The sequence below is a fragment of the Paenibacillus sp. FSL M8-0142 genome, assembly GCF_038597315.1.
In the GTDB taxonomy this organism is placed as follows: Bacteria; Bacillota; Bacilli; order Paenibacillales; family Paenibacillaceae; genus Paenibacillus_AQ; species Paenibacillus_AQ lactis.
Genome location: NZ_CP152008.1, coordinates 6,510,329 through 6,567,999, shown reverse-complemented (window position 1 = coordinate 6,567,999; position 57,671 = coordinate 6,510,329). Strand labels below are relative to the sequence as shown.

The following is a 57,671-nucleotide window of genomic DNA, read 5'->3' as shown; positions in this document are numbered from 1 at the left end:
ATAAACGGTTGCTGCACAATAGGTCTCCTTTTTAATCTAGGTTACCGATTGAATAACGAAGCCAGCATGCATGGGCTGGTTGGTGTGTCTTTACAGGGCTTTAGAGGGTGCATAAAAGTTCACCCACTTTCGCAATTTATAGAGAAGGGGAGGTGTGATGATGAACTCAGAACTGAATGTAGATCAGGCTACGCTTGTTAACGCATGGCAGGAGAGGCTGCCGACGATCCTCAAGCCCGGTGACCGTGCGGAGGTGGCTCCCGACGAGGGAGATCCCAATGCCATCCGCATTCATATCGGTGCGGCTGGACGCCAGGAGTATTCGTTCGATTTCCAATGCACGTACGTGGACACAAGAGAAGTAAAGGTGGACCTGATCGATGTGGAGCGGGATGGCGCAACGACCGATGAACGCAATGAGAATGTCCAGGGCATGATCGGCGATTACACCCGGCATATCCATGAATGCGCGCAGGCGCTGCAGCAGATTACGCATCAATAGGGACATGAAGTAATGTCTTTGGTATGGTTTCGATTCCAAGAAACGGAGGACTGCACAATGAGCAAGCCGAAAGCGATTCCTGTACCGGAAGCCCAGGAGACACCGCAACGACGCGATGACCGTGACAGAGGCGGTCAAGAGCCCCTGTCGGGCTCGCACAAAGCCAAGATCCGCAAGCAGGATGGGCACTTTAACCCGGAGGGCTGACCTGCTGCCAGCCTTCTCTCTAGGCGTTATAAACATGAAGAGATTAGAACTTCCTGTATGATTTCGACAGGAAGTTCTTTTTTTGTTGAAACTATTTCCATCATCGTCTCGTATTAGAAGGCAAGTGTAATATTACGGGGCCCCGAACATTACAGGAAAGTTAAGAAGTTTAAATTAAAGATTCCTGGAAAAAGAAAGGAAATAAAATTTCAGCAAATATTCCATAAAGTGTTTCTCATTTCGTCGAAATGGTATATGATTAAAAGGTCTGTTATTTTTTATTTTTTTTTAAGCATTAGAGGGGAGAGAAAGTTTAATGAACAAGAAGTTGGTAGCCATTTTGCTGACACTGCTGCTCACAGTGACAGTGGTTATGTCTGGCTGCGCGAAGAAGGAAGAGCCTAAAGCCGCTATGACGGCAGCTGCCAAGAACGCTATGCAGATGACGTCGTACGAAATGAAAAGCAAAGTTGTCCTTGAAGATCTGCAAATCAACATACCGGAAGTTGCAGGGGATCCAAGCGTAACGCAAGCGATGACCATGTTGAAAAATGCCGAAATCACGATGGACGGCATGTATCAAGCGGATCCGCAGCAAATGGAAATGAAGATGGGCATCAACCTGAAGGGTGACATGGCGATGTCTTTCAACATCGACATGGTTATGACCCAAGACACCATCTACATCAAAGTACCAAGCATCCCGATGCTTCCACTGCCTGAAGATGTTGTCGGCAAATATCTGAAGATGGACCTGAAAGAACTTGCCGAGCAATCCGGCGAAACGTTCAGCCCAGAAACAATGGATACGGAGAAGACTCAGAAGTTCGCGAACGAAGTGCTTGAAGCATTGCTCAGCGAATACGATCAAGCGAAGTACTTCAAAGAAATCAACGCCAAGGACGCAGGTCTTCCTGAAGGCGTAGACGCGAAGCAAGTGGTGCAATTCTTCGTAACGAATGACAACGTAAATGAAGCACTGGAAATCTTGGTAAACAAGGTTGCTCCGAAAGTTGTCGACATCGCAGGTAAAGAAGAATACCGCGAAATGCTGGGACTTACTCAAGAAGATATCGACTCCGCTAAGACTGAGCTGTCCGCATTGAACCAGGAAGATTTCAAAGCAGGCCTGGAAGAAATGAAGAAATACCTGAAGATCAACACATTTAGCATCAACACCGCAATCGATAAGAATGACTTCCCTGCGTATCAGGACGTAGCATTGAATGTTGAATTCAATGAGCCTGAAACAAGCGAAAGCGTAAAAGTCGCTATCAAGGGCAGCACGCAATACCTCAACATCAATAAGAAGCAAGAATTCAAGATCGGTATTCCAAAAGACGCTGATGTCATCACGATGGAGCAATTTGAGGAATCCATGAGCGAATTGGGCGCTTATTAATCACATTATCCATGAACAGAAAAAACCCGGCCGTCATGGCCGGGTTTTTGTATTGTTCCTGACAAGAGGGATTACTTTCCCCGCAAGCGGCGAAAAAACTGGGTCAGAAGCGCGGCGCATTCTTCCTGCATAACGCCTTCCGTGACCTGGGTTCGGTGATTAAACCGCGGCTCTTGAAGCAGGTTCATCAAGGTGCCTGCGCAGCCGGCCTTCGGATCCCGAGTCCCATAAACGAGGTGCGGCACCCGCGATTGAACGATTGCTCCGGCGCACATCGGACACGGCTCAAGCGTTACATACAGGCGGCAGTCCAGCAATCGCCAAGCGCCGAGATGTCTGCTGGCCTCGCGGATCGCAACCATCTCCGCGTGGGCCGTCGCATCGTATGTCGTTTCGCGCAGATTGTAACCTCGGCCGATGATTTTGCCGTCGTGGACAACGACGGCGCCAATAGGCACTTCTCCGAGCTCCTCGGCTTTCCGAGCCTCGTGAATCGCTGCCTGCATCCAGTATTCATGCTGCTCATTATCCACAAGCGTGGTAGACGCTATATTTGATTCCATTTTATGATCTCCCTTCAATACAGCCCAAAACACGCGGGTTATACCCAGTGTTCAACGAACACTCATTCGTTTGTTAACATGATGTGGACATATTTGTGGATAACTTTATTTTTATACACAAAGTTATTCACATTATCCCCAATAAAGCTGTGTATTTGTTAGCAATCTGTGGACATCTATCTTGTCTGTAAGGATTAACTTCTATATTGTAAGGATTCCCTCATTCTTTGGCAATGAAAACGGAAATCCAGGTCCCCTTAAGGGGCCTGTCTTTTCAAACGTTTACGATCAAGGTATCATGAGGATATCAGAGGTTGCAAGCCGTCACTGTGATAGCAGAAAGGTGAAGATGCCATTTGTCGATTAAGACCAAATTATCGATGATCATGTCCATATCGGTATTATTTATACTTCTGCTTAACATCACGCTCAACTACTATACAACGCAGGAAAATTTGCAGCGGGATAGCGAAGTCAAAATGGTTATGGCCGCAACCCAGATCGCGATAACCGTTCAGCAGACGGAGTTCAGCTCCTCTTATGTGGATGATCTGTTCGGAGATATGCTTAAAGATATTTCGATTGAAGCGGCTCAGGTGTTGGATCCGGATATCAATAATATTACGAACGGCCAGTTAGTCGAGCTAAGCAAGAAGTTAGGCGTGGCTCATATTTCGCTGCTGGTCAAGACGAAGGATGACGTCGTCGTTGCCCGTTCCTCCGCGAATGAAGAGATCGGATTGTCCACTAAAAACTGGGGTTATTGGCATACGGCGTTTCTCGAGCTATTCGAACACGGCGAGGTGCGCTCGGTTACGAAGGGCCAACGATCGGACAATTTCTGGTCCGGTCCATTCGAGTTCTCCACTTCAAATCCCGACATGATTTATAAATGGGGGTATTATTATGACGGGAAGCGCAATTATATTATCGACCCCTATATCCAGAACTCTACGTTTAAGGATTATGTAAAGGTTACGAGCCCGAATACGGTCGTTCAAGAGACGCTAAAAGCCAACCCGCATATATTGGAAGTAACGGGCATTAACCCTGAAACGTTTGGCAATCAATATATGAGAGAGGACGGCTCGGACGACGTTCATTATAAGCTCTACAACCGCCCCATTACGTTCGGCAGCTATCATTACGGCACGCTTGACCAGGATGTGGAGGCGGTTCGGAAGGCCGTGTCAACCGGCGAGAACGTCGTGCTTGTGGATACGATCCAAGGGAAAAAGGTGCTTAAGAGCTTTATCCCGATTGATTACGAGGACAAGCCCACCAATGTGATCAGCGTGGTCATGGATTATGAAGCCATTTCATCGGTCATGAGGGAGCAGATGATCAGTCTCGTCGCGATTTCCTTGGTTCTGCTAGAGATCGTTATTTTCGGGAGCTACATTGTAGCCGGCTATTTTACCAAGCCGATTCAGTCCATCCTGAGGACGGTCAATGACGTAGCGGACGGACACTTTGACCGGCGCCTGGAGGTAACGAGCCGCGATGAGCTGGGCCAGCTGGCCGGAAGGATTAATGCGATGACCCGCAATCTCGGCCACTATACAAGCCAATTGAAGCAGATGGTCGAGGAAAATCAATCCGTCAAAGAATATCTCGAATCCATCATTAACCAAACGGCGGATGCTATTCATACAACCGATACGCATGAGCGGGTGATCAGCGTGAACAACGCCTTCGAACAGCTGTACGGCTGGAAGGCGCATGAGGTGATCGGGCAAAAGCTGGAGCTCGTTCCCCCGTCCAAGCTGGATGAAGAGCGCGACCGGATTAGGCGGCTGCGGCAAGGAGAGCGTCTGCCTCCAGTCGAAACGGTCCGCATGCGGAAGGACGGAAGCCTGATTGAGGTCAGCATCAGCACCTCGCTCGTTCGGGACGAGCAGGGGCAAGTAACCTCGATGATCAGCGTGTCCAGGGATGTAACCGAGCGCAACCGGATTGAGGAGCTGCTGCGGCGCTCCGAGAAGCTGAATACGGTCGGTCAGCTGGCTGCCGGCGTGGCTCATGAAATCCGCAATCCGCTAACGACGCTGCGGGGATTCCTGCAGCTGCAGCAGCAGACCCGTTCCGTAAATCCGGATCATATTGACCTGATGCTGTCGGAGCTGGACCGTATTAATTTGATTGTGAGCGAGTTTTTGATTTTGGCAAAGCCGCAGGCGATTCATTTCCAGGAGCGGGATGTCAGAGGCATTCTCCGGGACGTTATATCGTTCTTGGACAGCCAGGCTCATCTATACGGGGTCGAGGTCAAGCTCGACTTCTCCTCCGAACCTGCGCTTGTCCACTGCGAGGAGAACCAGCTGAAGCAGGTATTTATCAATTTGCTTAAAAATGCGTTCGAAGCCATGCCGGACGGCGGAACAGTAACGATTACACTTAAACGCCCGGAAGGAGATCACGTGCTTATCACCATACAGGATGAAGGCCATGGCATACCGGAGGAGCTGATGCCTCACCTGGGTGAGCCGTTCATTACCAATAAGGAGACAGGAACCGGACTTGGGCTTATGGTGAGCCAGCGGATCATTCAGGGTCATCAAGGCACGCTTGAAATCGAGAGCAAGTCCGGGGTGGGAACGAAAATCAGCATCGTTCTTCCTGCGGCAAGACAATCAGACATGGAAGCATCATCAAACGATGAGTGACATAATAAGGGGATGGCAGCTTGAGAATCAATAAATTTATTAGCGAAACGGGATATTGCTCCCGGCGGGAAGCGGACAAGCTTGTAGAGAGCGGGAAGGTAACGATTAACGGCGAGATTGCCGTATTAGGAAGCCAAGCCGAGGAGGGCGATGATGTCCGTATTAACGGGCGTCCGCTGCAGGAGAAGAAGCAGCAGCACGTTTATATTGCGCTTAACAAGCCGGTAGGCATTACAAGCACGACGGAATCGCATATCAAAGGCAATATCGTCGATTTCGTAGGCCATAAGGAGCGCATCTTTCCAATCGGGCGGCTCGACAAGGATTCCGAGGGTTTAATCCTGCTAACCAACGACGGGGATATCGTCAATAAAATATTGAGATCCGAGGGCAAGCACGAGAAGGAATATATCGTGACGGTCAACCGCCCTGTTACCCCGGCCTTCCTGAAGGGGATGTCCAGCGGCGTCAAAATTTTAGGCGAGATGACGCTGCCCTGCCAGGTCACCCGGATTTCGGAGCGGGTATTCCGCATTATTCTAACCGAGGGGAAGAACCGGCAAATTCGGAGAATGTGCAGCGCGTTTGGCTACGAGGTTCGGAGGCTCAAACGGATCCGGATTATGAACATCCTTCTCGGGGAGCAGAAGGTAGGCACTTGGCGGGATTTGACCCCTGCGGAGAAGCAGGAGCTTGGCAAGCTGCTGAATTACAAGCTGGAGTAGAGGAAATACCATACGCTGGAAGTACCGGAGATACAAAAAAACAACCGATTCGTCTGTTTGGCAGAAGCGAATCGGTTGTTTCATTTATAGGGACTTGCGGCGGCTAATTGCCGGCTTCGTCGACACTCGTAAAGGTTGCGCTGTCCTGATATTTCCGGATAATGGACACTTCAACCCGGCGGTTCTTCGCCCGGCCTGCAGCCGTTGCATTGTCCGCGATCGGATGGTATTCGCCGTAGCCGATCGGCATGAAGCGTTTCGGATCCAGCGACGAGTTCGCCAGCAATATCTTCATGAATTGCAGCGCGCGGTCCGAGCTCAGATCCCAGTTTGACGGGTATTTGCTATTGGAGATCGGAACATTGTCGGTATGACCGGATACGATAATTTCATAATCCGGGAACTTTTGAAGCATTTGCGAGATGGCCTCAGCCAGCTTGCGGGCCTCCGGCTTCACGACAGCTTCCCCTGACGGGAACAGCGCGTTGTCGCGAATCGTCAGCACGAGCTGGGAATGGTTGAGCTTGGTGCTTAGCTCGGAGGTCAGCCCGTTATTTTTAATATAATTATCGATCTGCTTCTTGAGCTGCTCCAGCTCCTCTTGCTCCTGACGCATCAGCTCAGCCCGTCGTTGGTCGGCAGTCGGTGCGGGAATGGTGGGTGCTGTCGCTTTATGATCCTTAACATCAGGGGGATCGTCGCTTGGCTGGGTCTTGCTGTAATCCAGCACGCCGGTACCGCCCGTTAGGGCAATGCTGAAGGCCTCGCTCATCTCCTGGAATTTGCGCGCATCGGTCGCGCTCATGGCGTAGAGCACAAGGAATAACGCAAGCAGGAGCGTCAGCAAGTCGGCATAAGGGAGAAGCCAGGATTCATCAGCATGCTCTTCGTGCGGCTCGTGTCTAGTCTTCTTGCTCACTAGAACCAGCCTCCCTCTCATCAAGCTGAGCACGCTCGGACGGTGTCAGGAACACGGACAGCTTCTGGTTAATGGCGATCGTGGACACACCCGACTGAATGGACAGCAGGCCCTCGACCATCATAAGGCGGATTTCCACCTCGCGTTTCGACAGACGCTTCAGTTTATTTGCAATCGGATGGCAGATAACATAACCTGTAAAAATACCAAGCAGGGTGGCAATGAACGCAGCACCGATCGCGTGGGCCAGCTCGCCCATGTCTTCCATGTGGCTAAGGGCTGCGATCAGACCGATAACAGCGCCGAGAACCCCGAGCGACGGAGCGTACATACCGGCCTGGGAGAAGATCAAAGCCCCGGAACGATGGCGCTCTTCGGTGGCATTGATGTCTTCCATCAGCACGTCGCGGACGAATTCCTGATCGTTGCCGTCGATGATCATCCGCATGCCATTGCGCAGGAAGCCGTCATCAATTTCTTCGACTTTGGTTTCCAGGGCAAGCAATCCTTCACGGCGAGTGATGGAAGCCCATTCCATAAACAGCTTGATCATATCCGTCTTGTCCATCAGCTGCTGCTTCACAAAGGTCATTTTGATCAGCTTGGGAATTTTCTTCAGTTCCGAAAGAGGGAAACCGATGAATAAAGTTGCGGCAGTTCCGCCAAGAATGATTAAGTAAGCTGCCGGATTAATCAAAGACGCGATGGAGGCACCCTTGAGGATCATGCCCACCAGCACCGCGATAAGCCCGAGAATCAAACCTATAAGTGTTGAAATTTCCATGCTACACCTCATCCGTGAGAAATAAATAACGAATCCATTCGTTTTTAGCGGCTCTTGCGGCGAACCGCGCGCCTTTACGGGGCGTTATCCTATTTATCGTCAGATCGGGCTTTTTTTTTTAGTTGTAATTTCCGGTATAATAGAAGGAAGAGTAATCGAAGCTTAGCATGGCAGGAAGGAGTGATGGAGATGGGCGTAAAGCACGGAAGGGATTACGGCGAAATTCTGACCGAATTAACGGAAGCCGTTGGGCGTATTCCTGACAGCTATGTCTTCTTTGAAATGGATCCGGAGGATTGGGGCAGGCTGGAGGATGCCGAGCAGGCCGAGGTTCATGAGGCGCTGGCGGAGGATCTGTTCTATGCCTTGGGCACAGAGCCGGTCATTACGGTCGGCAGCGGGGTTGTCATGCATGATCGGATGAATCATCGGATACATATTTTGATCGGTGAGGAAGAGCTGGCATTCGTAGCGCTCGTGTAAGCCAGGCAGGTTATCAAGGAATGAAGCATGGAATAAAATAGATGGAAAGAAGCCCTAAGGACGTAACAATCGGCTTATGAAAGGTTTTTTTCGGGGAGGAATATAATGATGCTTTATACGCAGCAGGAAGTGGAGGCTCATCTAGAGAAGCTTGAAGGCTGGGAATTTGAACAGGGGAGATGGATTGTACGAAAGTACACCTTTTCCTCCTTCATGAAGGGAATCGCCTTTGTTGATGAGGTGGCAGCGATTTCGGAAGCTTTCGGACATCACCCCTACATCACCATTGATTATAAAACGGTGACGCTGCGCCTGACGTCATGGGATGACGGCGGAATAACGGCCGTCGACATCAAGGAGGCCCAGCAATTTAACGAAGTTTATGAGAAGAGCCGATCCAAGGATCTGAAGGATCCGGAATAGGCAATGTAGATTCGGGCAGCTGCAGAAGCGTTAGGCCCGAGAATTAAAAAACACGCTTGGATCCAAACAGCAGTCTGGGGATCCAAGCGTGTTTTGCGTAATAAGAGCTGATGGATTATTTTTTCTCAGCAAGGTAGAGCGCGATGTTTGCAATTTCCTCAGGCTTCAGCTGATCCTTAAAGGAAGGCATTCCTTTACGTCCCTTGGTAACTACGTTAAAGATTGCGTTCGCATCCATATGTCCGCCTACTTGATTCAGAGCCGGACCTGCACCGCCCTGGAGCTGATCGCCATGGCAGGAGATACAGCTGGCTTTCAATGTAGCTTCAGCCGCAGCGGCATCCAAAGTAACCTCCGGCATGGTTGGCTTCTCTTCCTGCGCCACCTGCTCCTTGCCTGGAAGCGTAAACATCAGCGCAATAGCCAACGCACATGCGACGAAGAACAGTCCGCTCATGATCCATTTTTGCATCGTCATATCGTCCTTTCTATGTATACTGCACTTTTGCACTTGTCTTCATTATAAACCAACATCCTTACACATCATAGCCAGTTGTGACAAAAAAAGCAATGTTCAAGCCTGCCTTCATAAAAAGTACACAAAATTGTACTTTTTCATATAGACAAGACTACTATTCCTCATTGGCCATCGGGTCATACACCATGCAATAAAAAGGCGCCATGCCCGTCGGCGTAAGGCGTTCGTACGTATCGGCAATGTAAAAGCCAGCCTTCCGGTAAGTCCGGATAGCCCGTTCATTCCAGGTAAGCACCTCAAGATCAATCTCGTCCGAAGGACGGCGCCGCTTCGCCTCATCCACAATTGCCTGCACGAACCGTTTACCCATTCCCCGGCCGCACCAATCAGGCCGCATGCCCAGGCCTAGACGCGTAACGCCTGCCATAGGGAATAGCTGGGCAAACCCCCAGAGCTGATCCTGCTCATCCAGCACGGACAGGTATTGCTGCAGGCGGATGCCGGGATCCCCGAATTCCACCCCTAGTCCCTTCATCTGCTCCCAAGGAAGAAAGCCATATATATTATAGGGCGGGGGATAGGACCAGGTGCAAATTTCAGCGGCATGGGCTTCCTGCATGACCACGGTATGAAACGAGGGTAAATTCGCCTCCATGTAAATACTCCTCTCATTCAAAACAATTCCGTTAGAGAGAGAATACATGCTGCTGAGCGGGATTGCAAAGATAATAGCGCAGGGGGAAACGAAACTGAAGCTAAAAAATTTTCGATTGTTTATTCGTATTGCTGTTTAGGTTAATTCTGGAAGGGTAAATAAAATGTAAGCGCTCGGATTGGCCGAATCTTGTTGGTGGCTTTGAGCATACAGAATGAAAAAATATTTTTGGATTTTCCGAAAAACATAGAACTTTTCCATGGCCTGAAACGTTATAGAGGTATAGACGAAAAATTATAGAAAAAAAGCCGCTGGGTGAGATCGGCACATCTCATGCTCCAGGGCTTATGGACATTCAGAAAAATTACGGTACAGTCAATTAATTGTAGTTCACGGCAAGGGACTTGTACGTGCTTTGGCTCATGATTCTCTTCGCGCCTACATAACGCTTCGCGTAGTAGCTCTGGCTGAGCGGGCTAACGATGACGCCGCGCGAGGAGGAAGAATGGGCGAACTTCCCGCCACCGACATAAATGCCAACATGGGAAACGCCTCTGCCGGAAGTATTAAAGAATACGAGATCCCCGGCCTTCAGGTTGCTCTTCGATACCGCGGTACCTACCTTGTATTGTGCTGCAGAAGTGCGCGGCAGGGTGAGGCCCAGCTTCTTGTAAATATAGCTGGTGAATCCGGAGCAATCAAAACCCTTTGTAGTGGTTCCGCCGGTTTTATAAGAGACACCGATGGTTGGTTTGATAACGGTATTCAACTTGGAATCCGCGAAAGCGCTACCGGTTCCAATCGTGAGCGCAAGGGCCAAGCCTAAAGAGATGGCTGTTAACTTCTTCTTCAAAACAAAAAGCTCCTTCCATTGCCTGCGAGGTTAGCTTAAGGGTTCGGTTGAAGGTCCCCTATGATCCCTCTCTAGCGAGATCAATTCACCCAAAACGGATCCCCCGCTTCCCGTATGAAGACGGGAATTCGGCTTTTAAAAGATGTCGATGTACCCAATATGACGTACCAACATGTTAACATGATGACAATAGTTACAATAAAAATGACAAAGTTGTTACTAACATATTCGTTATTTTAGCAGAGTATTAACAATTTGGCAAACGAGGAAAGTTGTTTTTTTAACAAAAATCCCTGTCCACATTGAAGTGGGACAGGGATTTTGTATAAATATGGGAGGGGAACGTTGAGGATTCCGGTTGGATGGGAAAGTTATCGTTCGAAATCTATCCTTTTCGGAGGCTGCTTTAGCTTCCGGTTACAACCTTTTTACCACATTTAAACGATGAATGGTTGTTAATGAAATGTAACTTTTGTAACCGTTATGGATTTGAAGCTACGGACGCTCTCCATAAATGATATTGGGAAGAAATTCCCCATATTTGGAAGAGCCCGTTCAGGAAATAGGAGGCTTGCTGAATGATGAGTCCGATTAATCCCGCCCAGAACAGGGACGCCGAGCTGAACAGCAGGAGAATGACAAATGCGGCTCCACCAACAGAAATGGACAGCAGTACAGCCGTTCCCAGCTTGCGTATGAGCGCCGTGACGGATGCGATCATACCGAGCTCTCCGGTATGCCCGAACTGCATATACAGCAGCACAAGGCGAATAACATAGGTATAGAGGAACCAGGCCGCCGCGTAAGGCAGCACCCGGAGCAGCTGGGAAGGCTCCTGAATGGAGCCGAGCAGTGCCGGAAGAGCCTTGGGAATGATCCAGTAACCCGGCGCAACCGTAAGAACAAGCTCGATGAGATAGAACACCGTTACCGATTTCCAATGCTTCCGCATGCCGATGAAGAAGAACAGACCGCGTTCGCCACGGGCCTCCTGATGGAGGTTGTAGAAGATGCCGGAGCGAATCAGCGGGGTAAGCACCATGCGGACGAGGAGCAGAGCGGCAAGGATCCAGCCGTAGGTATGAACCGTATTGCTGAGCGACAAGCTCATTTCGCCCTCATAGAAGAACAGGAGGCGGCTCAGCTCGTTAGGAGCCGGATCCGGGTACCGCATCAAAAGCGGGACGACGGCGGATTTCACGAGCCTGTACAGACAGTAGCCCCAGAGAAGACGGTACAAGAACAGTAGAATGGAGACGTATAATTGATCTTTAACACTGATCCAGCCTTGGCCTGCATAGCTTTTCATGTGCTCCCCCCTCACCACGACATGCTGCCGAACAGCGTCTCCACGAGCTTGGTAATACCGAGATTCCAACGTGTAACGACTTTCGGATCCATGCCAGCCTTCATATAGTTATTCATGTGTTTATTCTCCAGCATGATGGTATATTTCGGATCCACCATGGCCCAGGCGAGCGGTGTATGGTATTCCAGCGTATAAGTTACTTTGCCGTTCTTGCCGCTCCATGTTCGCTCAACAAGCTTGCCATCCTCAAAAGCGAACACAATCGGCACATCGGTAACATCGCCGCCCTTGCTCGTGATGTTTACGGTCGAAACAAACCGTGGGTGCGCTTGTGAGCCTTTATTTTTGGTTTTGATCTGGTCGATCGCGATGTCAGCCATTTGGCTGCCGTAAACGTACTGATCGAAATACGACTGCCATGAGGACTGGGTAACCTGTTCAACAACCTTCTGGAAGTCCGTCGTTGTCGGATGCTTGAAGCGGAATTTTTTGGCGTAGGTCATCATGATTTTATCCATCGTCTTGGATCCGACTTGTCGCTCGATGCCCTGGAGCACCAGCTTGCCGCGTGTATAGACGTTGAGTGCGTAATTTTCATGCGAGCTGTATTTCCAGGACTCCATCTTAAGCGGTTCAGGCGACGTAATGGATGCGCCTTGCGCTGCGGTATTGGATGTAATTCCGTACTGCTTCTCCATGACCTTCTCCTCGGCATAGGAAGCAAAGGCCTCGTCCAGCCATGCCTCTTCGAATTCGTTATTGGCTACGATGCCGTAGAAATATTGGTGGGCGATTTCATGGATGACGGTCCGCTCCAGCTCATATCCGGGCGAGTCGTTATTGGCTCCGAAGGCGGTGACGAGCGTCGGGTATTCCATGCCGCCTGCACCGTTGCCGGAATAAGGCGGGACAACGATGGATAATGTGGAGTACGGATAGGAGCCGTACCATTTGCCGAAAGAGGACAGCGCCGTTTTGGCTGTATCAAAATAACGCTCCTTCAAATCCTTATGAGCAGGATCAAGGTACAGCTTGATCCGGACGCCAGGGATACCCGGAGCGGAGTAAGCCTCTTCCGCCGTCACGAAGTTCGGCGAGGCGGCCCAGGCGAAGTCATGCACGTCATCCGCATAGAATTGGTAAATTTTCTCGCCATTTGCTTTCTGCGCAGGCTTGGTCGGGAACCCGGTAGCGGCTACGATATAGTCCTCGGGTACACGAATCCGAACGCTATAGATGCCGAAGTTCGAGTAAAACTCCGAATTGCCGTGATACTGATGTAAGTTCCAGCCTTCCTGGGTTCTTTCCCGCGTGCCGGCAGGCTCGTATACCGATATCTTGGGAAACCACTGGCCAGCCATGACAAAATCCTCGGTCCGGCCCATGCGCGCGAAAATCTTCGGCAGCTCTACCTCAAACTCCAAATGCAGGGTTATACTCTCTCCGCCTTTTACAGGCTTGGGCAACCGGAGTTTGGCAAGACTTTGATCTTTGATGTTCCCGTCATCCGGCTGAACAAACTGCAGTCGTTGCGTCAGGCCCAGGCCCTCGGTCGTTTTCACGTTCGTAATCTTCATCGACCCATAGCCGTTCTCGGGCATCGGATCGGATCGAAGCCTGCCTCCGGACTCCTTCATGAACGTCGTTTCATCGGATGCAAAGGCGTTCGGGTATAAATGGAAGTAGAGCTCATTCACGCTTCTTTTGCCAGGATGGGTCCAGGTGACGGTCTGCTTGCCTTTCAGCTTGTTTTGTTCAGGCTCGTACCTTACATCCATGTGGTATTCGACCAGCCGGTCGCTAAGCGCAGGGGCCGGTGCATCAGGCTGAACCTTTGGAGGTGAAAGCGGGGCCTTCTCCACGGCAGAGACGGAGGGCTTGCCCCCATTCGGAGCAAGCGCCGACAAGGAGGACCCTTGATTAGAAAGAAATATTGGCATCGATCCTGCAAGCAAACCCAAGGCGAGCAGGGATGATAGAAAGACTTTGGCACGTGGTGGGACCATATCGAATAACCTCCCGTTGACAAGCATCTACAGCATGTATATGTTTGCTTTTGGAGGATTATTAGTTAAAATAAAATTATTGGGACAAAGGTAGTTACGATGCAGCCGACAGGCTTTGTCGGCTCTGATATAGGAGGTTTTGCGGCAATGGAGAACGGGAGTCAGGAACAGGGCGCTAAGAAACAGATCGCGCTGAACATTATTAACAGCAAGAGCAAGCATAAAGGGTTCGGTGCAGGATCGATTGATTTGAACAGCCTTTCGCCAGTCATTATCGATAATGGCGAGGCCAAGGTGGATATTGGGGCCATGCATGCAAAGAGCAAGGTGGAGCGGGGCATCCGGTTTACGACGGACCGGGACGAGGTGCCTAATGGCCGTCAGGTGTGGATCGTATGGGTAGCGGTGGACCGCACGGCTGAAGGGCAGCATTACGCCGGTGCGACCGCTTGCGAAATGTGGATCGATCAGGAGGCGCGCAAGGGCTGGAAAATCCTCGCCGATCATGTGAACAAGATGGACGCTGCGCTAAAGCGCCGGATTATTCTGGACGGACTTGGCGATGTAGAGAAGAAGGCGCTGCGCGAGCTGCTGATTTCCCGCAATGAGGAATGGTGGAACGCATCCCCGGATGAATTCAAGGAAGCGCTTCGGACTGAGGAATAATTACATTGCCTTGAAAAGAAAGTTTTAGGATTAGAACGCGAAGAAAGACCGGTCAAGATTCGAGGGAGGAATCTTAACCGGTCTTTTTGTGCTGGCGTGTTTAGTTATCGGATTCATCAGAAGGGCAGAGCATATGTCAGATTGTTCTTGATATCGAGAAACGGATTTTCATATTGCAGCGTCAGCTTGCCGCTCTTATAACCGACAAACGTCAGACCATCACCGATGAAGCCCACCTCATTCGGCGGCATTTCCCCGATGGCCTTGATGCTTTCCTCATCCAGAATCTCAGGATAAATCAGCTCTGCTTTCGTGCCAATCGGGTTAACGATGTACAGGGTTGCCTTCGTATACGGCCGGACGAGCAGGAAGTCCTGTTCGATCGCCTCCACCGTGAAATCATCCTTTACGCCTGTAAGGGCGGCGAGATCATAGGTTTTGACCGTCTTGCCGGTCGGATGAACGAGCTCCAGCTTGCTGCCGTTCATCATGGCGATATTTCCTTTATAGCCGGTAACGTTCGGCTCGTAGTTAATGCCCGCGAAGTTGGCATTCTGGGTTGCGGCCGTTTTGATGATCTTCTGATCCCGAATGAGTACACGGTATCTAGCTTCATGGATATGCGGCTCTCCGTACGTGTTATAGATGTCGGCCACGTACGTATTGCCATTTACCTTATGCGCATCGATCTCAAGAATGTCGATATTTTCAATAGACACCTTGCCTGCTTTTACAGGAACCGTTCCTGCTTTCCCCATATAGAGCGTTCCGTTCTCCCGGTTCACCCAGAACAGCATGCTGCCCTTTGCCGTGTAGGCATATCCGGTTCCCGGGTTAAAGGTTGTTGCCAATCCGGATTTGGCATCATAACGAAGCGGGATGGTAAACGCTTTGGTAATCAGGCTGGCAGGGACGTAGGTGACCCCTTTCTTGATGACCGGCGCGGCCTCAAGCTTCAGCACGCTGCCTTTCGCATTCACGGCACGAGCCTGCCCGACCTTGATCCGGACGGATTCCTTCGGACTGTTAATGTACATCTGGTTCTTGCCAACAACCGTCAGCTGCAGCTGGAGCGATTCGGAAATTTCCTTCAACGGTACATATAGTACTTTATTCTTCGTAAATGGCTGATTTTTAAGATCAATCGTGTTCCACGCGGCTTTGGCCTCCGAGGCGGCTGCTGCTGCGGCATGCGAGGGTACGGTCGCGGCGGATGCTGCTAATAACAGCGTCGCGGCTAGGGAGGCGGTTCCGGCTGCTTTCATCCATTTTCTTGTGTTCATGATAGGTCTCCTCCTTTAATCGTTGGGTTAACTTTCTCCCATATGCATAAACGAGTCGGACATGGAAAATGTTTCATTAAAGAGCGAAATGATATGAAAAAAAATATATAGCCAGCCGAATTGCCCTGCTTCTAAGCCCATAAAAAAGAAGCTTCATCCTGCTGGATGAAGCTTCGAAGAGTGTTCGCTGTCACGACCGGGCTATCGGCTGGGATAAGCCCTCGGTTACGGATTCCCGATCCTTGCCAAGCAGGATGGACAGGCCGAGCAGGGTAACGATAATGGTTGCCCCCATATCCGAAATGATCGCGATCCACAGCGTCAGCCATCCGGGGATGGTGAGCAGGAGAGCAATCGCCTTCAAGGACAGTGAGATCCCAATATTCCATTGGATGATGCGGTTTACCCGGCGGGCCGTTCGGATCGCTCCGGGAAGCTTGCCGAGGTGATCCTGCATTAAGACGACGTCCGCCGTTTCGATGGCGCTATCGGTCCCCTTGCCCATGGCAATCCCGAGATCCGCCGCAGCCAATGCCGGGGCATCGTTGATGCCATCACCGACCATGCCGGTCTTCCGGCGGGAGGCCAGTTCCTTGATTTTGGATACCTTCTGTTCAGGGAGCAGGCTTGCAAAGACGCGGGTGACGCCGGATTGCTTCGCGATGGACTGCGCGGATTGTTCATGATCGCCGGTAAGCATAATCGTTTCGGTAATGCCGGCTTCGTGAAGCTTACGGACGACGTCCGCCGTTTCCGCCCGGATCTCGTCCGCCAGACCGAAATGGCCCAATACGCCGTCTTCGCTTACAGCCGCAACAATCGTATATCCCTGTGCCTTTAAGTGGGCAATATCTGCTTTGACGGCGGCCAGATCATTCCGGGCGCTGTCATGAATATGGGACAGAACATCCTCACTGCCGACCCAATACAACTGTCCGTTGATTCGGGCCCGGACACCTTCACCCGGGAGAACCGTAATATCCTGCGGATCACGGAACGTACACTGCGGCTGCTTGATTTCAAGATGCTTCATTACCGCTTTGGCCAGCGGGTGGAGCGATGCTTGCTCGATAGCCCCAACCACTGCGTAAAAGCGGTCTTGGTCGTAGACCGTCTCGGCATACACGGCTGGCTCGCCCTTGGTGAGCGTGCCGGTCTTATCGAAAGCAATGGCCTCCAAGCGGCCGAGCTGCTCCAGATGGATGCCGCCCTTGATCAGAATGCCGTTTCGGGCTGCCCGGGTCATGCCGCTGACGAGCGCAATCGGCGATGACAGCACAAGCGAACAAGGACATCCGACAATAAGGATGGATAGTCCCTGGTAGATCCACGTCATCCAGGGCTGATTCAACAGCAGCGGAGGGATCAGTGCAACGCCGAGCGCGATGATCATAATGGCGGGCGTATAGTATTTGGCGAACTTATCGATAAACAGCTCGGTCGGCGTCTTGCTGTCCTGCGCTTCCTGTACCAAGTGCATAATCTTGGCGAGGGAAGAATCCTCATATGCCTTCGAAATAGCGATATGGAGCACGCCGTCCGTGCTTACGCTGCCGCCAAAGACCGTATCGCCCACCCGCTTGGTTACGGGCACCGATTCGCCCGTAATCGCAGCTTCATTGACGGCTCCGGCTCCGCTGGCAATCGTACCGTCAGACGGAATTTTCTCGCCGGGCCGGACCCGAACTACGTCGCCGGGTTTAAGGGTTCCGATCGGCACGAGGACAGGCTCGCCGTCCCGCAGCAATTCCGCTTCCTTCGGCGCGGCCGCCAGCAGAGCTTCCATGGACTGACGGGCGCGGTTCATGCCGTAGCCCTCCAGCAGCTCATTGAGCCCGAACAGGATCGCGACCAGCGTAGCCTCCCGCCATTCGCCTATGATGACCGCACCGACGAGCGCTACGGTCATCAACGTGTCCATATTAAATTTGAAGCGGGTCAGATTTCTAAGGCCCCGAAGAAATGTTGTGTAGCCGCTAAGCAGCATGGCGCCCGCATACAGTGCGATCAACACGGGCTGCATGGTTCTTCCTTCCAATAGGAAGGTGAGCAGGTACAGCGCAGCCGAGATGCCGAGCAGCCATTTCATCTTCCGCGTGCTGTCCTGTGCGTGATCGTGGGCATGGTCGTGATCATGGCTGCGGTGTTCATGACCGGCCGCCCCGTGGTCGGAATGGCCGCCGGGCGATGCGGCTTCTTGGGAGGAAGATGACGGGGCTTGAACGATTCGTGCTCCATCGCTCTTCAAGATGCTTTCTACGCGGCTGAGATCCACATGAGGGGAGACAGTCAGCTTCCCGCTGTTATAACTCAGCCGGGCATTGTCGCCATGTTTGAGCTTCTGGATCTCCTCCTGCATTTCACGCGTGCAGTTCGGGCAGGAGAGGCCCTGTACGCGATATTCAACAAAGCTAGGACCATCCGTCTCTGGAGATGGCTTCGTTTGTGATTTTTGCATACCCATTTACCTCTTCTCCTTCTGATGCTCCAGCGTCATATGAAGCAGGGTACGGATGTGATCATCCACAAGCGAGTAATACACATTCTTTCCGGATTTTCGCGATTTGGCGATATCCTTGTTCTTCAGCGTTCTTAGATGATGAGAAGCCGTTGCCGTGGAGCAGCCGAGCAGCTCGGCAATATCGCAGACGCACAGCTCGCCTCCGCGGTCCAGCATATAGGCGACCTTCACCCGAGTAGGGTCCGCTAGAGCTTTGAAGATTTCCGCCATCCCCTGCACATCATTGTCGGACACCTGCTCGCTTAATACGGCAGCGACCCTGTCCGGTGAAGGGCACGTGATTTCACATAGCTCGGCGGAATTGTCTGCCGGTACGGTTCGGGTTTCCATATCCAATCGCCTCCTTGAAGAAAATGATTAGGGCTCTTATTCTTTATATTCAAACCGTCGTTTGATTGTTTAAACCTAATATACCTCTTTTTATTATTATATTCAAATGAATGTTTGATTGTTCCTGGGATTTCGCGTTCGGCCAGGGAAAAGCGCAAGCCTGATTTTTGAAAATCTGTGCCGTTAGGAGCAGGGCATATAGGTCAGAAAATCCTTCCATTTCCTTGGCGGCAAATTTATACTTAATAGCAAAAAGCGAAGTCCCTATGAAGTGAGCGAAGCTTGCCGGTGAGCGTTCCCCGTGCCCCCGGTGCAAGAATTGGGCCAGCGGCTCATCACAACCGTTATATCAGCATCATCTGTACCTGATCCTTCAATTGCAGAATCGTAAATAACAGGGAGGCATGCGTATGATGTGTCCAATATGCCGATACGAGACGGAAGAAGGGAAGTACTGCGAGCAGTGCGGAGCCCGTCTGATCATCGAGGATAAGGCCGTATTTACAGCGTTCAAAGAGCAGGCGGCTGCCTCGGAGGTATATGGTGTTCACCAGGGAAGCACAAGATATAGAGGCAGCTCCCAAGGTGAGAAGGAGATGCCTGTGTACATACCGCCTGACATTCCGTTTCATACCGCGGGACGGCAGCACGTAGAAGAGGAAGCCGTATCCAACCCTTATTGGGAAAGCATTAAGTTATACGGGCAAATCTACGGAGACTATGTGGTCAAGGGATTGAAGCATCCGATCGCATCCGCTTCCGCCACGGATGGCAGCCAGCTGCTTAACGCGACGGTGTCCATGCTGCTGTATGTTCTGTTTCTTCCGCTCTTGGGTTATGTTACCCTGAGCTTTGATGGAGCAATCCTGCAGAAGGGAGCTTTTATCCATCTGGTCCTGAAGCCGATGGGCTGGCTGGCGCTGTTTCTATTTTTGCTCAATGTATTTACGTTTACCGCCGTGAAGTTATCCAATCACCCGGGAGTTAGGCTGAAGGAAGCGATGGCAAGGTTCGGGACATTTCTGACCCCGTTTCTGGCCCTGCTCGTCATCAGTCCGCTATTTCTATTTATAAACAGCGACATTACAACGGTCATCCTGATTCTGTCGTTTGTCAGCACGGTAATCACGATCCCGGTGCTCGTCATGAACAGCTACAAGCGCAAAAAAACCGGCGGCTTGGATCCGTTGTACGCGATCCTGTTGGTCTATGCCGCAAGCCTGCTGGTGCTTGCTTTGATCTGGGATATATTCACCCGCTATTTGATCTCAAGCCTTTAGAAGGTATGAAGGTATATAGAGGGATCTAACTCAATTACATAGGAACACAGAAAAGCAGCAGGCGATGCCTGCTGCTTTTCTTATATATCGATGTGTCTGATTGTGATGGATGCTGCTAGAGCACACGGAGCTACGGAAGGCTTGGAAATACGCTAAAATGGGGCACTTTGCAGGGTTCGTGGCGTACGTTGCTTGGGGCCACATCAAAGGTAATCCGCTCGATAGGTTGTTCGTTTACTCCACCCACCAGCGCTTGAAGTCCTTCCACCAGGAGCGCTCTTCTTGCTTCTTGGCCGCTTTGGTCTGGTCCTCTTCCTTCGGCTGCTTCTCCCCGTCGCCGTGCTCGGCACAGTATTCCGTCGGCTCCGTTCCCTTTACGAATACCTCCAATACCTTATCCGGGCAATCGGGACCGGCCAGCATGCCGTTTTTCGGATCGACGTAGGCGCTGACCACCTGATCCGGAATGGGGAAAATTTTCGGCGGCACGTTCTCGAGGGCCTTCTCCGTAAAATTCGCAAAGATAGGCGCTGCGCGGTGGCCGTCCACTTTGCTGATCTCCCGGCCTTTATCGTAGCCGACCCATACGGCGGTGGCCAGCTCCGGGGTATATCCGACGAGCCATGCATCGGTATCGGTCGTCCCGGTTTTGCCCGCGACCGGACGCTTCATCAGGGAGGACACGCGGTTGCCGGTCCCGCCGTTCTCGAACACGCCTTCCATCATGCGGGTCATCACGTATGCGGCTGCCGGCTCCACGACCTGTTCGCCCGGATCCTCCGGAGCTTCGTAGACACTCCGGCCGGCGGCGTCCGTAATACGGAGCACCGCCACCGGAGCAATCCGCTTGCCGTTATTGGCCATAACGGCATAAGCGGATGCCATTTCCAGCGGACTGACGGGGGAGGTTCCGAGCGCGAGCGAAGGGACGGACTCGAGCGGGCTCGTGATGCCCATTTTTTTGGCCATGTCGACGACCTTGTCCGGACCGAGCTGCATGATGGTGTTGACGGCATAAATATTGTCTGACGCCGCGATGGCCTCGCGCATCGGAATTTCGCCCAAATATTTGCCCCCGAAATTGCTGGGCTGGTAGGTCTTGCGGTTGTTATCGTAATGAAACAGCGTCGGCTGGCTGTTAAATACCGTTGTGCTCGTCATTTCCTTAGAGTTGATCGCCGTCAAGTACATGATCGGTTTGAAGGATGAGCCGGGCTGTCTCGTCTTGGCCAAGGCGTGATTGTATTGGTTTTCGCGGTAATTTTTGCCGCCGACCATCGCTTTGATATGCCCGTTTCGCGGGTCGATGGACACCAGGGCGGTTTCCAGCTCGCTTTTGCTGTCCATCCCGCTGGCAACCGCCTCTTCGGCTGCCTGCTGGGCTCTTGGATCAAGCGTTGTGTAGATGTTCAGACCGCCTTGCTCCAGCTGCTCCTCCGTTATGTTAAGCTGCGAGGTGACCAGGCTTCGCACATAATCCCGGAAGTACGAGGCGATCACCTTGTTCTCTTGGCGGTCCTGAGGCAGTATAGCCAGCTTGGAAGAGGCGGCCCGGTCCGCTTCAGTCTGGGTGATGAAGCCGGTCTCCGCCATGGCGTTCAGGACGATGCGCTGTCTTTTGAGGGCATTATCCATATGGTTATATGGCGAATAATAGGTCGGCCCTTTCGGAATACCTGCTAGCAGGGCGCTCTCGGCCAAGTTCAGGTCTTTGGCGGATTTTCCGAAATACAGCAGCGATGCCGATTCGATACCGTAAGCACCGTGGCCGTAATAAATTTCATTCAGATACATTTCAAGAATTTGGTCTTTCGTATATTTCATCTCAAGCTGGGCCGTAAACTTCGCCTCCTTGAGCTTGCGGGTCCAAGTCTTCTCATGGGACAGGTACAGGTTCCGCGCAAGCTGCTGGGTAAGCGTGCTGGCTCCCTGCTTGCGGTCCATGTGACGCAGATTGACGAGCAGCGCCCGTGCCATGCCCTTCACGTCAAAGCCGGGGTGATCATAGAATTTCCGGTCCTCCACCGCCATGGTGGCCTGGATCAGAAGAGGAGAGATTTCGCTTAAGGCCACCTGCTCCGAGGTATGCCCCGTTGTCGAGAATGTGGCGAGCAGCTCGCCTTGGCTGTCGAGCAGCCTTGAGTACCTGTCCGTTTCCGCTATGGGCAGCGGCGTTATAAATAGATAGGCGAGCAGAATGCCGCCGGCGATGACCGATAAGCCAAGGAGTGCAAACAGAAATGCAGATAGCCGGACGAAACGACGTTTGCGCTTTTGCGGTTGTTTTTTGGATCCCGGCATGCGTGAAGCTCCTTCCTTCTCCAGGTGTAAGTCGGTGTTCTCCATCAAGGGCGGACCTACCGGACAAAAGCCGCTTGATGATTACCTTTTCTATACAGTATGGGGCGGGGAAGGGCAGGATATTCATGGGCGGGGCGGCAGAACCTTCCTTGTGCTTACCGCGTCCTAAGTTTTGGTTGCATTTTGGGCTTGATTTAATATAATACAATTTGTTTGGTACAATAGAAAAAGTGTGAAACTGTAAGCTCAAGGCATCTGCCCCGAATAAAGTTTTACGGCTTGGATCTGGACGGCTGAACATTATTCTAGCGGAAAGAAGGTAGAGACGATGGAATTATGGTTTACGGAGAAGCAAACCCCGACTTTCGGCATCACGGCGAAAATCCGGGAAACGTTTGTGCATGAGAAGACGGAGTTTCAACAGCTGGATATGATCGATACCGAGGAATTTGGACGTATGCTCGTCCTGGACGGCATGGTCATGACTACGATTAAGGACGAATTCGTCTATCATGAGATGGTCGCTCACCCTGCGCTAAACACCCACCCAAATCCGAAGAAGGTTCTGGTCGTCGGCGGCGGAGACGGCGGTGTCATTCGCGAAGTGATCAAGCACCCTGGCGTTGAGAAGGCCGTTCTGGTTGAAATCGACGGCAAAGTTATCGAATATTCGAAGCAGTATCTGCCTGAGATTGCCGGCAAGCTCGACGATCCGAAGGTAGAAGTGCTGGTGAATGATGGATATATGCATATTTTGGAGCACAAGAACGAATACGACGTTATTATGGTGGACTCCACCGAGCCTGTAGGCCCGGCTGCTCCATTGTTTGAGCGCGGCTTCTACCAAGGCATCTATGAGGCGCTCAAGGATGACGGTATTTTTGTGGCACAGACGGACAACCCTTGGTTTAAAGCCGATCTGATCCAAAAGGTCAGCAAGGACGTAAAAGAAATCTTCCCGATCGTCCGTGTCTACGGCGCGAACATTCCGACGTATCCAAGCGGCTTATGGACCTTCACGATGGGCAGCAAGACGTATGATCCGCTTGAAGTGGACGAGTCCCAAATTGCGGAGATGGATACGAAATACTATTCGCCACGCCTTCACAAGGCAGCGTTCGTGCTGCCTAAGTTCGTCGAAGATCTGGTGAAATAAGGAGGCCGCGGCAACTGATGAAACTTGATCAAGGTTACTCCGGCAACGTGTTTATTTTGAGCTCCGAGGATTACGCCGGATCCAAGGCGGTCATTTACGGCATGCCGATGGATTTTACGGTCAGCTACCGTCCCGGTTCCCGCTTCGGCCCGGCCCGTATCCGTCAGGCTTCGGTCGGCCTGGAGGAGTACAGCCCGTATTTGGATAAAAGCATTGAGGACATGACCTATTTCGATGCCGGCGACCTGATGCTGCCGTTCGGCAATGCCGCCCGCAGCCTTGACGTGATCGGCGACTATGTCGGCAAGCTGCTGGATGACGGGAAATTCCCGATCGGTCTTGGCGGGGAGCATCTTGTGTCCTGGCCGGTCATTCAGAAGGTTTACGCGAAGTATCCGGATCTGATTCTGATTCATATCGATGCGCATGCCGACCTGCGCGAGCAGTACGAAGGCGAGCCGTTATCCCACTCGACGCCGGTCCGCAAAGCGGCCGAGCTGATGGGCGGCAGCAACATTTACCAGTTCGGGATTCGTTCCGGCTCTCGCGAGGAATTCCAATACGGACGCGAGAACATTAATTTCTATCCGTTCGACGTGGCGGCTCCATTGAAGGAAGCCCTGCCGTCTATGGGTAACCGTCCGGTATACGTGACGATCGACATCGACGTGCTTGACCCTTCAGCCGCACCGGGCACCGGTACCGCGGAAGCCGGCGGCATTACCTCGAAGGAGCTGCTGGAAGCCGTGCACTTGATCGCAAGATCCGACGTCAACGTCGTCGGCTGCGATCTGGTGGAAGTGGCGCCGATTTATGATCCGACGGAACAGACGCAGATCGTGGCGGCGAAGCTGATTCGCGAGATGCTGCTAGGGTTTGTTTGACCCTCCCAAACCCTCCCTGCCAGGGAGGGCCCCGAGGGCGCTGCCCTCTGGACACCCGAAACTTGTTGGCGCCGAGTTAGGTAGGGTGCAGGATTGGAGCGGGGCTGGTGCGTGTGCACGGCCCTTCTCGGGCTCCCTTGCGGACCGCCCTCAGGGCCTTCTGGATGGTTGTGAGGCTGCCTGGGCTCCGCCATCACGGCAGCGTTTTTTTGAACAAGCAAGCCTCCTCCATCTCAGCCTATCGGCTGGCGGAGGAGGCTTGCTTGTTTGCGTGCGAGAGGCCCCCTCGTGTCGGCACCCCTGTCGGGGTAGCCTCGGGGGCCGAGGGGCTGCCGGGGCTTTGCAACCCGGCCGGGAGCGCCTCCAAGCGACCTCCGCAGCCTTAGCCTTCGGCTGTCGGCGTCGGACGCTAGGAGAGGCGGCCCGCCGCTCTCGGAGCATCCAGACGGGAGCGCCTCGAGCGCCTGGCCTGGAAGGCGTTCCGGGCTCCGCGTCCGGCCGCCCGGCAGGACGCGTCCGTGGCTGCGCCTGTGTGCCGCCCGTGCCCGTAATGCTGCCGTGTTCCAACGCGGCAGCGTTTTTTTGAACAAGCAAGCCTCCTCCATCTCAGCCTGTCGGCTGGCGGAGGAGGCTTGCTTGTTCGCGTGCGAGAGGCCCCCTCGTGTCAGCACCCCTGTCGGGGTAGCCTCGGGGGGCCGAGGAGCTGCCGGGGCTTTGCAACCCGGCCGGGAGTGGCTCCAAGCGACCTCCGCTGCCTTAGCCTTCGGCTGTCGGCGTCGGACGCTAGGAGAGGCGGCCCGCCACTCTCGGAGCATCCCTGACGGGAGCGCCTCGAGCGCCTGGCCTAGAAGGCGTTCCGGGCTCCGCGTCGGGCCGCCCGGCAGGACGCGTCCGTGGCAGCGCCTGCGTGCCGCCCGTGCCCGTAATGCTGCCGTGTTCCAACGCGGCAGCGTTTTTTTGAACAAGCAAGCCCCCTCCATCTCAGCCGATTGGCTGGCGGAGGAGGCTTGCTTGCGTTAGAGGATCTTGTCGATGCTAGCGTTGAGCCTAATGAAGAAGTGGACAGACTTATTCAAAATATTCCAAGCAGGCTTTCAGCTCTAGGTTGCCTGCTGCATTGGTTTATGATTGTCATGAAGAAAGCAGAGAAGATTTTGGGTAAGAAACTCGAACGGAAAAAATTCTCAATATTATGCAACTCTGAAGGATTATTAACGTTGTTATATATAATTGCAATTTTTTATTGTAAAAGGAGCTGTTAATTATGAAAAACAAAAAAAACGCACTCCTTATTCTGTTACTGCTGAGTGCATCTCTTCTTATTTCATGTAATAGCAACACTTCAAAAAAAACAGAACAAGAACTACCTGATAACACACCGACTAAACCGTTAATTTTCCAATTGAATGCTGAGGACATTTCAAGTGTTAGCATTTTTAATTTTGAGAGGAACCATGTGTCGGGTGAATTTCAAAAGAAGGATGACATAAAAGAATTAACCCAAATCTTAAATGATAGTTCTACTAATGTTGGAAACGTTACAGATGACTTATACCGTAAATTAATTATTCATATGAACAATACAGATACCCAGATATTGTTATTTGGCGGAAATGGAATCTATTTTAAAGATACAACAACACGGCATACTTATATGCTCGACCCCACCACTAAAACACAAACTTTAAATCAGTTGATAGATCGATTAGAAAAGGAATACTCAAATAGATAACATCTTCAGTTTCATGCGACAGCCCCCAGCATGAAGCCTGTGACCGAAGTTACGTATTTATCGGTTTACTACTTGTCCTTTATCCGGTATCTTATTTACAACGGAATTGTGGTATGGCAAGTGTCCAAGCGCAATGATGTAAAGTTGGTGCTGTATACGGGTGAGCAATGGACACCAAAAAGAGACGTGTTTGAGGCCGTGCTCCATTCGAACCAAGGCTTTCAATACGCGTCTCAGGCATACAACACACGATGAGAAGCCAGCGTCAAAGGCAGCCACTCTCGCAAAGCAACCTGCATGGATAACGTCTGTATTCGTTTTCAGGCGAAACTCAAACAGCGCGTGCTGTTTGGGTTTCGGCACGCGCTGGCTACTTAATTTTTTAGGGGTATGACCATCTCGATCCAGGCGTCAGATTTTTTATGTCTAAAGATAGATCACTAACATCTTCTAATTATTGGGGTCTACCGTTTTGACTGTACTGCTAGTATACATTGTAACCGCTCCGACATTAACCAGAGATGGTATTATTTTGGATGTATATCCCCAGGTTCCGCTTGGCATTGTATCGGTTTCTATATTTCCTCCAGAATGAACACCTATAATATGATTGCTGTTTTGTGCGCTAAAAACAATAGCTCCGCTATCACCGCCCTTACTGTACCCTCCACCTTGTTTATATATTGTAATCATATTGGTAAATGTAAAATAAGTTGTACCTTCTTTGTAATCCACACTTCCACTTGTAGATTGTACATTTGCACAAGTAACATTTGTAGACATTCCTGATTTACAGATAAGTTGTCCGACTAACGCTGTACTTGTTTGAGTATAGCTTTTGTCGTATTCAGCATTCGCGACGGGATTATAATAATACTTATTTCCGTATTTTTTATTCTTATTTGTAAGCAGCACAAGACCGACATCTGTACCGTTATCCTTATAACCAGATAAGTGTTGAGTTCCTATAGATGTTCCGCCTTGATACACAGTAGAACCTATATCTCTTATGCAATGTCCCGCCGTGACAATGAACTCTCTCGTATCTTTGGTCGCTATTCCTGCAGTGCTGCAAGTACCCTTAATTGATATCCCCCCGCCCATTTCCGTAAATGCATCAGTTCTTAGTTTATAAGGTATGTTTTCTGGTCTTTCATCAAATTCAATAAGACCGTTATACTCCTCATTCAGATTAACCATATAACTCTTTTCTAGATTCACACCCTCGGGGACACTGATAATGACCTTCTGTTTCTTTGTACTTACATCGGTTGATATTCCTCGAGGAATTGCTATACTGCCCGATTGAACTCGCTGTAAAATATCTCCTTGTATATTTATGAGGTCTTCCTTTGAATAACTGACACGTTGCACTTCAAGTAAATCACCCGGTAATATTTTTTTAATCTCTTCAATAAAACTACTAACCTTTACACTATCCTTAGCAACAGCAATAACGAAATGTGGGAACTTATCATTTTCAATATATATCTCTCCGTAAGGATTAAAATTTTCGGGATCTCCAAAGTGTTTAGCAATGATGTCAAAGACGGAGTCTAGATATTTCTTTTCAAACTCAAGTTGAAGTTCTTGTTGTGCATCCAATGGTAAGACTGTTTCGGCTTGATATTCATCATAGGACACTGTTTCCCCGCCCTCTGCAAATACTACAGCAGATTGGAAGATGAGACCCACAGTTAGAATAATTGGTAAGAATATTTTTTTCATCCAGAAATTCTCCTTTTACTTTTAATTATAAAACAGCGTAAATACCTTCCTACCCTCCCTTTCTATAATTCTCTTTTGATTGTTATCTTGGTGTGTTATATGTATAAACGCCAGTTTTTGTACACTAGTTACCTAATATTTGGATTTTTTCTAAAAAATAAATTTTTGGAAAAATAAAAATATCATCCTGAATTTCGAAAGCCCATAGCAGCAAGGTTAGCGTAGGAATCAAAGGGCCTTCTTAATGTAAAATCACAGTAGATTCCCCAGTGATATCGTTACGATTACAATCATGAAGGAGCCCTTCCCCATCCCAATGAAGGGGCATTGCGATTTCCATGTAAGATTGTGAAAGGATCATTTCAACTGAGCGACTCGGCGAGAATCCGTTCTTGGCTTCTTTGATGTAGTTTTCAAAGTAGCAGCGCTGATTGTAAAAGCGTCACAAATCAATCGGCTCCCATTCCGAATTCGTGACGATTGCTTCGTATTGCCAGTCGCTGTCGAAGACCAGTCGGCTTTGCCCGTCATCGAATACTTGGACCTTGCTGAGAATTGCCACCCGGCGCGTTTTCTTCCAGGACGTTGCTTTGTAGATCAGCGTGATGCCTTCGATGATCCAATCATCGTAGCGCTTCCAGTAGCGACATTTCTGAACTTCCTGCTCCAGCCGCTTTGTCCATTTCATTTTGCCGGCATAGCCGATCTTCCGGCTCTCGAGCAGGCTATAGAAGTCTTCGCCACCAAAACCCTTGTCGAATCAAGCTAGACGATTGGATGCTCGCCAAGCAGTTCAAATGTTTGCTTTCGAAATTTAGGCTCAGATAGATAACATCACCACATATTAATAGTAGGTCAGAGGATCGCCCGTGCCCGTAATGCTGCCGTGTTCCAACACGGCAGCGTTTTTTTGAACCAGCAAGCCTCCTCCATCTCAGCCTATCGGCTGGCGGAGGAGGCTTGCTGGTTCATTGCATATGTACGGTCACGGCCAACCGGTTTTGAAAGGGGAGAATCGCCAACCAACCGATCCTCCAGCGCATCAACAAATCCTCTTTTTCCGGTACTTCCTTCATTTGTTCGCCGGATCAATTTTATGAACCTGGAACTGCCGCAGTCTATGCGGATCTCCGGCGGGGTTTCCTCGATCTGCTCATTGCGTGTCGGATTGAACCGTTGTTCGGTTTGCGCGGTGGACGTTATGATTGGCGATACATTGACATGCTCAAAGCGAAGGGAGGTTTAATCACGATGGCAACCCGGTCAACCGAACTGAAACAGGATGGCGCGCCGCTGCCTCTCAAGGCGAGCGGAATATCCCGCAACCGGTACATTGCGAACATGCGCAAGCACTGGATGCTGTATCTCATGATTCTCCCCGGCATCTTGTTCTACGTCGTATTCAAGTATGTGCCGCTGGCGGGGAGCGTCATCGCCTTTCAGGACTATCAGATTTTTAAGGGCATTTGGGGAAGCCCTTGGGTAGGGCTGGATAATTTCGGATTTATTTTTACTTATCAGGATTTCTACAATGTGCTGCGCAATACAGCCGTCATCGCTTTATATCAGCTGCTGTTCGGATTTCCGGCACCGATCCTGCTGGCGCTGCTGTTTAATGAGATCCGGATCATGCTCGCCAAACGGGTGGTACAGAGCCTGTTCTATCTCCCTCATTTTCTGTCATGGGTCGTTGTGGGCGGGATCGTATTCGAGATGCTATCCAGTCAAGGCGTGGTGAACGCGGTTCGCGGCTGGCTCGGTTACGAGCCGATCCTGTTCATGCAGGAGGCAGGTTATTTCCGGACCATCGTCGTCCTGTCGTCGATCTGGAAAGAGGTCGGCTGGGGCACGATCATTTATTTGGCGGCTATCGCCGGCATCAATCCGAATTTATATGAAGCGGCCGTCATGGACGGAGCGGGTCGATGGAAGCAAACGATCCATATTACGCTGCCCACGATGTTCCCGACGATACTGGTGCTGTTCCTGCTGCAGATCGGCAATTTCCTCGAGCTCGGCTTTGATCAGATCTTCAATTTGCTGACGCCGATGACCTATTCGGTCGGGGATATCATCGAAACGTATGTGTACCGCGCAGGCGTGCTTCAAGGTCAGTACAGCATGACGACGGCGATCGGCTTGTTCCAGTCCGTCATCGGGTTTATCTTGTTGTGGATTTTTAACCGGTTGGCCAGAAAAACGGATCAGGGGTTGTGGTGATGAAAGCGACATTCGGAGAAAAAGTGTTTCAGACGTTGAATTATGTATTTCTGATCGCCGCCGCGGCGACGATGCTGTTTCCGCTGGTGCAGCTGCTGGCCGTATCGTTCAGCTCACCGGTTGCCGCCGATTCCAAGGAAGTGTTTCTGCTGCCTGTAGAATTTACGACCGCTTCATGGGAGCATATTTTGAAAAACCAAGGCCTGTGGACATCCTTCGGCATCACCGTATATATTACGGTCGTCGGGACGCTCCTCAGCATGCTGTTCTCGGTCATGACGGCCTATCCGCTGTCCCGCCGCGAGTTTCTGCTGCGCAAGCCGGTCATGCTCGGCATCGTGCTGACGATGATTTTCAACGCTCCGATGATCCCGTTCTTCCTGACCGTTCGCGAGCTCGGCATGATGAACTCGTTGTGGGCCCTGATCCTGCCGGGCCTGATCGGCACGTTCAATATGATCATCATTCGAACCTTTTTCATGGGCATTCCCGGCGAATTGGACGATTCGGCGAGAATAGACGGGTGCAGCGATTTCGGCATCCTGTTCCGCATCTACCTGCCCTTATCCAAGCCGGTCGTGGCGACAGTGAGCTTGTTCTACGCGGTCGGTTACTGGAATACCTTCTCCCGGGCCGTGCTGTTTATCCGCGATCCGGAGAAATGGCCGCTTCAGATGAAGCTTCGGGCGTATCTGCAGTCCCCGGAGGAGCTGGCCGCGGTCAATATGTTTCTGGGCGACTTCGATTTTAACACGACAACTTTGAAAGCGGCTACAATTTTATTTGCGACGATTCCGATCATTCTGGTGTATCCATATCTGCAAAAATATTTCGTCAAAGGCTCGATGCTCGGCTCGCTAAAGGAATAGGCCGGGCAGATCTTCGATATGAAATCGGTTCTAGGACCGGTTTGATATAACAACCATTCAAAAGGGGAGGATTTACACATGGCGAAATGGTATTTCCGCAAATGGTTCGGGAAGCCGGCGCTCGCGGTCTTGCTGGCGGCAGGACTGCTGGCGGGCTGCGGCAGCCCGGGAGGCTCCGGAACCGAAGCAGGCGGCCAGGGCAGCGAAGGGGGAAATGACGTAACAAAGGTCAAGGTGTTCAAAAGCCACATGGGGGTCGGCACGATTCCGGGTCCGGACAATCCGCATGTTCAGTACGTGGCTGAGCGCACCGGGGTCCAATATGAGCTGGTTACGACCCCGCCGGGCTCGGAGCCGACGGAATTTTTGAATCTGATGATCGCCTCCGATGATCTTCCGGATATTTTGCGGCCGATCGGCGGCATCGAGCAGACGTTGATCCGGCAAGGGGGCGCGCTTGCGCTGGACGATCTGCTGCCGCAGTATGCGCCGAACGTGTGGAAGAACATTCCGCAGGAAGCGTGGGATGTCGTGCGATCGGCTTCGCCGGACGGAAAAATCTACTATGTGCCGAAGGTGTTCCTCATGCCTGAGCGTGCGCCGATGATCCGCCAGGATTGGCTCGACAAGGTCGGCATGCCGATGCCAACCACCACGGAGGAATACAAGCAGGTGCTGGCCGCGTTCCTGGAACAGGATCCGAACGGCAACGGCGTAAGGGATGAGCTGCCGACGTCTGGCCGGGAATTCGGCAAATGGATGGACCATTTGTTTGCGATGTATGGCGTAGCCATGTGGGAGGGCAGTCCGGAATGGGACGTGTATGACGGGAAGATCCAATATGCCGGCGTCACGGACAACATGAAGGCAGCGATCGGGTTCATCCGTGAGCTGTACGCCGAGAAGCTGCTCGATAACGAGACGTTCCTGAACAAGGGCGATGTATGGACCGCCAAAATCAACAACAACCTCGTCGGCAGCTGGTACCATCTTCCGGCGAACCTGCGCGACCGCTTTACGGCGATTCAACAGAAAGCCCCGGATGCGTATGTCGTCGGCATGCCGCTTCCGAAAGCGGAGGGCTATGAGGGATATGTCACGCAAAAAAGCATGGGCGAGCCGGAATGGATTATTCCGACTAAAGCCGAAGCCAACGCCCCTGCAGCGCTGAAGCTGCTGGATTTCTTCTATGACCGTTCCAACGACGAGTTTATCCGGTTCGGGATCGAAGGATTGCAGCATGAGGTCGTGGACGGCAAAAAAGTGCTGCTCCCGCCAGAGGACAGCCGGCCGCTCGCCCTTGGCATGCGCAACCTGACGACCGAGGAGGACATGAACATCCGGATTCAGGAGACGATTCCGGAAGACATGCAGCAGATGGTCAAGGATATTTTCGAGGTAAGCACCGCGGACGCCAAGCGGATTGCCGGCGACGGGCTGCCGAGCACCGTGTACGAGGGATATCCCGATATTCAATCCCATAAGCTGTTCCAGGAATACTTGACCAAGATTGTCATCGGCGAGTGGCCGCTGGAGAAGTTCGATGAATTCGTGGAACGTTGGTATGCGTCCGGAGGGGAAGAAGTCACCAAGCGGGTTGAGGAATGGTATTCGAGGATGTGATGCTAATGAAGAAGAAATATGCGATATGCGGGGTAAGCGGACGGGCGCTTGGGATGTTTGCGAAGCCGATCTTGACGACGTATGCCCCGCGGTGCGAGCTGGTGGCGCTGCTCGACACAGACCCGGAGCGTTTTGAGCTGTTCCGCACACGTTTTCCGGAGCATCCGGCCATCGCTGTTTACGGCGAAGAGGAGTTCGACCGCATGATCGAGGAGACGAAGCCGGACGTCGTGATCGTAGCGGGACGGGATGATACGCATGCGCGTTATATCGTCGCCGCGCTGGAGCACGATCGGGATGTCATCACGGAGAAACCGATGGTCACGACCGGGGCGGACGCCCGGCGGGTGCTGGAAGCGGAAAGGGCAAGCAAAGGCAACGTAACCGTCACATTCAATTATCGTTATGCTCCCGTTCATGACAAAATCAAGGAAATGGTATGGGAGGGCCGGCTTGGCCGCATTACTTCCGTGGATTTGAACTGGTACCTGGATACGTATCATGGAGCAAGTTATTTCAAAAGATGGAACCGCCGGCGCGAGCTTTCCGGCGGCCTCTCCATCCACAAGAGCACCCATCATTTCGACCTCGTCGGCTGGTGGATCAATCAGCGGCCGGTTGAAGCTTTCGCTTACGGGGCGCTTCATTATTACGGCTCCGAAGGCGAGCTTAACCCGGAGCGGGTGGACGGCCGCCATTGCGGCACCTGCACGGCAGCAAGCCGCTGTGCCTACTACATGCGCTGGAATGCGCGCCATGTGAAGGATGATCACCTCGGTCTCCTTGCGGCGGAAGGGCGGCAATTTCCTTACACGGGTTACCGCCCGGACCAGTGCATCTTCGACTCCGAGATTGACATCGAGGATACGTATGCGGCCGCTATCCGATACAACGGGGGCGCGCTGCTCAGTTATTCCGTCAACTTCTCGCTGCCGTACGAAGGCTACCGCCTGGCGATAAACGGCACGAAGGGCCGCCTGGAGACGACCGAATACCATGCTCCGTCCAGGACCCCGTTCCCTACGCCGGTCCAGACCATCGATTATTTCCCGTTGTTCGGCTCCAAAGAAACGATCCATGTGGTGCATCGGGAAGGCGGGCATGGAGGAGGCGATCCGCTGCTTTTGAATGATCTGTTCCTGGGTGAGGACCGATCCAGGCCCTATTCCGTCTTATCGGGGGCAGCTGACGGCGCGTATTCGGTTGCAACAGGGGAAGCCGTGTGGCGCTCGGCCAAGGAAGGGAAGCCGGTGGCGATCCAGGATGTGCTTGCAGGTTGGAAAGGAGAGCTGACAAAAGCATGAGCAAACAGGATAGCAGCGAATATTTCGATCCGGCGGAGGGCTTGGCCTACCAGACGGAGGGAGGCTCGATTGAGCATGCTCTTACGGTCATCGCCCAGCGTTATGTAGGGGATCATCCTCCTCACCCTCCGGTGTACCGGGTTAGCCGCAGCGGGCCGATTCGCAAGCGGGGGGATCACGCTTACGTATTTCCGATCGGGGACATGTTTCCAGAGATGACGGAAGATCAGGTGGTTTATGCCTGGGGGAAGCTATGGGTCCGGGAAGGGCACACCTTTGCCTTCCTGATCCAGAGCGACGGACCGGTACGGCTGTATCATAACGGCAGAAAGCGGTTCGGCTCCGCGCAGGGCGAGGCGGCGGATCCGGACACGCCGGTCAGAATCGGGATCCAGCTCACCGAAGGGTGGAACCACTTCGTCCTGGAATTCCGTCCTGGACCCGGGGGAGCCGGAGGTGTATTCGGCACGAGCAACCGCAAAAACAAACCGTATTGCTTTCTGGCCCCGTCAACGGAGAGGGAGGGGGAGGAAGGCTGGATTGTGACGCGGCCGCTCTCCGGTCCGCTTCCGGTCATCCCCGGTGTCGTGGAGAGTGAGTCGTTCACGGGAACGGACTGGCTTCCTGCACGAGCGGAACATGAGGGGGCGGAAGCTGGCGGCCGGAAAGGCTTAATGTCCGTCATGTATGGCGAGAAGCCGGGATATGCCGCATATGCCTGGGCGGCTATCGTTAACCGCAGCTTGGCTTCGGCCAATGTAACGGTGTCCGGGACCGCCTACGGACCGGTGCGGTTTGAATGGAACGGCCGGGAAGCCGGCTTCTTCCCCGAGGCTGGAAGCTTCCGCTTCGTGCTCGATGCCCCCGCAGGACGCGGAGAGCTGACGGCCCGGTGCGAATGCGGTCCGGACGGATGGGGATTTCAAATCGATGAGGTCTCCCCAGCCGGGATGCTGTGCGCGCCCCGCAAGGTGCACGGCCTCAAGGGAGAATGGCTGTATCTCGGCCCATTCCGTGCGGATGCGGAGCTTGAGATATCCGAGTATTTTGGCATGGATACCCTCGCTCAGCCGGGCGGGGAGAAGCTGTTCTGGACGGGAGGCGAGCCGGGCGCATGCATCCGGCCGTTTCTGGAGAACGAGCTGTTTGGCCGATGGAATTATCCGCTGGGCGTCACGCTGTACGGCCTGCTTGAAACGAGCAAAACGCTGCATCGCTCTGATCTTGAGCATTACGTTCTGCGGCATGTCGAGTTCGCTACCTCCCATTACGAGTACGCGTTATGGGACCGGGAACGGTTCGGCGCAGCCGGGCTGAACAATCAGCTGTCCGATATCGACAGTCTGGATGATTGCGGCTCCTTCGGCTCGCTCGCCATCCTCGCCGACCGCCTTCGGCCGCTGAAAGGGGCTCGCCGGGCCGCTGACGATATCGCCCGGTATATCATGACCGTTCAATCCCGGCTGCCGGACGGCGCCCTCTACCGGGAGGTCGGCGTTTCCCGCAGCATGGACCTGACGATGTGGTGCGACGATATGTATATGAGCGTGCCGTTTCTATGCCGGTATGCGGAGCTGACCGGCGACTCCCGCTATTTGGACGAAGCGGCAAAGCAGCTGCTGCTGTATAAGTCTTACTTGTATATGCCGGATTTGCAGCTGATGTCGCATGTCTACGACGTACGGCAGGGCCAGCCTTCCCGTACGGTATGGGGCAGGGGCAACGGATGGGTATTCTTCTCGCTGGCCGAGCTGCTCGCCGTGCTTCCGACCGGCCATCCCGACTACGAGCCTCTTCTGCAGTTCTACCGTGAGCTGGCGGAAGGGTACCGACGGGTTCAGGGCGCAAATGGGCTGTGGCACCAAGTGCTTACCGATCCCGAATCCTATGAGGAAGCGTCGTGCACCGCAATGTTCATCTTTGGCATGGCCCGGGGTGTTCGGCGAGGCTGGCTTCGGTCGACACAGCTTTACGCGCAGGCGGCCGTCTCGGGGTGGGAGGGCCTGACCGCCCGGGCGATTGACGGCAAAGGCAATGTATTCGGCGTATGCAAGGGGAGCAGCTGGTCCAACTCCCACTCGTATTACAAACACGACCTGTCGTGGAATGTGAACGACACGCACGGCATCGGCATTGTGCTTCTCGCCGGCGTCGAACTTCTTCAATTGTTGCGTCATACAGCACGGGAATTGGAGTACGGCGGACAGCTGAAGGCATCAACGGTGCCCGGCGAGACCGGTGGGTAGTCCGGGGGGACGCAGGTCCACTATAAGTTTAAAAAGGGGAGCGGAAACAAGAGGAAATGAAAACGCTTAATCCCTAATGACGGCAGGAGCGGAGCGTAAGCTATAATGGAACCAAACTGGTAGTAAAGCGGGGATGGATATGTTCCAAACGATCGGTAAGTGGCTCAAATATTCGCTGGCCCAGACGCAGGCCCGACTGGTGCTCATTTTGACCGTATCCGTATTCTTGATCATTTTGGCCGTCAGCCTGACCTCCTATTACACCTCCAAATCGGTGCTGCAGGAGGAGCTGAGCGAGCCGCAGCATCAAATGCTGCAGATCAGCATGAAATTCATCGACGACTCGATCCGGGAGAGCGACAAAATCGCGGTCCAGGTCGCCGTGAACGAGCATGTTTACCATTTCCTGACGAGCGAGAACCAGAATTCGGTCTCCAATATTTCCACCTTGTACCGGCTCCTGTCCACTTGGATCAACAATTCGGAATACATCAACAGCATATACGTTTATGACATCGAGCGGGGCAGCTTCGTTTCGCTGCCTCAAGGCTACAGCTCCAGCAGGCTGACCTTCGTGGACTCCGAGTGGACCAGCATTGCGGATGAATTCGGTGACGATATGATGACGATCCGCAAGCGGCATGTTCCCGAGGGGGCGGGGAACAAGGGCTCTGAGCTGACGCTGTTCCGAAAGATCATGATTCAGGGCAAATTTCGAGGCATCGTAGCGGTGAATTTGCGGGAAACGGAGCTGTTTGCCAAGCTTAACCCGCCCGCGCTTTCGCAAGTGGACAGCATGCGGTATATCGTGGATCAGCAGGGTCATGTGCTGTACTCGGTCTCCAACTCGGAGTTTAAGCCGGATGCCGTGACCCAGGCGCTGAACGAGCTGAAGGAGGACCGCTTCGGCGACTTTGTTCATGAAGGGCAGAAGCTGCTGGTGAACCAGATCGAATCACCGCTCACCGGCTGGAAATATGTCTCCATCGTGTCGCAGGACAGTTTGCTGGCCCAGTCCAAGAAGGTGCGCGACACCGTGCTGTCCGTCTCTGTAGCTGCCCTGGCACTGGGAGCGCTGACGATCCTGTACGTGAACTCGGCTGCATTCCGGCCGGTGCGGCGGCTGAAGCAGTTGTTTAGCGCCTACGAAGGGAAGACGTCCAGCCCGGACCGCATCGATCTGGAGAAGCTTGCGGGCGAGCTGCTGAGCAACCATGCCCATCTGTCCCAATTGGTTCGGGAGACGATCCCGGATGCGGCGTCCAAGTTTTTACACGATATCCACTCGGGGCATATGAGCGGACGGCGTGAAATCAGGGAGAAGTGGTCCCGTTATTTTGCCGAATGGACCGATGCTCCGGTGACGGTAGCCGTGCTGTCGATTGACCGTTACGACTCGTGGTCGCGCCGGTTCCCGGCAAGCGATCATTCCTTGCTCAAGTTCGCCTTGGCCAATATCATAGCCGAGCTGCATGAGCCGAAATGGCGGGTCGCCTGCGCCGATTTCGGGGCAGACCGAATGGCGATTCTCCTTCAGCCTCAGATGGCCGAAGGACGTCCGCCACTGGCTGAGGCGATCGAAACGGTGTCCCGGCTGCTGAAGTTCAGCGTATCTGCGGGCATGAGCACGCCGCAAAGCGATGTCTGCAAATTGAAGCAGGCCATGCTGGAGGCGGAGAATGCGTTAACCTACCGCTTATACAGAGGCTATGGCCAGCTCGTGCCGTTCCAGGACGTATCCGCCCATGAGGTAACCGACACGCAAGCGCCGGAAGACGGAATACGGGAATTGCTGGCCGCCGTGGAGAGCGGGGAAGGGGAAAAAGCGGTGGCCCTGCTGGAGCGTATTGCCGGCAATATCCGCAGTCGATATTGGTATCCGACGGAAGCGCTTGCCGCGCTGCAGTCTTTATTGGAACGCTTGCAGGGACTCTGCCCGGGCGGGGAAGGAGCCGAGGCAGAATCGGCCGGTCGGCTCGCCACGATGTATATCGAGGACATCGAAGCGGAGCTGACGGGCTTGATCAACGCATTGTCCGAACGCTACCGACGCTTGATCGGAAGCAAGGATTTTATCCTGTGCCAGCGGATGATGGAATACATGGAGCAGCATCTCGGAGAGCCGATCGGCATTCCGGAAATCGCCGACTCCATCGGCATCAGCAGCAGCTTGGCCAGCCAGCTGTTCAAGCAGGAGACCAATGAAACGATTTACAACTACTTAACCCGGCTGCGGATGGAACGCGCCGGGGAGCTGCTGGTCAAGACCGACCGGAAAATATCCGATATCGCCCTGATGGTCGGTTATCAGCACGAGAACAGCTTCATCCGGAGCTTCCGCAAATTCAAGGATATCACCCCGGGAAAGTACCGGGATATGATGAGAACCCGAATGGACGCCTTATACGAATAACAGGGCATGTCCACAGCATGGAAGGAGAGCATGGAGATGGAGAGAAAGCAGATTGTACAGCGACATCATCCGGAGTTCGACAGGCTGAATCCATTATCGCCGCTGTCGGTCGGCAATGGGGAATTCGCGTTTACCGCCGACCTTACCGGGCTGCAGACGTTTCCCGAGCAATACGAGGTGCCGCTCGGGACCCAATCGAACTGGGGCTGGCACTTTACGGGGGGACGCCGCCGATTCGATTGGAAGGATGCCGCGCTACAACCGTTTGACACACATGGCCGCCAGGTCGGTTACCCGATGAAGCCCGGGGATCGGGAGGGGGCATATCAATGGCTGAGGCAAAATCCCCATCGCCTTCATCTCGGCCGCCTGGCCTTCCGATTTTTGGATGAGTCGGGAGAGGAGCTTGATTACGGTCATGCGGGCGGATTTCGGCAAAAGCTCGACCTCTGGACCGGGGTCCTGTCTAGCCGCTTTACCGTTCGCGGGGTGCCTGTCGACGTGACTACGGTTTGCCATCCTGATGCGGATATGCTGGGCGTGAAAGTCGTCTCGCCGCTTGTTGGCAAAGGGCAGCTGCAGGTATTTATCCGCTTTCCCGCACCGGATATGACGAACGCCTCCTGGTCCAAGTCCGTGAAGCTCGACTGGGCGAATGACCATCGCCATGAAACGGTTCTGCTCCGGCAGGAGGATGGGGCGGCCTGGATCGAACGAACGATGGATGAGGACCGCTATGCCGTCCGGTGGCAGTGGAGCGGGGGGCGGCTCGAGCAGACGGGTCAGCATGAGTTTACGCTGCATCCGGAAGGAACGGGCGAAACGCCTGTCGACGAGCTGGCGTTCTCCGTCGGATTTGCCCCGGGTACGCCCGCTGCGGCCGAGGTGGAAGACATAACGTCAGCCAGCGCCCGTCACTGGGAAGCCTTCTGGCAGGGCGGGGGGGCGATCAGCTTCGAAGGCAGCTCCGATCCGCGGGCCTTTGAGCTGGAGCGGCGGGTGGTCTTGTCGCAATGGCTGTGCGCCGTTCACAGCGGCGGCTCCATGCCGCCGCAGGAAACCGGCCTTATGTACAACAGCTGGTTCGGCAAAGCGCATCTGGAGATGCACTGGTGGCATGCGGCACATTTTGCGTTATGGGGCCGGGCTTCGATTCTGCGGCGCAGCATGGACTGGTACGACCGCATCCTGCCGATCGCCCGCGAGCTGGCCAGGATGCAAGGCTATGAGGGAGCCCGCTGGCCGAAGATGGTGGGCTTTGACGGCTATCCCTGTCCGTCGCCCGTCGCTCCCGGCCTGATCTGGCAGCAGCCGCATCCGATCGCGATGGCGGAGCTGTGCTATAAGGCGGAGCCGACAACGGCGACACTGCGAAGACTCCGCGACATCGTGTTCGAATCGGCTGACTTTATGGTGTCCTATGCCCATTGGAATGAGGAGACCGGCGCTTTCGATCTCGGTCCGCCGCTCATTCCTGCGCAGGAATGCCACCCTATGGACGGCAGCGTCAACCCGCCGTATGAGCTGGAATATTGGAGATATGGCCTTCATATTGCCGTGAAGTGGGCCAGCCGCATGGGGATCCGGCCGAATCCGCGCTGGGCGGAGGTAGCAGGCAGGATGGCATCGCCGCCGCAGAAGGATGGCGTCTATTTGGCTCATGCGCTGGCCCCAGACACGTTTACGGCGAAGAATCATGATCATCCGTCCATGCTGTGTGCGCTGGGCGTGCTTCCGGGCAGGCTGATCGACCGGGAAACGATGCGCCGTACGCTGAAGAAGGTGAAGGACGTGTGGCAGTGGGAGACGGCATGGGGATGGGACTTTCCGGTATGTGCCATGACGGCGGCCAGGCTTGGGGAGCGCGATCTGGCTGTCGATTTTCTCTTGATGGACGAAGTGAAGAACACGTATTTGCCGAATGGGCACAATTATCAGCGTCCCGGCTTGTCCGCATACCTGCCTGGCAATGGCGGGCTGCTTGCGGCGGTTGCCATGATGGCCTGCGGCTGGGAGGGCCAGGAGGACCCGGGCGCACCCGGATTTCCGTCCAGCGGCTGGAATGTACAGTGGGAAGGATTGAAGCCGTGGTTGTAGCATTGTGAAGCATTGGATGAACCCTGGTTCAAAGGATGGGGAAAACGCTGGACTGGAGGAATGCATATGGCAAAAGGAACGGTATGGCAACCGGAACGGAGGCAATACCGGGACCGGTTGACGGGAGTTGAGGTCGCGCAGCTGACCGACTACAAGGCACATAGCCACCATTTGTATTTTACGGAAAACGGATGGTATGACGGGGGACGGCGGCTGCTGTTCGTATCGGACCGCGGAAACAGCGCCAACCTGTACAGCATGGAGGTGGAGAGCGGCGAGATGCTGCAGTTGACCGATTATCCGGACAATGATGAGCTCGATGCCTGTCTGCAGCCGGATGGGACCGCGGCATTCGTCCGGGTGGGCCGAAGCGTACGCCGGCTCGATCTTGCAACGCTGGAGGAAGTGGAGCTATATGAGGCGCCTCAGGGCTACACGATCGGCAATTTAAGCTGCCCGGCTGACGGCCGGTCGGTGGTTACGTGCATCCAGGAAGATCTGTCGGACCGGATCAAGCTTGATCTGGGCAATGGCTACGTCGGCCACCGCGAGTTGATGCAGGCTCAGCCCCACAGCCGGATCATCCGGCTGGATGCGAAAGGGAGGACGCAGCCGGAGACGCTGTATGAAGAGCATAACTTCATCACCCATATTAACGCTTCGCCGGTGGAGCCGTGGCTGATGACGTTCTGCCACGAAGGCCCCTGGCATGAGGTGGACCATCGCATATGGGGGCTGGATCTACGAAGCGGAGAGGTTTGGAAAATCCGGGAGCGCCTCGAGCCGGGAGAGAAAGTAGGCCATGAGTTCTTTTATCCCGACGGCGTAACGATCGGGTATCACGGCTTTCGCGTAGACGGCACGAATTTTTTCGGCAGCATCCGGTATGACAATACGGCGATGGAGGAGACGGAATTCGGCTTTGATACGTGGCATGCGTATGCCGATGGCCTCGGGCAGGCCGTCGTTGACGGCAAGGGGGCGGTCCGCACGCTCTCGGTGTGGCGCAAGGACGCCGGCGGGATATATCAGGGGCCGAGCATGCTGTGCGAGCTGCGGTGCAGCTTTCACTCCCAGAAGGTGCATGCGCATCCGCGCTTTGATCCGGAGGGCAAACGGCTGCTGTTCACAAGCGACAAAAACGGCTACGCCAACCTGTATTTGGTTGATATGCCCGAGCAGTTCGATACGCTGCCCCCGTTCTCGGTCTGAAATGAAGAGGGAGGAGTGATTTTACCTTGGCAGAAGCAACGGTTATGGAACGGATGCCGGTCCGCATCGGCGACACGATTCTGTCCGCCTGCGTGGACGGGTATCATCCGGGCATCGCCAACAAGTGGGGATATGTGGCCGGGATGGCTTTAACCGCGCTCGGAAGGCTCGGTGATTGGACAGGTGAGCAGCGGTTTCATGAGGCGGTTAAGCGCCATATGGATGTCTTTATCCGGGATGACGGCTCGATCGCAGGGTACACGCTTGAGGAATACAATCTGGATCATATCAACAAAGGCAAAAATCTGCTCCGCCTGTGGCGGACCACGGGGGAAGCCAGGTACCGCCAAGCCGCTGAGCTGCTTGCGTCCCAGCTGATCGGGCAGCCGCGGACGGATGAGGGCGGTTTTTGGCACAAAAAGATTTATCCGTATCAGATGTGGCTGGACGGTCTTTATATGTCCTCTCCGTTCATGGCGGACTATGCGGCTGCGTTCGGGGAGCCGGAATGGTTTGACGAGGCAGCACGGCAGCTGCTGCTTATCGAGCGGCGGACGCGCAATCCGGAGACGGGGCTGCTGCATCATGCCTATGACGAGAGCCGGGAGCAGCGCTGGTGCGATAAGGAGACCGGGCGCTCGCGGCACGTCTGGGGACGCGCCATGGGGTGGTATGCCATGGCGCTTGTGGATGCCCTGGAGTTCTTCCCGGTCCGGCATCCGCAGCGCGGGCAGCTGATGGGCATTTTCGAGCGGATGGCCAATGCCATTGTACGGGTTCAGGATCAGGCAAGCGGGTTGTGGTATCAGGTCATGGACTGCAACGGCCGGCAGGGCAACTATCTGGAAGCTTCCGGTTCCTGCATGCTGACCTACGCTTTGGCGAAGGGCATTCGCCTCAAGTATTTGGCCGAAATCGACCGGGAGGTCGTGGAACGCGCCTATGAAGGCATTAAGAAGCGTTTCGTTACCGTGGACGGGGAGGGCGTCCATCTTCACGGCATTTGCCACGGCGCAGGACTTGGCGGGCGAAAATACCGTGACGGCTCTTATGCGTATTATATAAGCGAACAGGTTGTAAGCGACTCGTTAATGGGCGTCGCTCCGCTCCTGCTTGCCAGTATGGAAATGGAGAGACTGCAGGCGGAAGGGGAAGGCGGTCATCCTCAATGAGTGCCGGGAATCTGCTGACTTTGCGATATCCGGCATCCTGGTGGCGAAATATGTGGCGCGAGGCGCTGCCATCCGGGAACGGCACCATCGGGGCCTCCGTCTTCGGCGGGGTTCAGGAGGAGACGGTGCTGCTGAACCATGAAGGATTATGGCATTGGGGACGGAAGGACCCGCTGCCGGATGTCAGTTCTGCACTGCCGGAAACGCGAAGGCTTATGGATGAAGGACATTATGACGAAGCCAGCTGGAAGCTGGCGAATGCATTGCGGGAGCGGGGATACGGCACCAAGCTTGCCTCCCGGTTTCCGCTGGCGGCGATCCAGCTGCGGATGCCCGGAAGCCGGGCATTCCGGGAATACCGGCGTACGCTCGACATGGAGACAGGGGAGGTATCCGTCCGGTGGTCCGATGGTGCGGCCCGATATGCCCGGCGGCTGTTCGTTTCCCGCGCGGATTCGGTCGTCGTTTACGACATCCGCCCCGGTGAGCCTGTATGGGAAGATTGCTCCCTTTCCGGTGCACGAGCCGAGCGAGAAGGCGATCCCGGGGATGGAGGAGGAAAGCTCCGCACCGTATCCGGCGAGATTGGACTGATACTCTATCCGAGCGACCGCTGGGGGGATTCCCCCGAATTTAAGGAGCTGGCCGATTCGGTAACCATTCAAGCCGAAGGCTGCTATATCCGATATGCCGCCCGCAACGACGACGGGGAAGACTTCGGGGCCGTGCTGCGGATCATCGGCGAGGACGGGCGCGTCCATACCGGCAAGGAAGGGACGACGATCAGGTTTGAAGCGATGCGAAAGGCGCTGGTTCTTGTAAAGGTATTTGTCGGAGGGCGGCGTGAAGACCAGTGGAAGCGGCTCGAGCAGGAGCTTGCCGCTCTTCTGGATGCATGCGAATATGAACGGCTTCTCCATCGGCATGCCGAGCTGCATGGGTCGTTGTTCCATTCCGCGGCCTTGGAGCTGGACGGAGCCTCCGATGACGGTCGCTCGAACGAAGAGCTGCTGCTGGAAGCCTATGAGGGCGAAGCCCCTGCCGCGCTGGCCCGCAAAATGTGGGCGTATGGCCGGTATCTGTTCATCAGCGGGACGGGGGCGGATTCGGGTCCGTTCGGGTTATACGGCCTATGGGGCGGTGACTACCGTCTGGTCTGGTGCCATCATATGGCAAACGAAAACATCCAGATGATGCACTGGCATGCCAATGTCGGCGGATTGTCTGAACTGGTCAAGCCTTTATTCCGTTATTACGGCGGCCTGATGGAGGATTTCCGCGAGAATGCCCGCAAGCTGTACGGCTGCAGAGGGATTTACATTCCGGCAGGTACCACGCCCGGGATCGGCTTGCCCAGTCAGATCGTGCCCGTTATCTTGAACTGGACCGGGGCTGCTGGGTGGCTGTCCCGGCATTTCTACGAGCACTTTTTGTACACGGGGGATACCCGGTTTCTTCAGGAGGAGGCGCTGCCGTTTATGCAGGAGGCCTGGCAATTCTATGCCGATTTTGCGACGGAAGGGGAGGACGGTTTCCTCAAGCTGTATCCTTCGGTTTCACCGGAGAATACGCCGCGCAATTTTATGCCCGAAGACGGCAGACAGCTGGCTCACCCCATGCCGACGACGGTGAATGCAACGATGGACATAGCCATTCTGAAGGAATTGCTTACCCATCTCATCGAAGCGGGCAGAGCGGTCGGCGTTCCGGAAATGGAACAAGCCGAATACGAACGGATGCTGGCAAAAATTCCTCCCTATCGGACGAACCGTGACGGCGCCTTGGCGGAGTGGCTGGATCCCGCCTTCGACGATCGCTATGATCATCGGCATCTTTCGCATATCTACCCGCTGTTTCCCGGTCATGAAATTACCCGGGAATCGTCGCCCGAGCTGTTCAGCGCCTGCGAGAACGCGGTGCGGCTGCGCCGCATCGAGGCGCAAAGCGGCTGGTCGCTGGCCCATATGGCTTCCATCTACGCCCGGCTTGGCGATGGGGATCATGCGCTGGAATGTCTGGATATGCTGGCGCGCTCCTGTCTGCTGCCTAATCTGTTTACGCTCCATAACGATTGGAGAGGCATGGGGATTTGCATGGATATGCCTGCTGCCCCTGTTCAGCTCGATGCGAATATGGGATGGGTTCATGCGGTGCAGGAAATGCTGCTGCAGGTATCATCGCGTATGGTTCGACTGCTTCCAGCCCTGCCTCAGCGCTGGCGCAGGGGCCGGTATGCCGGTTGGAGATTCCATACGGGGCAGATTGCCGCCGAGTGGGATGCCGATACCGGATGGCTGCAGGCCGAGCTTCACGCCGAGCGACAAACCGATACCGTCGTTTCCTTGCCGGAATGGGCCGGAGCATGCTCATTCTCCGGAGAAGGGGATGTTCAGCCGTCGGAGCAGGGCCGCCGCTGCTTCGCTGTACGGCTGAGGCCTGGAGCACGGCTCACGTTCCGGTGCCGTCCCGATCGGTAAAGCGGGAACCACGGGTTCCCTAAGAAGCGCCGGTTCGGCGAACCGACCGGTTTCGCCTGCCCCGCATAACCAGTAAACGAAGAAAGGCACCTTTCGAACCCCGGCCTTGGGCCAATGTTCGAAGGTGCCTTTTTTGAGATACCAGCAAGTATAAACTTTGAAGGATCGAATGCCTGATATCGCAGGGAAAACTTCCGCTAAACGCGGTCAGTCTTCTTTGAGCGTACGTCGACAGACCTCTCTCTTATCGTTCATGCATGAGATAAAAAATCGGATAAGTTCAGGAAATTCAAGACGCTGTCAATCGGAAGCTTACTTCAACTGAACGCCGAATACCGAGCCCGGTGCACCGGCAAACACGATCGTGCCGTTCTCCGGCAGCTTAACTTCGTTCGAGCCGCTGACAAGGGAGTAGTTCAGGACCGTTCCCAGTTCGTCATAGACGGCAAATGCGCCTTCGGCAGGCAATGTGACGGTAAGGGTCTTGCCGGCCGCTCCTTTAGGAACGGTATACCATTTGGCGTATCCGTCGGATTGAATGGTCACCGTGGATCGCTTGCCCTTATACAGGGATTTGATGCCGTCCTCGCTCATATACAGCGTTCCGGAAGCGTTGAAATACTCGACACCCTTTTCTTTGGTGAACTCGATGTCCAGCGTATCCCGGCTGCCCGTGCCCGGAACGTTGTGCTTGGTCGTTGCCCGGTCCCGATCGGTGATTGCCATGTCGAGCATATAACCTTTAAGCTCAGGATTGCGGGCAATTTGCATGGTCGGCTTCGTCATGAAGTAGGCGATGGACGTGTATTTTTCGTTCAGCGGATAATAGGTTTTGCCCTCCCGCTTGCTCCAGGCCGCCTCGACGTCAGGGGTCAGCTTGTTCTCATCCAGTTTTTCGGCAAGATATTGGGAAATCGCTACCTGTCCGAGCTCCGGAACGGTGGCATATTGTCTTACCCAGAGATAGGTTCGGCCGTTGTCTTCCGTGACGAAGCTGGCTTTAATCGTGCCGGCCTCATCGACGAAGGCACCATCCTTCGTATAGATATACTTTTCTTCAGGATAATTGGGCACTTGCGGGACCGAGAGGCTGAGGACGCCTTTTGGATCCAGCTTCACCCGGATTTGCTGCTTGGAAGCACCGTAATAGCCGTCATACTTCAGCAGGTCGCTTGGCAGCTCGGCTTGCACCGGCTTGCCGAAGGATTTGTCGGGCTTGAACTCTTTAATCGTTCCCTTTTCCTTCAAAGCATGCAGCAGCAGCTGGGTTGCCAGCAGCTGGTTCGTCGAGCTGGAGCCGCCGGATGACAATACAGCCGCAGCCATGTCCTGCTCCGGAAGCACGATGAGGGAGGCATGGTACAGGATCGTATCGCCGCCCTTTACCTGAGCCTTCATGCCGTAGTCGTTAAACGGATACAGCCGCACGCTGTCCCAGCCGAGGCCGAAATCGAACGAGTTGTCCGCATCCTCCGGCCACAGGCCGCGCTTATACTCTTCCTGCTCCATCGCGCGTATGGAGGACTCCGAAAGAATGCCCTTGGCTTCGCTGGTGAAGATGGTGCCGAACTTGACGAGGTCTTCCGCCGTGGAGTAGATGCCCCCGGTTCCGATCACGTTGACCGTCTCATTCGGCAGCTGCTCCGGATACGTCGGATAATACAAGCCTGCCATTTGATCGAGATCCAGATTGTCCTGCGACGTCTTGGTATGGTTCATCCCCAGCGGCTGCGTAAAATGCTCATGAATGAATGCGGTAAAATCTTTGCCGCTGACGCGCTCCACCAAAATTTCAGCCAAGGTAAAGCCGTCGTTGCAATATACGGAGAATGCGCCCGGATCTGCTTTTAACGTCTGGGTGGACAGCTGCTCAAGCAGCGTGTCGTGTGCGTAGGTGTCGTTATCCTCGAACAAAAAGGCGTTCCCAAGGCTGGAGCCTTGCAGGCCCGAGGAATGGTTAAGCAGCATGCGCGGGGTGATCTTCTTGTAGCGCTCGTCTTTCATTTTGAATTCGGGTATGTACTGGACCAAAGGCGTATCAAGATTAATTTTTCCGGCCTCCACCAGCTTCATCACCGCTGCGGTCGTAAACACTTTGCTCGTGGACCCGATGCCGTACATCGTATCCTTCGTGAGCGGAATCTTTCCTTCTATATCGTTCATGCCCGATTGGCCCGATGCTTTAATCTCTCCGTTGTCGATTAGGGCATATTGGACGCTGATCGTACCGTACTGCTCGGTAAGAAGCGCCGCTTTCTCCGCAGCGATCTCCTTAAGTCCTTTGGCCGAGGCCGCCGGGTCACCGCTTGCAGCCATGACGCCTGATGGGACCAACAGGGTAAGCGTGAGCAAGCCTGCCAACATTCGTGAAAGTCGTTTCTTCAATGATAAACCTCCTTATGGTTGATGTATCACTTAGTACGTTTTACCAGCCCGAATGGTTCAATGTTTTTCGAAAAAAATTTCAAACCTTCTCCAAATCGCCCTCGACAAAAGAGAGCTTCAGCGCGTGAAACGGAAACTTGGCGGTTCCCTTCAGCTTCTTATCGTCGACCACGATGCGGCTACCCGCTCTTGTCAGAATCGGGGTGTCCCCGTTGGACTCCAGAATGCAATCACCTCCAATCCGGCTGAGCAGGCGCCCTGTGAAAGCCATGAGCTTCTCCGCCCAGTCCGGCTGATTCGGCAGGATGTCGAACCACAGGCTGAACCGGAGCGGCATGCCGTAATCCTCGCTTTTGAATATCAGTCCCTGTCCGCCTTCTTTGGCCGTCATGGTTGCCCAGTCGAATGAGATGACAAGCTCCTCCGCCGTATTTCGAATGACGTCCCCATCCCCGGCATGCAGCGTTACAAGCGTTGCGCTCAGTTCCTCGAACGATGAGCCTGTTCCCAAATATAAATTGTAAAACACCGAGATCCACTCCTATCTATTTTGGAAACCATCTCGTGATGGTCCCGTCTTTAACAACGAACAGCTCGTCAAGGCCCTCGATCGGCCAATCATCGAACTGCTTCATCAGCTTATCCATCGAGCCCGTGTAGTCGTCCAGATTCAGAACGATGCCGCCGGCCTGCCGCTCGGTTTTGCCAACAACCGTGGACCAGATATTCCGGACGTTGCCCGTATCAGGCGAATAACAGTCAAAGGCTTTGCCGTTGATCAGGAAATCGGGGTTGGACTCGGGCAGAATGCCGTGTCCGTTGCCGCCCTTCGTGCCGGGCAGCATTTCAACATCGTATCCTTGCGAGGCCAGCAGGTCGGCGGTTTCATTTTGCCGCATGATCGGCCGCGGATCATTGGGATCAGGCGTTTCATAGTTGCCTCGCGGCTCGCCGCCGGACGTAGTAGGCTCGGTCAAGCCGGACTCCTCCGGTTTGTTCTCCGGCGGATGATTTTCCCCGGATTTATTGTCGTCGGGTTTATTCTCATCGGGCTTATTCTCGTCCGGTCTATTCTCGTCAGGTCTGTTATCTTCCGGTTTATCGTTAGGCTTGTTTTCGCCGGGTTTAGTGTCTTCCGGCTTATCGTCCGGCTGCCGGTTCTCGGGCTCCGGCTTTCCGTTCGGAGTTTCTTCATGCCGGTCAGGCATGCCCGGCGTGTCGCCGTCCGGCTTTGGTTTGAGGCCGAGCTTCGATTGAATGGCGTCCAGCAAGCCCTTTGCCCTCGGTCCAAGCCGGTCAGACAGCCATCTCAGCCCTCTTCCTACCGGAATCCGGTCGAGAAGGAAGGCCGTGAGCCCTGCCAGCATATGCTGCGGTGAAAGCAGCTTCTTCGGATCGCGGATGTAGCTGGCAATGCTGTGCCCGCTTGATGCAATATCGAGTCCGGTCAAGGCAAGCCCGAGAGCCGGCCAGAACCCGACGAACATAAAGCCCAGGGCGAAGGCGCCGAGAACGATGGCTGCCTGCTCCCACCCGCTTAGGCGGTCCCACCAGTTCTGAAGCGAATCGAACAGGCAGGCGAAGCAGGCGGAATCCGGGGTCTGCATCATCTGAAATCCCGAGAAGACGCCTGCCACAAGCAGAAGAACGGCCAGGGCTCCGAGCAGCACCCCGTATTTTTGCAAATGCTCATGAACGGCAAGTTCCCGGCTCTTAGCCTCTTCATTCCCATATAGAAAGGAGAAGCCGAGCTCACGCCTTGCTCTGTAAAAGGCAAGGAGGTTTCCGAACCTTTTTCTGCTGCTGAACAGCGCAGTTATGGTGTGAAACAACTCGGAGAACGGATTAAGAATGGATTCCTGACCGTACCTAGGCAGGCGCTGCCTGACTTTATTCAAGTCGATGTAGTCCATGACCAAGCCGCCCGCCAGCATAATCAGGAACACGTCTTTGACCCGGTAGCCTTCCCCGGTCCATTCATGGACGGTCATGATCCAGTCCGGGAGCCGGTTTTGCCCGTTCCATGCCACATGATTCAATATGGCCCAGAGCAGCAGGATAACCGGAAACAGGTAGACCCACGGAGTCAGCTTATGGCGGAAACGGACGGCGAATCCGACGCCAAGGGAAATCACTGCGGTATGTAAGGGATGGCCTTCACTCATCATTAACGGAACAATGCTTTCCTCGAAGTATCCCGGAAATAGGGTAAACAGGTCCCAATGGATCGTTTTGCCGCCCAACAACGTTACGCTGTAGTCGTACTGCCGGGCAAGATAGCCGTCATTGACCCAGCGCCTGGAAAGCTCCTCGATAAGTTGGAAGCCGACGCCCGGGGCTGCGCCCAGGAGCACGTAATCGCTAAGGCTTAGCGCAGACGCCCTGCGGGAGAAGAACAGGAATGCCGCGAGCGGCAGCAGCTTCAGGGCTTCTTCCACGATCGGGGTGGCCACCGCCATGGACCAGGCATCCGATGTGCGGCCGCCAAAGATCAGGTGCAGCAGCTGAATCGTAAGATTCGTAAGCGGCACGACCAGAATTACCCCGGACAGCACCAACAGACTGACATGCTTCCACGGCAGCGTTTTGCTCCGGCAGAGCAGCCAGAACTGCAGCAGCACGTAGAATGACCAGAGGTACTGGACCATCATGAGACGGGAATCCCTAATAAAGATGAGGCTGATTAGGAGAAAGATCAAGGAAAGCCAGGAAAATGCGTAGTAAACCTTTACGACCAAAGGGTGCTTCGCGAGCCAGGCGCGCGCCGCTTCGTATACACTCTCCACCGCATCCCGAATGCGGGTTCGGACCATCGTGATGGACATCGTTACCATGCTCCCCTCCCGTGAATGACCAAGCTTTTGCGCGAGAATCGGCGCGGGTTCGGATGATTCTTTTTTCAATATTTTTACACATTCCCGGATTCGTGTGAACCAATATAAGGAAACTTCCCGAGCGGCCGTGCAAAAATGATGCCAACGTATGAGAAGCAGGGGTGCGGAAATACCCATATCCTTAATTCCGCCCATTTAACAAGCCGCGCAAAGGCTGCTCCCGAGCCCTTCACCAATTTTACTGCTCTACTTTCGCAAAAGCCTGTTTCACATTCTGGTCTCCGCCGGTTTGCCCATGATACGGGCATTCCGCCCAATCAGATCATCATGGATTCCGCAAGCGAAGTTCTCTATAATCTTATATAATGAAACCAGCACAGGCCTAAGGAGGAGTAGCATGAAGTTTCGCGTTTCCGCCGTGCAGTACCATCTGCACACGATCCAATCGTTTGTTGATTTCGCTCAGCAATCGGAGCATTACATACGGACAGCCGAGGAGTTTGAAGCTAATTTCGTGCTGTTTCCCGAGTTCTTCACAACCCAGCTGATGTCCATTGGAGACGACCAAGGCAAGGCATTATCGATCAATGATTTGCCGGATTTCACGGACCGCTATCTGGAGCTGTTCATCCGGCTTGCGAAGCAATATGACATGCATATTATCGGCGGCACGCATGTGATTCGCCGGGCAGGGAAGCTGTATAACGTGGCGCATCTGTTTTACCCGGACGGCCGCGTGGCCGAGCAGGCCAAGATCCATATCACCCCGTCGGAGGTTACCGGATGGAATATGGGGGCAGGCGAGGGGCTCGAGGTGTTCGAGACCGAGTATGGCACGATTGCCATGCTGACCTGCTATGATATCGAATTCCCCGAAATTGTGCGGATGGCGAAGGCCAAGGGCGCCGACGTCATTTTCTGTCCGTCCTGCACGGATGACCGGCACGGCTTCCATCGCGTCCGTTATACGAGCCACGCCCGTGCGATCGAGAATCAGGTCTATGTCGTATTGACCGGAACGGTCGGCTCGCTGCCGACGGTCGATTTGATGCGGGCCAATTTCGGCCAGGCGGCCATTATTACGCCGAATGACATTCCGTTTCCTCCGAAGGGACTGCTGGCGGAAGGCGAGCTGAACCACGATATGATTATTACGGCCGATCTGGATTTAGACCTGTTATATCAGGTCCGGGAGAAAGGTTCCGTTACGACGTGGCGCGACCGCCGTACGGATCTTTATCCGGATTGGGAGTAAACGGATCGCTACAAAACACGGAAAGGCAGGGGGCGGCATGAGCAGCTATTTTCAGCGGTTTTACGTATTTGACGGCGACCGGCCGGTACCGGTTGTCATTCGCGGCTATACGGCGGACGATTTCGACGAGCTGATCGTAATTCAATCCGAAACCTTCCCGCCGCCGTATCCATCCGAGCAGTGGTGGAACAAGGAACAGCTGACCCAGCATGTAACCCGGTTTCCCGAGGGCGCGTTATGCGTGGAGGCAGACGGGGTGCTGGCCGGATCGATTACCTCGCTGATCGTGGATTACGATCCTTCGGAGCCGGCTCATTCCTGGGCGGATACAACGGACAACGGGTATATCCGGACCCATAAACCGGACGGCAATACGCTTTATATCGCGGATATATGCGTGAGACCCCGGTTTCGTAAACTGGGGCTGGGCAAATGGCTGATCCAGTCGCTGTACCATGTGACCGTGCAGCGCGGACTGGACCGCCTGTTGGGCGGCGGCCGGATGCCGGGCTATCACAAGTATGCGGACAGGATGAGTGCCGAATCCTATCTGGAGGCGGTCGTCCAGGGGAAGCTGCATGACCCGGTGATTACGTTCCTGCTTCGCTGCGGGCGCACGCCGATCGGCGTCGCGGCCGATTATCTGGAGGATGAGGAGTCATGCAATTACGGGGCTTTGATGGAATGGCGCAATCCGTTTAAAGCTGTACGGGGCGGGCTTAATTGAAGTCTTCCATAGCTATGTTACGCACGGATGAAGAGTCATAATCTACGACCATTAATGAAGGGGGCTTTGCAGTCATGGAATATATTCGGATTACTAGTATCGAGGACCCGCTGTTTCGCAGCATGCACAATCTGATGAAAGAGGTGTTCCCGTCTGAGGAGGTGCTGGAATACGAGCTGTGGAAGGAGCCGCTTGAGGATCCCGGCATCCGCGTGTTTGTAGCGCTGCATGAAGGAGAAGTGGTCGGGACGACCGAGTACCGGTATTACGAGGATTGGAACGTGGCGATGACCGACTTTACGATCATCGGCCGGGAAGGACTCGGCATCGGCCGGTTCCTGGCGCAGCATCGTTTGAAGGACCTGCATGCCCTTGCGGCCGCCAACGGGAAAGAACTGCTGGGCATGTTCGCCGAAATCTATGATCCATATCGGGTCAGCGACTACGAATTCGGCGGAATCAAGCCGATGGATCCGTTTGTACGGCGCGAGGTGCTCTCGCATCTTGGCTACAAACGTACCGATATCGACTATGTTCACCCGTCCTGGAACAACGACGGAGAGGCGGTAACCGGCCTGGACTTCTGCTTCAAGCCGAGCGATGACAGCATGTCGGAGCTGCCTGCCGAGCTGATCGTGAATTTCCTGACGCGCTACTACGCCGTCCTGCCGGAAAAGCCGCAAGCATGGCTTGATATGGTGGCAAAGCTCAAGCAGCGGGAGAAGGTAGCGCTGCTGCCCCTGTAATTTATGGAAGCTTGGTTCCCTGGGGAACCAAGCTTTTTCTTATCCCTGCTTTTAGAACAGAAGGTCGGCCGGTAGCCTGATGCCGTGAGGGGCGGCATGGAAAATAAGCAGGCTTTTTGTCGCAAAGTATGGCGCAAACCCTGCATGAAGAAGTATAATTTCTGAAGTATTGTACCATCCTCATTTGAATTGCCGGCCCATACTGGATATATTAATACAATAGGTAGAAAAAAGAGGAGCGTATCATGAACGACCGAAAACAAGCGACCATCCGTCTTCAAAGTCTTCACGAAGGCGAGAATACGGTTCAGGAGCTACCGGCTGAGGTGATCTCCAAAGGGAAGGCCTTGTATGTCCGGTATATCGAACCGAAGATGGGACCGCATCAGGGAGAAACCCGGGCGATGCTGAAGCTGACCGAAGATGAGCTGAAGCTTATCCGCCACGGGGAAGTGGAATCTGAACAGACGTTCAGATTAGGACAGAGGTTGCCGGGATTTTACCGTTCTCCATTCACCTCGTTTAATCTGTCTACGCACACTCAGCGCCTGGAGCTTGCCGTGGAAGGTATGTCCGGACGCGCTGCATGGGTGTATGATCTATACGTGCTCGATGAGTTTTCGGGGCACTTTTCCATAAGTTTGACTATTCAGGAGGCTCATGAATCATGACATTGAATCCACTAGACCATATTAACGGGCTGGTCGCGGAAGCGGTGGCCGATGCCGCCGTCGCTGCCGGACTGGTATCCCGCGAGGAGCTTCCGGCAATTACGCTGGAGGTCCCTAAGGATAAATCGCATGGGGACTTGGCTACGAACGCAGCGATGCAGCTGACCCGGATCGCCAAGAAGAACCCGCGCCAGATTGCCGAGGCGATCCTGGAGCATTTGGATACGGCGAAAGCCTCGATTGAGAAGGCCGAGATTGCCGGGCCCGGTTTTATTAACTTTACCTTGAACAAAAGCTATCTTTACCCGGTCGTTGCCCTGGTTCACGAGCAAGGGGAGCGTTACGGACGTGTCGATATCGGCCAAGGCCGGAAGGTTCAAGTGGAGTTTGTCAGCGCCAACCCGACGGGCAGCCTCCATCTTGGACATGCCCGCGGAGCGGCAGTCGGCGACGCGCTGTGCAACGTGCTGGACTATGCGGGTTATGAAGTAACGCGGGAGTACTACATCAATGATGCAGGCAACCAGGTCGTCAATTTGTGCAAATCGCTGGAAGCGCGGTATTTGCAGGAGCTTGGCCAAGAGGCTGAAATGCCGGAGGACGGCTACCACGGCGAAGATATCAAGGGCTTTGCCAAAGAGCTTGTCGCAGAGAAGGGCGATTCTCTTCTGGCGATGAATCCCGGCGAACGGACCGCATTTTTCCGTCAATTCGGGCTTGAGAAGGAGCTCGACAAGATCAAGCGCGATTTGAATCGGTTCCGCGTGCATTTTGACGAATGGTTCAGCGAAACCTCGCTGTACGAGGACGGACTGGTGGAGAAGTCGCTTGAGGAGCTGAAGGCCAAGGGCGAAGCTTATGAGAAAGACGGAGCGGTCTGGCTGCGCACAACGGACTACGGGGATGACAAGGACCGGGTCCTGGTTAAAAATGACGGGACGTACACCTATCTGACGCCGGACATCGCCTACCACCGCAACAAATACGAGCGCGGCTATGACCGCATCATCAACATTTGGGGCGCTGACCACCACGGCTATATTCCCCGCATGAAGGCGGCCATGGAGGCGCTGGGCAACGATCCGGAAAAGCTGACGGTATTGATCGCGCAGATGGTCAGCCTGTTCCAGAACGGCGAGAAGGTGAAGATGTCCAAGCGTACCGGCAAAGCGGTCACGATGGAGGATCTGATGGATGAAGTAGGCGTGGATGCGATCCGCTACTTCTTCACGATGCGGAGCATGGACTCCCATCTCGATTTCGACATGGACCTGGCGGTTTCCACCTCCAATGAAAATCCGGTGTTCTACGTTCAATATGCGCATGCCCGCATTTGCAGCGTATTCCGCCAAGCGGAGGAGCAAGGGATTGCGCTCCTTCCGCTTTCCGAGGTTAACCTCGGCGTACTCACGGCGGAGCATGAATATGACATTTTGCGCAAAATCGGCGAGCTTCCACAAGAGGTGTCGGTTGCTGCCGAAAACTACGCGCCGCACCGGATCATCCGTTATGTATACGAGCTGGCTTCGCTGTTCCACAGCTATTATAAAGCCCAGCGCGTAATTACCGAGGATGCGGAGCAGACGCAGGCACGCCTTGCGCTGCTGGGAGCCGTGCGCACGGTTATCGCGAACGTGCTGCGCCTGGTCGGCGTATCGGCGCCGGAACGGATGTAGGATTCGACCATACGCATAATCATCGACAGCCGCTTATCCATGATGGAAAGCGGCTGTTTCTATAGGCAGCGGCGTACGGGAGCTATTCGATTCGGGCATGCCGAAGCGTTCTATAATTTCATGCCCTCGCGCAAAAACTTCAGGGCATTTACCTCTCCGTCGGAAGCGCTGAAGCCCTTCTTCAGTTTAAGAGGGGTGGAGGTGCGGCGCAGCAGGGACTTGACCGTCGCCTGTTTAAGGTCAGGCTTTTGGGCGAGGAGCAGTGCGATTGTTCCGCTGATATGCGATGTGGCCATGGAGGTGCCGCTCATCTCATGATATTTGCCTTGCAGCCACGTGGATACGATTTTGTCGCCGGGGGCGTAGATATCGACAAATTGCCCACGGTTGCTGAACGCGGGGATTTTGCGGTTCCGGTCGGTTGCTCCAACGGAAATGGTATGGAGGTAGCGGGCCGGGTAATCGGCCGTGCGGCGCTTGCCGTCATTTCCGGAGGATGCAACGATAATAAGGCCTGCCTGATTGGCCTTGCTGACGATATCAAGCAAGGTTCTGCTCCGGGTCTGCATGCCGAAGCTCATATTGATGATATTGACCTCGGCCCGGACACACCAGTCAATCGCCGTTATGATGTCCGATACAAAGGCCGACCCATTGTGATCAAAGGCTTTCACCGGGTAGACCACCGATCTGGGCGCAACGCCAATCATGCCTTGCGTGCTGTTCGCTGCAGCAATCGTGCCTGATATATGCGTGCCGTGCCCGTTGTCATCATATGGCGGGATGTTCCGGTTAACGAGATTGACCCCCTTGGTCAGGGAGTATCTCAAATCCGGGTGGGCGAAATCCACACCCGTATCAATAACGGCAATCTTGATCCGATGACCTGTTGAGATTGACCAGGTTTGCGGGGCTTTGATCTGTTTGATTCCCCATGGGATCCCGGTTAGCGTTCCAATGCTTCCCTGTATCGCTTGGATATGAACCTGGTGATCCTCCTCGATCATCAGCTCGTTCCGGAATTCCGCCTCAAGCTTTGCAGTTTGGGACGCCGGAGCGATGATGGTCCGGACAAGCGGCGAGAAGCTGACTGAACCGTCGAGGCGGCTTTTTCCGGTGAGTCGCTTCCATTCGCTGATGCACGCATGGTACAGCTTAGGGTCATGAAACGTCAGGAGCCGCCGGTTCTCTCCCCGGACGTTCCGCATAGGGTTCGTCTCCGCAAGTAGTGATTGCATGATCCGGGTGTAGTCCATGTGTGGCAATCTCCCTTCTCGATGAACCGTTGCTTCAGTATTGTATGAGCCGGGGAGGGAGCCCGAATGGGACGCAGCCCTTTTTCCGGGAAATAGGCCCTGTTTCGCGTGTCAAAGCGATAGGGCGAACATAAGATACATGGAGGGAGCCTGCAGAGGTTCTTTCATCTATCCCGTAAGGAGTCGATCCTAGGGGCGGATACAGTCGGAAGGCGGAGACGATGAGTCTCCGCCTTTTTCCATGCATAAGATGCCAACCGCATAAAAACTTGATTTTTATGTTTAAATAGGTTTTACTTAGTTTTGATAATGGATATGTTGAGGGTATAACGTGAAGATTGTGTGAGAGGAAGTGTGCGTTAGTGAGTAATCCGCTCAATTTAAAGATCGATCCGGAGAAGATCCAGGAAATCCCGATGGTTGACCTGGCTTTTATGGTTCTGAAGGCGGCCAATACGCCGTATTATTACCGTGACCTGATGAATGAGGTGGCCAAGCTTCGCGGCTTTACGGAAGAAGAGATTAACGAAACGATTGCCCAGTTATATACCGAGATCAATATAGACGGACGTTTCGCTTGCGTTGGAACGAATCTGTGGGGATTGAAGCGCTGGTATCCTCTGGAGCGCTCC

General features: G+C 53.9%; 46 protein-coding genes, 1 pseudogene and 1 riboswitch (1 of these 48 cut by a window edge). Of the genes and pseudogenes, 28 read left to right on the top strand and 19 right to left on the bottom strand.

Features of this window, described 5'->3' with window-relative positions; all coding sequences use genetic code 11:
• Positions 1 to 160: 160 nt before the first annotated feature.
• The 3 genes from NSQ46_RS29650 to NSQ46_RS29640 all read left to right on the top strand — a co-directional run bounded on the left by NSQ46_RS29650 (position 161) and on the right by NSQ46_RS29640 (position 2,111).
• Complete coding sequence (locus tag NSQ46_RS29650) at positions 161 to 502, top strand: hypothetical protein (protein WP_007133231.1); 342 nt, start codon at positions 161 to 163, stop codon at positions 500 to 502.
• A gap of 57 nt (positions 503 to 559) precedes the next feature.
• Complete coding sequence (locus NSQ46_RS29645) at positions 560 to 709, top strand: hypothetical protein (protein WP_007133232.1); 150 nt, start codon at positions 560 to 562, stop codon at positions 707 to 709.
• Between the two features lie 316 nt (positions 710 to 1,025).
• On the top strand, positions 1,026 to 2,111 hold the full coding sequence (locus NSQ46_RS29640) for a hypothetical protein (protein WP_007133233.1): 1,086 nt from the start codon (positions 1,026 to 1,028) through the stop codon (positions 2,109 to 2,111).
• Positions 2,112 to 2,182: 71 nt separating this feature from the next.
• On the opposite strand, the gene tadA is transcribed toward NSQ46_RS29640, so the two are convergent.
• Positions 2,183 to 2,674: a tRNA adenosine(34) deaminase TadA gene (gene tadA, locus NSQ46_RS29635; RefSeq protein WP_007133234.1), complete on the bottom strand. Its 492-nt coding sequence runs from the start codon at positions 2,672 to 2,674 to the stop codon at positions 2,183 to 2,185.
• A gap of 356 nt (positions 2,675 to 3,030) precedes the next feature.
• Between tadA and NSQ46_RS29630 the strand changes: the two genes are divergently transcribed.
• Positions 3,031 to 5,340 carry an ATP-binding protein gene (locus NSQ46_RS29630; RefSeq protein WP_007133235.1) on the top strand — a complete coding sequence of 770 codons (2,310 nt, stop codon included), beginning with the start codon at positions 3,031 to 3,033 and terminating at the stop codon, positions 5,338 to 5,340.
• Between the two features lie 20 nt (positions 5,341 to 5,360).
• Positions 5,361 to 6,065 (top strand): 23S rRNA pseudouridine(2604) synthase RluF, encoded by a 705-nt coding sequence (gene rluF, locus NSQ46_RS29625; protein WP_007133236.1) that lies wholly within the window; start codon positions 5,361 to 5,363, stop codon positions 6,063 to 6,065.
• A 103-nt stretch (positions 6,066 to 6,168) separates the two neighbouring features.
• On the opposite strand, the gene motB is transcribed toward rluF, so the two are convergent.
• Both motB and motA read right to left on the bottom strand, forming a co-directional pair.
• Positions 6,169 to 6,984, bottom strand: a complete 816-nt coding sequence (gene motB / locus NSQ46_RS29620) for a flagellar motor protein MotB (RefSeq protein ID WP_007133237.1) — start codon at positions 6,982 to 6,984, stop codon at positions 6,169 to 6,171.
• Entirely contained in the window at positions 6,968 to 7,768 is an 801-nt protein-coding gene (motA, locus tag NSQ46_RS29615; RefSeq protein ID WP_007133238.1) for a flagellar motor stator protein MotA, read from the bottom strand. The genes motB and motA overlap by 17 nt, the downstream gene beginning before the upstream one ends.
• Before the next feature lie 189 nt (positions 7,769 to 7,957).
• Between motA and NSQ46_RS29610 the strand changes: the two genes are divergently transcribed.
• Together NSQ46_RS29610 and NSQ46_RS29605 are read left to right on the top strand one after the other, a co-directional pair.
• Entirely contained in the window at positions 7,958 to 8,251 is a 294-nt protein-coding gene (locus tag NSQ46_RS29610) for a hypothetical protein (protein WP_007133239.1), read from the top strand.
• Between the two features lie 108 nt (positions 8,252 to 8,359).
• Positions 8,360 to 8,674, top strand: a complete 315-nt coding sequence (locus NSQ46_RS29605) for a 4a-hydroxytetrahydrobiopterin dehydratase (RefSeq protein ID WP_007133240.1) — start codon at positions 8,360 to 8,362, stop codon at positions 8,672 to 8,674.
• A gap of 115 nt (positions 8,675 to 8,789) precedes the next feature.
• Here the strand turns inward: NSQ46_RS29605 and NSQ46_RS29600 are convergent, their stop codons facing one another.
• The 5 genes from NSQ46_RS29600 to NSQ46_RS29580 form a co-directional block, all read right to left on the bottom strand.
• A complete protein-coding gene (locus tag NSQ46_RS29600) occupies positions 8,790 to 9,146 on the bottom strand; it encodes a cytochrome c (RefSeq protein ID WP_007133241.1) in 357 nt (118 codons plus the stop codon).
• A 160-nt stretch (positions 9,147 to 9,306) separates the two neighbouring features.
• Positions 9,307 to 9,807 (bottom strand): GNAT family N-acetyltransferase, encoded by a 501-nt coding sequence (locus NSQ46_RS29595; protein WP_007133242.1) that lies wholly within the window; start codon positions 9,805 to 9,807, stop codon positions 9,307 to 9,309.
• Between the two features lie 379 nt (positions 9,808 to 10,186).
• The gene (locus tag NSQ46_RS29590; RefSeq protein ID WP_007133243.1) at positions 10,187 to 10,660 is read right to left on the bottom strand and encodes a C40 family peptidase; all 474 of its coding nucleotides are present in this window, start codon (positions 10,658 to 10,660) and stop codon (positions 10,187 to 10,189) included.
• A gap of 4 nt (positions 10,661 to 10,664) precedes the next feature.
• Positions 10,665 to 10,804: riboswitch (cyclic di-AMP (ydaO/yuaA leader) on the bottom strand.
• A gap of 337 nt (positions 10,805 to 11,141) precedes the next feature.
• Complete coding sequence (locus NSQ46_RS29585; protein WP_007133244.1) at positions 11,142 to 11,969, bottom strand: hypothetical protein; 828 nt, start codon at positions 11,967 to 11,969, stop codon at positions 11,142 to 11,144.
• Positions 11,970 to 11,980: 11 nt separating this feature from the next.
• Complete coding sequence (locus NSQ46_RS29580; RefSeq protein WP_007133245.1) at positions 11,981 to 13,975, bottom strand: M1 family metallopeptidase; 1,995 nt, start codon at positions 13,973 to 13,975, stop codon at positions 11,981 to 11,983.
• A gap of 147 nt (positions 13,976 to 14,122) precedes the next feature.
• On the opposite strand from NSQ46_RS29580, the gene NSQ46_RS29575 reads away from it, so the two are divergent.
• On the top strand, positions 14,123 to 14,641 hold the full coding sequence (locus NSQ46_RS29575; RefSeq protein WP_007133246.1) for a YwhD family protein: 519 nt from the start codon (positions 14,123 to 14,125) through the stop codon (positions 14,639 to 14,641).
• A 116-nt stretch (positions 14,642 to 14,757) separates the two neighbouring features.
• On the opposite strand, the gene NSQ46_RS29570 is transcribed toward NSQ46_RS29575, so the two are convergent.
• From NSQ46_RS29570 to NSQ46_RS29560, 3 genes are all read right to left on the bottom strand, one after another.
• The gene (locus NSQ46_RS29570) at positions 14,758 to 15,924 is read right to left on the bottom strand and encodes a copper amine oxidase N-terminal domain-containing protein (RefSeq protein WP_341034639.1); all 1,167 of its coding nucleotides are present in this window, start codon (positions 15,922 to 15,924) and stop codon (positions 14,758 to 14,760) included.
• A 190-nt stretch (positions 15,925 to 16,114) separates the two neighbouring features.
• Complete coding sequence (locus NSQ46_RS29565) at positions 16,115 to 18,388, bottom strand: heavy metal translocating P-type ATPase (protein WP_341034638.1); 2,274 nt, start codon at positions 18,386 to 18,388, stop codon at positions 16,115 to 16,117.
• Positions 18,389 to 18,775: a metalloregulator ArsR/SmtB family transcription factor gene (locus NSQ46_RS29560; RefSeq protein ID WP_007133249.1), complete on the bottom strand. Its 387-nt coding sequence runs from the start codon at positions 18,773 to 18,775 to the stop codon at positions 18,389 to 18,391.
• 410 nt (positions 18,776 to 19,185) lie between these two features.
• Between NSQ46_RS29560 and NSQ46_RS29555 the strand changes: the two genes are divergently transcribed.
• Complete coding sequence (locus tag NSQ46_RS29555; RefSeq protein WP_341034637.1) at positions 19,186 to 20,055, top strand: hypothetical protein; 870 nt, start codon at positions 19,186 to 19,188, stop codon at positions 20,053 to 20,055.
• Between the two features lie 234 nt (positions 20,056 to 20,289).
• On the opposite strand, the gene NSQ46_RS29550 is transcribed toward NSQ46_RS29555, so the two are convergent.
• Positions 20,290 to 22,356, bottom strand: a complete 2,067-nt coding sequence (locus tag NSQ46_RS29550) for a PBP1A family penicillin-binding protein (protein ID WP_341034636.1) — start codon at positions 22,354 to 22,356, stop codon at positions 20,290 to 20,292.
• Between the two features lie 328 nt (positions 22,357 to 22,684).
• On the opposite strand from NSQ46_RS29550, the gene speE reads away from it, so the two are divergent.
• Complete coding sequence (gene speE / locus NSQ46_RS29545; protein WP_077571076.1) at positions 22,685 to 23,512, top strand: polyamine aminopropyltransferase; 828 nt, start codon at positions 22,685 to 22,687, stop codon at positions 23,510 to 23,512.
• Between the two features lie 17 nt (positions 23,513 to 23,529).
• Positions 23,530 to 24,396 carry an agmatinase gene (gene speB, locus NSQ46_RS29540; RefSeq protein WP_341034634.1) on the top strand — a complete coding sequence of 289 codons (867 nt, stop codon included), beginning with the start codon at positions 23,530 to 23,532 and terminating at the stop codon, positions 24,394 to 24,396.
• A 783-nt stretch (positions 24,397 to 25,179) separates the two neighbouring features.
• Here speB and NSQ46_RS29535 read toward each other — a convergent pair.
• A complete protein-coding gene (locus NSQ46_RS29535) occupies positions 25,180 to 25,365 on the bottom strand; it encodes a hypothetical protein (protein WP_144872835.1) in 186 nt (61 codons plus the stop codon).
• Positions 25,366 to 25,660: 295 nt separating this feature from the next.
• On the opposite strand from NSQ46_RS29535, the gene NSQ46_RS29530 reads away from it, so the two are divergent.
• Positions 25,661 to 26,128 (top strand): hypothetical protein, encoded by a 468-nt coding sequence (locus NSQ46_RS29530; protein WP_007133157.1) that lies wholly within the window; start codon positions 25,661 to 25,663, stop codon positions 26,126 to 26,128.
• A 450-nt stretch (positions 26,129 to 26,578) separates the two neighbouring features.
• Here the strand turns inward: NSQ46_RS29530 and NSQ46_RS29525 are convergent, their stop codons facing one another.
• Together NSQ46_RS29525 and NSQ46_RS29520 are read right to left on the bottom strand one after the other, a co-directional pair.
• On the bottom strand, positions 26,579 to 27,856 hold the full coding sequence (locus tag NSQ46_RS29525; protein ID WP_007133155.1) for a S1 family peptidase: 1,278 nt from the start codon (positions 27,854 to 27,856) through the stop codon (positions 26,579 to 26,581).
• A 379-nt stretch (positions 27,857 to 28,235) separates the two neighbouring features.
• Positions 28,236 to 28,660: pseudogene (locus NSQ46_RS29520) on the bottom strand (transposase); the annotation flags it as partial.
• Positions 28,661 to 29,107: 447 nt separating this feature from the next.
• On the opposite strand from NSQ46_RS29520, the gene NSQ46_RS29515 reads away from it, so the two are divergent.
• The 10 genes from NSQ46_RS29515 to NSQ46_RS29470 all read left to right on the top strand — a co-directional run bounded on the left by NSQ46_RS29515 (position 29,108) and on the right by NSQ46_RS29470 (position 45,489).
• Positions 29,108 to 30,076, top strand: a complete 969-nt coding sequence (locus tag NSQ46_RS29515) for an ABC transporter permease subunit (protein WP_342575791.1) — start codon at positions 29,108 to 29,110, stop codon at positions 30,074 to 30,076.
• Positions 30,076 to 30,945, top strand: coding sequence for a carbohydrate ABC transporter permease (locus tag NSQ46_RS29510; RefSeq protein WP_342575790.1), 870 nt, complete (start codon positions 30,076 to 30,078; stop codon positions 30,943 to 30,945). The genes NSQ46_RS29515 and NSQ46_RS29510 overlap by 1 nt, the downstream gene beginning before the upstream one ends.
• 78 nt (positions 30,946 to 31,023) lie before the next feature.
• Entirely contained in the window at positions 31,024 to 32,568 is a 1,545-nt protein-coding gene (locus NSQ46_RS29505) for an extracellular solute-binding protein (protein WP_342575788.1), read from the top strand.
• Between the two features lie 5 nt (positions 32,569 to 32,573).
• Complete coding sequence (locus tag NSQ46_RS29500; protein WP_342575787.1) at positions 32,574 to 33,872, top strand: Gfo/Idh/MocA family oxidoreductase; 1,299 nt, start codon at positions 32,574 to 32,576, stop codon at positions 33,870 to 33,872.
• Positions 33,869 to 36,118, top strand: a complete 2,250-nt coding sequence (locus tag NSQ46_RS29495; protein WP_342575786.1) for a glycoside hydrolase family 88 protein — start codon at positions 33,869 to 33,871, stop codon at positions 36,116 to 36,118. The genes NSQ46_RS29500 and NSQ46_RS29495 overlap by 4 nt, the downstream gene beginning before the upstream one ends.
• Before the next feature lie 139 nt (positions 36,119 to 36,257).
• On the top strand, positions 36,258 to 38,531 hold the full coding sequence (locus tag NSQ46_RS29490) for an AraC family transcriptional regulator (protein ID WP_342575785.1): 2,274 nt from the start codon (positions 36,258 to 36,260) through the stop codon (positions 38,529 to 38,531).
• A 30-nt stretch (positions 38,532 to 38,561) separates the two neighbouring features.
• On the top strand, positions 38,562 to 40,628 hold the full coding sequence (locus NSQ46_RS29485; RefSeq protein WP_342575784.1) for a glycoside hydrolase family 65: 2,067 nt from the start codon (positions 38,562 to 38,564) through the stop codon (positions 40,626 to 40,628).
• Between the two features lie 66 nt (positions 40,629 to 40,694).
• Positions 40,695 to 41,840 carry an oligogalacturonate lyase family protein gene (locus tag NSQ46_RS29480; RefSeq protein WP_342575783.1) on the top strand — a complete coding sequence of 382 codons (1,146 nt, stop codon included), beginning with the start codon at positions 40,695 to 40,697 and terminating at the stop codon, positions 41,838 to 41,840.
• 26 nt (positions 41,841 to 41,866) lie between these two features.
• Complete coding sequence (locus tag NSQ46_RS29475) at positions 41,867 to 43,012, top strand: glycoside hydrolase family 88 protein (protein WP_342575781.1); 1,146 nt, start codon at positions 41,867 to 41,869, stop codon at positions 43,010 to 43,012.
• Complete coding sequence (locus NSQ46_RS29470) at positions 43,009 to 45,489, top strand: glycoside hydrolase N-terminal domain-containing protein (protein WP_342575779.1); 2,481 nt, start codon at positions 43,009 to 43,011, stop codon at positions 45,487 to 45,489. The genes NSQ46_RS29475 and NSQ46_RS29470 overlap by 4 nt, the downstream gene beginning before the upstream one ends.
• 312 nt (positions 45,490 to 45,801) lie before the next feature.
• Here NSQ46_RS29470 and NSQ46_RS29465 read toward each other — a convergent pair whose 3' ends face one another.
• From NSQ46_RS29465 to NSQ46_RS29455, 3 genes are all read right to left on the bottom strand, one after another.
• Complete coding sequence (locus tag NSQ46_RS29465) at positions 45,802 to 47,874, bottom strand: serine hydrolase domain-containing protein (RefSeq protein WP_342575778.1); 2,073 nt, start codon at positions 47,872 to 47,874, stop codon at positions 45,802 to 45,804.
• A 79-nt stretch (positions 47,875 to 47,953) separates the two neighbouring features.
• Positions 47,954 to 48,403 (bottom strand): SitI3 family protein, encoded by a 450-nt coding sequence (locus NSQ46_RS29460; RefSeq protein WP_342575776.1) that lies wholly within the window; start codon positions 48,401 to 48,403, stop codon positions 47,954 to 47,956.
• Positions 48,404 to 48,419: 16 nt separating this feature from the next.
• Complete coding sequence (locus NSQ46_RS29455; protein WP_342575774.1) at positions 48,420 to 50,708, bottom strand: PrsW family glutamic-type intramembrane protease; 2,289 nt, start codon at positions 50,706 to 50,708, stop codon at positions 48,420 to 48,422.
• A gap of 397 nt (positions 50,709 to 51,105) precedes the next feature.
• On the opposite strand from NSQ46_RS29455, the gene NSQ46_RS29450 reads away from it, so the two are divergent.
• From NSQ46_RS29450 to argS, 5 genes are all read left to right on the top strand, one after another.
• The gene (locus NSQ46_RS29450; protein ID WP_342575771.1) at positions 51,106 to 51,963 is read left to right on the top strand and encodes a carbon-nitrogen hydrolase family protein; all 858 of its coding nucleotides are present in this window, start codon (positions 51,106 to 51,108) and stop codon (positions 51,961 to 51,963) included.
• 37 nt (positions 51,964 to 52,000) lie between these two features.
• Entirely contained in the window at positions 52,001 to 52,690 is a 690-nt protein-coding gene (locus NSQ46_RS29445; protein ID WP_007133139.1) for a GNAT family N-acetyltransferase, read from the top strand.
• Positions 52,691 to 52,764: 74 nt separating this feature from the next.
• Entirely contained in the window at positions 52,765 to 53,436 is a 672-nt protein-coding gene (locus NSQ46_RS29440) for a GNAT family N-acetyltransferase (protein ID WP_342575770.1), read from the top strand.
• Positions 53,437 to 53,681: 245 nt separating this feature from the next.
• On the top strand, positions 53,682 to 54,107 hold the full coding sequence (locus NSQ46_RS29435; RefSeq protein ID WP_007133137.1) for a DUF1934 domain-containing protein: 426 nt from the start codon (positions 53,682 to 53,684) through the stop codon (positions 54,105 to 54,107).
• A complete protein-coding gene (gene argS / locus NSQ46_RS29430) occupies positions 54,104 to 55,783 on the top strand; it encodes an arginine--tRNA ligase (RefSeq protein WP_210095567.1) in 1,680 nt (559 codons plus the stop codon). The genes NSQ46_RS29435 and argS overlap by 4 nt, the downstream gene beginning before the upstream one ends.
• 110 nt (positions 55,784 to 55,893) lie before the next feature.
• Here the strand turns inward: argS and NSQ46_RS29425 are convergent, their stop codons facing one another.
• Positions 55,894 to 57,039, bottom strand: coding sequence for a S8 family peptidase (locus NSQ46_RS29425; protein WP_342575767.1), 1,146 nt, complete (start codon positions 57,037 to 57,039; stop codon positions 55,894 to 55,896).
• Positions 57,040 to 57,401: 362 nt separating this feature from the next.
• On the opposite strand from NSQ46_RS29425, the gene rpoE reads away from it, so the two are divergent.
• Positions 57,402 to 57,671, top strand: partial view of a DNA-directed RNA polymerase subunit delta gene (gene rpoE, locus NSQ46_RS29420; protein WP_007133134.1) — the start only. Its footprint extends 288 nt past the window's final position; 270 of the gene's 558 nt are visible here — the first part of the coding sequence; it begins with the start codon at positions 57,402 to 57,404; its stop codon lies off the right edge, out of view.

Bases quoted from the DNA above. Each gene is read 5' to 3' on its own strand.
- NSQ46_RS29640 (WP_007133233.1), top strand. From the start codon at position 1,026: ATGAACAAGAAGTTGGTAGCCATTTTGCTGACACTGCTGCTCACAGTG.
- motA (WP_007133238.1), bottom strand. From the start codon at position 7,768: ATGGAAATTTCAACACTTATAGGTTTGATTCTCGGGCTTATCGCGGTG.
- NSQ46_RS29440 (WP_342575770.1), top strand. From the start codon at position 52,765: ATGGAATATATTCGGATTACTAGTATCGAGGACCCGCTGTTTCGCAGC.
- argS (WP_210095567.1), top strand. From the start codon at position 54,104: ATGACATTGAATCCACTAGACCATATTAACGGGCTGGTCGCGGAAGCG.
- NSQ46_RS29510 (WP_342575790.1), top strand. From the start codon at position 30,076: ATGAAAGCGACATTCGGAGAAAAAGTGTTTCAGACGTTGAATTATGTA.
- NSQ46_RS29445 (WP_007133139.1), top strand. From the start codon at position 52,001: ATGAGCAGCTATTTTCAGCGGTTTTACGTATTTGACGGCGACCGGCCG.
- NSQ46_RS29565 (WP_341034638.1), bottom strand. From the start codon at position 18,388: ATGGGTATGCAAAAATCACAAACGAAGCCATCTCCAGAGACGGATGGT.
- NSQ46_RS29425 (WP_342575767.1), bottom strand. From the start codon at position 57,039: ATGGACTACACCCGGATCATGCAATCACTACTTGCGGAGACGAACCCT.
- NSQ46_RS29555 (WP_341034637.1), top strand. From the start codon at position 19,186: ATGATGTGTCCAATATGCCGATACGAGACGGAAGAAGGGAAGTACTGC.
- NSQ46_RS29650 (WP_007133231.1), top strand. From the start codon at position 161: ATGAACTCAGAACTGAATGTAGATCAGGCTACGCTTGTTAACGCATGG.
- NSQ46_RS29450 (WP_342575771.1), top strand. From the start codon at position 51,106: ATGAAGTTTCGCGTTTCCGCCGTGCAGTACCATCTGCACACGATCCAA.
- NSQ46_RS29610 (WP_007133239.1), top strand. From the start codon at position 7,958: ATGGGCGTAAAGCACGGAAGGGATTACGGCGAAATTCTGACCGAATTA.
- NSQ46_RS29480 (WP_342575783.1), top strand. From the start codon at position 40,695: ATGGCAAAAGGAACGGTATGGCAACCGGAACGGAGGCAATACCGGGAC.
- NSQ46_RS29500 (WP_342575787.1), top strand. From the start codon at position 32,574: ATGAAGAAGAAATATGCGATATGCGGGGTAAGCGGACGGGCGCTTGGG.
- NSQ46_RS29435 (WP_007133137.1), top strand. From the start codon at position 53,682: ATGAACGACCGAAAACAAGCGACCATCCGTCTTCAAAGTCTTCACGAA.
- NSQ46_RS29595 (WP_007133242.1), bottom strand. From the start codon at position 9,807: ATGGAGGCGAATTTACCCTCGTTTCATACCGTGGTCATGCAGGAAGCC.
- NSQ46_RS29580 (WP_007133245.1), bottom strand. From the start codon at position 13,975: ATGGTCCCACCACGTGCCAAAGTCTTTCTATCATCCCTGCTCGCCTTG.
- tadA (WP_007133234.1), bottom strand. From the start codon at position 2,674: ATGGAATCAAATATAGCGTCTACCACGCTTGTGGATAATGAGCAGCAT.
- speE (WP_077571076.1), top strand. From the start codon at position 22,685: ATGGAATTATGGTTTACGGAGAAGCAAACCCCGACTTTCGGCATCACG.
- NSQ46_RS29505 (WP_342575788.1), top strand. From the start codon at position 31,024: ATGGCGAAATGGTATTTCCGCAAATGGTTCGGGAAGCCGGCGCTCGCG.
- speB (WP_341034634.1), top strand. From the start codon at position 23,530: ATGAAACTTGATCAAGGTTACTCCGGCAACGTGTTTATTTTGAGCTCC.
- NSQ46_RS29575 (WP_007133246.1), top strand. From the start codon at position 14,123: ATGGAGAACGGGAGTCAGGAACAGGGCGCTAAGAAACAGATCGCGCTG.
- NSQ46_RS29585 (WP_007133244.1), bottom strand. From the start codon at position 11,969: ATGAAAAGCTATGCAGGCCAAGGCTGGATCAGTGTTAAAGATCAATTA.
- NSQ46_RS29560 (WP_007133249.1), bottom strand. From the start codon at position 18,775: ATGGAAACCCGAACCGTACCGGCAGACAATTCCGCCGAGCTATGTGAA.
- NSQ46_RS29605 (WP_007133240.1), top strand. From the start codon at position 8,360: ATGCTTTATACGCAGCAGGAAGTGGAGGCTCATCTAGAGAAGCTTGAA.
- NSQ46_RS29530 (WP_007133157.1), top strand. From the start codon at position 25,661: ATGAAAAACAAAAAAAACGCACTCCTTATTCTGTTACTGCTGAGTGCA.
- NSQ46_RS29455 (WP_342575774.1), bottom strand. From the start codon at position 50,708: ATGGTAACGATGTCCATCACGATGGTCCGAACCCGCATTCGGGATGCG.
- NSQ46_RS29570 (WP_341034639.1), bottom strand. From the start codon at position 15,924: ATGAACACAAGAAAATGGATGAAAGCAGCCGGAACCGCCTCCCTAGCC.
- NSQ46_RS29470 (WP_342575779.1), top strand. From the start codon at position 43,009: ATGAGTGCCGGGAATCTGCTGACTTTGCGATATCCGGCATCCTGGTGG.
- NSQ46_RS29515 (WP_342575791.1), top strand. From the start codon at position 29,108: ATGGCAACCCGGTCAACCGAACTGAAACAGGATGGCGCGCCGCTGCCT.
- NSQ46_RS29525 (WP_007133155.1), bottom strand. From the start codon at position 27,856: ATGAAAAAAATATTCTTACCAATTATTCTAACTGTGGGTCTCATCTTC.
- NSQ46_RS29550 (WP_341034636.1), bottom strand. From the start codon at position 22,356: ATGCCGGGATCCAAAAAACAACCGCAAAAGCGCAAACGTCGTTTCGTC.
- NSQ46_RS29645 (WP_007133232.1), top strand. From the start codon at position 560: ATGAGCAAGCCGAAAGCGATTCCTGTACCGGAAGCCCAGGAGACACCG.
- NSQ46_RS29495 (WP_342575786.1), top strand. From the start codon at position 33,869: ATGAGCAAACAGGATAGCAGCGAATATTTCGATCCGGCGGAGGGCTTG.
- NSQ46_RS29600 (WP_007133241.1), bottom strand. From the start codon at position 9,146: ATGCAAAAATGGATCATGAGCGGACTGTTCTTCGTCGCATGTGCGTTG.
- NSQ46_RS29485 (WP_342575784.1), top strand. From the start codon at position 38,562: ATGGAGATGGAGAGAAAGCAGATTGTACAGCGACATCATCCGGAGTTC.
- NSQ46_RS29490 (WP_342575785.1), top strand. From the start codon at position 36,258: ATGTTCCAAACGATCGGTAAGTGGCTCAAATATTCGCTGGCCCAGACG.